Raw genomic sequence first — 56,790 nt, 5'->3', positions numbered from 1 at the left:
GCACTTGTAAATCTTCAATTCTGCCATTTGCAAAACCGAAATCTTCGGGTGAAACGGTGTATTCCCGGCGCTCTCCGTCCTTTAATTCAATCACATCGGTTGGTGCTGTAATTGAAAGCTCATCTAAACCGTCGCGGCTGGATACGAACAGGACGTGCTTCGGCTGAAACGTTTCCAGTGCGCTTGCCATCAGTCCCGCTTTTTCAGCGGAATAGACCCCGATCACCTGACGCTTCGCCTGCAAAGGATTGCTGAGCGGTCCAAGCAGATTAAATACCGTTCTGAAACCTAGTTCTTTTCTAGTACCCGCTACATGTTTCATAGACGAATGATAAAGCGGCGCAAAAAGAAATCCCATGTTGTTTGTTTCAATGCTGCTTTTGACCTTTTCGGGAGTAGTTTGAATTGGAACCTCTAGTTCCTCTAAAACATCAGCGCTTCCGCTTTTAGAAGAGACAGAGCGATTGCCGTGCTTAGCGATTTTCGCACCGGCTGCTGAGGCAACAATTGCAGATGCCGTTGAGATATTAAAAGTAGAAATACCGTCTCCTCCAGTTCCGCATGTATCTACAACATCAGGAAGTCCATCTACGGTAAGAGCGCGCGCCCGCATCGCCTTCACAAAGCCCGCAAGCTCTTCTGGCGTCTCTCCCCGATGAGCAAGAATAGACAATATACCGCCCATTTCAGAAGGAGTCATTTCCGCTGTCATCATCATATTCATCAGCGTTTCTGCCTCACTGGCAGTGAGTGTTTTTCCGTCAACGCACAATTGTAGAAATTTGTTCATCAGCTTTATCCTCCTTGCTATGGAACATGTCTTCTGCAATATGAATCGTTTTCAGCAGCGCACCGGCTTTATTACAGCTTTCTTCGTATTCGGCTTCCGGAACAGAATCCGCAACAATACCAGCACCTGCTTGTATCGATGCAACACCGTCCTTTACGCTCATAGTGCGAATCGTAATACAAGAGTCGATATTACCGTCAAATCCGATGTAGGCGATGCAGCCTCCGTATGTCTCTCTCGGTGTTGGCTCCAGCTCTTGCAAAAGCTGCATGGCACGGATTTTTGGTGCGCCTGTTAACGTTCCCGCCGGGAAAGCGGACATCAGTGCATCGACAGGATGAACCCCTTCTTTCAATCGGCCTGTAACCACCGAGATAATGTGCATGACATGTGAAAAGGAGACAATTTTTGTGAACTCCGGTACAGATACAGATCCATACTCTGCTACTCTGCCGATATCGTTCCGGGCAAGATCAACGAGCATGTAGTGCTCTGCTTTTTCTTTTTCATCCTTCATTAGCTCAACTTTGAGTTTTTCATCTTCCTCTTTGTCTGCGCCCCGTTTTCTCGTTCCGGCAATCGGATGGATTTCCAAGTGCCCGTCCTGAACGTGGATTAACCGTTCCGGAGAGCTGCCGACTATTTCTCTGTCTTGGAGTTTCATATAATACATATACGGAGAAGGATTGACGATCCGCAGCACTCGGTATAACTCAAAGGCATCTGCTGTTATCGGAATCTCAAATTTTTGTGACAAAACGCCTTGGAAGATATCGCCCGCTTTTATATATTCTTTGATTTTTTCTACATCAGCCATAAAAGCCGATTTTTCATAATTAGAAGAGACAGTCTCAAAGCTGGGCGTCTTATATGAATCAGCAGAGAGAAACAGCTCTTTTATGTTTTTTTGATCCATCATTTTTTCAATGAGGTCTTGGAGCTCTTGATGATTTTGATGAAACACATCGATTTTTTCGTTTTCAGTTTCCTGGCCATTGAGTCTTGCATATTGGATAAAGTGGACATTTTTAGTTTCATGATCATACGCAATTATTGTCCGGCAAACAAACAGCATACACTTTTCCATTCCTGTTTCTTTTGTATGCGGAGGAACAGAAGGCTCAATCAGCGGGATCATATCATAGCTTAAATACCCAACAGCTCCGCCGACAAAAGGAATGCCAAGCTCTGGCGTTTTGATTTTGTACGTGGAATTCATCCAGTTCAGAACTTCTTTGAGTTCACTTCCTGTATAAAGAGCTCTGCCGTCCTGATCAGCGGCTGTAAAACGGCTCTGCTCTTCTTTAATTGTGAGAAATGGATTCAGGCCGACAAACGAATATCTCGACCAATTAGAAGTATCATCCTTGCTTTCAAGAAGATACGTAATCTCCCTATCGAGCTTCTCTATCATTTGAATGGGTGTCAGCGTGTCGACTGTGAAGGTCTCCACAATCGGTATGGTGTGGTTGGACAAGCTGTCCTGTAAAAATGCAGAAATGTTTGATTGGAAATTCATTGCTCTCACTCCTTATGGCAAGGAGAATGAGAAGATGGCATGAGAGGATAAACTATTATATAACAAATAAACCCAAAAGAAAGGCTTCTTTTGGGTAGAATAAACATACATGTCTCAGCTCAACTAAACTCATTCTCTGCTACCCTATTCTCTAACTCAACTCATTCAATGCTTTATACACACTCTTGTGTATTTCTAAGCTGTTCCTATCGTATTACAATTCAGTATTTTTTGTCAATGATAAATCGGGTCTTAATACGACGGCTTTTTCTAAATATACATGTCTGATCTGATCCTGAGGAACATCTGTCTGGACGGTCATCATGACTCTTATGCATTTTTTCAGACCGCCGGTTACGTCCATTTCCTGCATACAGGTTACCGGCACGTACTGCCATCCTGAAAGCTCACGAACTGCTTTTGCCGGGAAAACGGAGTGCAAATCAGGTGTCGCCGAAAGAAGCATTTGAACAACATCTTCAGGCTTTGTTTTGTTTTCTTCTATGATTTTTTCTAACAGCTGTTTTGTTTTTTGTAAAATTTCTTCTTCAGTATCCTGTTCAACTGTAGTTGCTCCGCGAATTCCGCGAATCATCATGATGTCTCCTCCAATCGCCATTTGTTCAGCCAGCTCTCAAGTTCATTTCTGGAAAATGTGTGATCAGCAACTTTTCCTAATTCGTTGAGCACGATAAATTGAATCTTCCCGCCGCGGGTCTTCTTATCATTCATCATACGGTCTAAAAGAACCGAAGTTTCCATCTCTTTTTTGATTTGACTTGGATAGCCCAGGCTTTTTAGCCAGCTGACCAAACGTTTTCTGTCCATTTCACAGCCCACTGTCTTTTCGCTTACATATAAAGCAAACTGCATTCCGAGGGCTACGGCATCACCGTGAGTGATCTGTCCGTATCCATATTCCGCCTCAACGGCATGGCCGAGCGTATGTCCGAAGTTTAAGTAGGCTCTAATCCCCTCTTCTTTTTCATCCTGCTGAACGACAGACGCTTTAATTGAAATGCCTTTAAAAATCATGTCATTCAGCTGATCACTTGTGATATCGTGCAGTGAGCGGATATTCAGCAGCTCTTCCAGAAACGCTCTGTCATAGATAAAAGCGTGTTTAATCACTTCTGCCATTCCGGACCGAAGCTCTTTTTCGGGGAGAGAACGCAGAAAGTCTGTATCGTAGAGCACGGCTTTCGGCTGATAAAACGCACCGATTAGATTTTTTCCGTGCGGATGATTCACGGCTACTTTTCCTCCGACTGCGCTGTCATGCGCCAAAAGCGTCGTAGGCATTTGAATGAAATCAATGCCGCGCATAAAAGTAGCAGCCACAAAACCGGCAAGATCTCCTACAACACCGCCACCGAATGCGATGATGCATGAGGAGCGATCCATATGAAAACGAATCGCTTCACTCTGCAGTTTTGTATACATGTCCATGGATTTCGCCTGCTCTCCGCTCGGCACCGTCACTTTTTTCACAGGCCATTTTTCTTGCAGCAAATGAAGCATTTCATCACCATACAGGCGATCCACCTCTTCATCCGTGACAAGCATAATCCGTGTTAAAGGCCTGTTTAGAGAGGTTAATAGTTCGCAAGCCTCTTGTCTGATGCCTTGCCCGATAAAAACAGGATACGACGAGGAAGCGGTTTGAACATGCAGTGTTCTCATTAAAATTCCCTCGACAGTTTTCTCATATTCTCCACATTTTCTCTAATGCGGTCGATTTGATCTAAGCCGAATTGTTCAACGACTGCGTTTGCAATTTCCCATGCAACAGCAGCTTCAGCTACTACACTTGCCGCAGGCACTGCACAGCTGTCTGAACGTTCAATACTGGCAGAAAACGGTTCTTTCGTTTCAATATCCACACTCTTCAACGGTTTATATAAAGTCGGAATCGGCTTCATAACTCCGCGGACGACAATCGGCATTCCTGTCGTCATGCCGCCTTCCAGTCCTCCAAGCCTATTTGTAGCGCGAGTATAGCCCTTTTCCTCGTCCCAAATGATCTCGTCATGGACTTCGCTTCCATTTCTGCCGGCCGCTTCAAAGCCGATGCCGAATTCCACACCTTTAAATGCGTTAATTGACAGCACTGCAGCAGCAAGCTTACTGTCCAGCTTGCGGTCATAATGGACGTAGCTGCCCACGCCTACCGGCATTCCCTCGACAATGACTTCTACAATTCCGCCGATGGAATCTCCGTTTGTCTTCGCTTCATCAATGGCAGCCATCATTTTTTTGCCTGCTTCTTCATCGTAGCATCTGACCGGAGACTCCTCCGTTACACGCTGCAGGTCTTCAATTGACGTATATTCTGTTTTTTCAGCTTTAACTGCGCCAATTTGCAATACGTGGCCCGCTACCTTAATTCCAAGCTCAGAAAGAATTTTTTTAGCGACAGCCCCTGCTGCCACTCTGACAGTTGTTTCCCTTGCTGAAGAGCGCTCAAGCACATTTCTCATATCACGATGATTATATTTAATCGCACCGTTTAAATCAGCGTGCCCAGGTCTCGGTCTGGAAATTTGGCGTTTCATTTCCTTTTCTTCATCTTCTGTAATCGGAGCTGCGCCCATGATTTTTGTCCAATGTTTCCAATCGTTGTTTTCTACAACGAGAGCAATTGGCGAACCGAGTGTGCGGGCATGGCGCACCCCGCTCATAATTTTGGCCTGATCTTTTTCGATTTGCATGCGGCGGCCGCGGCCGTGGCCTTTTTGGCGTCTGGCAAGCTCAAAATTGATATCTTCCTCCGTTATGTAAAGCCCGGCAGGCACACCTTCAATAATGGTTGTCAGTTGGGGGCCGTGTGATTCTCCGGCTGTTAAATATCTCATGACTTCTTCTCCCTTCATCGCATTAACGCTTTTAAGTAAAACTACTATAACATATTTTTCAGCAAAAAGTCAGTCTATCTTTTTTGATAAAAGAATGTATCGGCTGGAGCCAGGCCAAATTTCTCAGGATTAAAGATTTGCTCAGTGCTGCCGACAAAGAGAACTCCATTCTTTTTCAGGCTATGTGCCATTTTCAAATAAAGTTCTTCCTTCGCGCTTTCTGTAAAATAAATAAATACATTGCGGCACACGATTAAGTCAAAGTCTTGTTCATAACGATCCGCCAGCAGATTATGCTTTTTGAATGTAATATTTTTTTTGATTTCTGCTTTTACTTCATAGCTTCTATTTGCGTTTTGAGTAAAATAACGATCCTTCACAGATGATGGAACTTCCTGTAAAGACCGCTCCTGATAGATGCCTTTTTTCGCTTTCTCCAATGCTTTTTCATCAATATCAGTCGCAAGAATTTGAAAGCCGGGAAGACTTTTTTGCTGATCCAAAAGCATGGCAAGCGTATAAGGCTCCTCACCCGTTGAGCAGGCGGCACTCCATATCTTTAAAGGCTTAGAGTGCTTGATTAACGGCAGAATAGCAGTCTCAAGAACTTCCCATCTTTTATAATTACGATAAAATTCTGAAACATTGATCGTCATTCTGTCCAATGTTTCATTTAAGAGAGCTTGATCCTTTTCCAATGCCGCCGCAAACTCCTTAAAGCTCTGATACCCCTTTTTCTCATAAAGCGACGTCAGCCTTCTTTTCATTTGTGCTTCTTTATATAATGTCAAATCGACTCCGGTTAATTGCTTCCATTTTGTTGTAAATACGCTGTATGTATCCATCTCTACTCTCCCAGTCTCGCTGTCTTTTTGTCCTAGTATAGCTTGTTTTATCAGGAAATTGTATTGTTTCAATAAAAAAATCAGCTTTTCAGCTGATTTTAGATCGGTTGGGAAAGGCAGGGGTCTGATGCACACTGCCGTTTCACCCTTTATTCACTTTAATGTAAACCTTTACAAAACAGAATGAAAACCGGCGGCATTACATGGTGCCGGCTCTGTTACTTATTTTCATAATGATTAATAGATCCAGCCTGCCATGAGCTGTTGATATGATACTAATTCTTCATTCTTAAAGAAAATGTTAATCTCGCGTTCAGCACTTTCGAGAGAATCAGAGCCGTGGATGATGTTTTTCCCGACAAACATGCCATAATCTCCCCGAATCGTACCAGGCAAAGCTTCTTTTGGATTTGTCTTTCCGATCAGCTGTCTCGTCACTTCAATGACATTTTCGCCTTCCCAAACCATTGCGAATACAGGTCCTGAAGTAATAAACTCAACGAGCTCTCCGAAGAAAGGCTTCCCTTGATGTTCGGCGTAGTGTTTCTCAGCCATTTGTTCTGTCACTCTCATTAACTTGGCACCAGCTAATTGTAAGCCCTTACGCTCGAATCTGGATAAAATATCACCAATGAGCTGACGTTGGACACCGTCTGGTTTCACCATGATAAAAGTCTTTTCCATCACATTCTCCACCCCATCATTATGTATGTATAGGCTTTCACACTGCACACCGAAATCGTAACATCTTTCTGATAATTAATCAATCCGGGGCGGAGAAATTTCTTAATATCTACAAAAATTAAAATTTTCTTTTACCGATATATTTTGCGATGGCCGCAAGAGACGAACGTGCACGTCCTCTCGGAAGCGTGTTTAATTTCTGGAAAGCTTTCTGCAGATACATTTCGCTTACTGCCATAGATGCTTCAATTGCATCTGTTTTTTTGATTTCTTCAATGATTGGTTCAAGCTGTTCCTGCGTAGTCTCGCTGTTAATCAATTTAAGCTGGTTTCTTAATGCTGGATTTTTCAGGGCATACAGCACTGGCAATGTGACATTCCCTTGAAGCAAATCTCCTCCAACAGGTTTGCCCAGCTCTTCTTCAGTTGAAGTAAAATCAAGAATATCATCAATAATTTGATAAGACATGCCGACGTAATACCCAAACCAATACAGCGCCTTATGAATCTTTTCATCAGCTCCGGACGCAATGGCACCGAGCTGGCAGCTTACTGCGATCAGGAGCGCCGTTTTTCTTTTGATGCGGCGGAGATACGTTCTGAGATTTTGTTCCATGTTGTATTTGTCTTTGATCTGCTCGATTTCCCCAAGACAAACTTCAACAATAGTCTGTGACAAAATCCTATGGGCTTTCGGTTCGTTAATTCTCGTCATCATTTCAAGTGATCCCGCAAGCATATAATCGCCTGTGTACATCGCAATGCGATTGTCCCACTTTGCTTTGATTGTCGGCTTCCCTCTGCGAAGCTCGGCATCGTCAATAACATCATCATGAACCAAAGATGCCATGTGAATCATTTCCAGAGTGACGGCGACATATTTAATCTTATTAATATCGTAATCGCCAAACATGCCGGAAAGCAGCACGAAAACAGGCCGAATGCGCTTCCCTCCTGCCTGCAGCAGATGAAGACCCGCCTCGCTTAAAAGCGGGTAATCGGAACGCACGGTTTGTTCAAGTTCTCTTTCGATTACATCAATATCGTCATTTAAAAAAGAGTAGGCCATTTTAAATTTCATATCATTCACCCAAACATCTGTGTTTTCATTTCCATCCGATATGCGTGGCAGCGACTCCGCCAGTAAACGAATGATATTTGACATTTTTCAAGCCCGCCTCTTCAAACAGGCCTGCCAGTTCCTTCATTCCAGGGAATTCTCTGGCTGATTCTTGAAGCCAAGAATATTCTTTATAGCTCTTTGCAAACAGTTTCCCGAAAAACGGCATAATATACTTAAAGTACATAAAGTAAGCCTGTCTGAATCCGAACATTTCCGGCTGGGACGTTTCCAGACATACGACCTGGCCGCCCGGCTTCACCACACGTCTCATCTCTTTCAGCACAGTCAAGTAATCAGGGACATTGCGGAGTCCGAAGCCAATCGTGACATAATCAAACGTATCATCATCAAAAGGAAGCTCCATCGCATTTCCGTGCAGCAGTTCAATTTGGCTGAATCCGCCGTCTTTTACTTTCTGCTGGCCGACACTCAGCATATTTTTACTGAAATCCAAGCCCTTGATCTCGCCGTTTTTGCCGGCTGCTTTTGCAAGAGCGATCGTCCAGTCAGCCGTTCCGCAGCAAACATCAAGCGCTTTGGCACCTTCTTTCACATCCATGATGCGCATCGTTTTTTCGCGCCATTTTTTATGCTGCTGAAAACTGATGACAGAGTTCATTTGGTCGTAGTTTTTAGATATTTTTTCAAATACTCCATGAACGCGCTGTTCTTTTGATTCCTGCATAATGGTTTACCCTTCTTCCACTTTCTGATGATAGGTTTGATTTTGGCTGATTGTCTTCAGGCGGTTTAATAAAGCATGCTGAATAGGTGAATTTAGAGGCAAAAGTGACTCAATGCTGTTTTTCGCTTTTTTAAAACAATCTTCTAATATCTCTTCTTTTGTTTTTCCCAGCTGTATAAAACTGCCGATCACATCCAGAAATGTATCATTTCCGTTTATAAGCCGCTTAAATACAAAAAAATCACTCGACAGCTTTTTCCAGCGCGGGAGGTTGAAGTGTTCCGCCACCCGATGGAATAAAGCTGATTCAACGATGCCGACACTTTCGAAAAAATCGTGTTCATCCTTGAAAGAACGGTCATAGAGACGAATTTTATGTTCATTGATTTCTTTGATAGCTGTAGCAAGCGTCCGAATCATGTAGATATCCTTCATTTCAGATAACAAAGAGTAGTACAGCCCGCTGAAATAATCGCCTGCGAGAACAGTCAATTGGCGGTTTTTGTTTTCGTCTCGTTTTATGACTCTGGCTGTCGTCACTTCATCATGGGTATCAAGGGCGCTTTGTACAAGCATCGCTGTTACAATATAATTTTCTCTGTCGTTGTTTTTTATGTCGGCTTCCTCAAATAAAGCATGAAAAAGAAGAAGCTTATCCTCATCAATCTTTGGCGCAGAAATATGCTTCGCTAAATAAGGATGAGACAGCTTTTGTTTTAATTTCGTGTTCAGATTGGCTAAAGTTCCGTAGATGTCTTGCAAAAATATCACCCTTGTCCCCAAATTCACATTTATTTCTTAATCTATGTATGAGTTTTATCTTTTCATTCGCTTACGCAGGTATCATTATAGCATAAAAAAAAGAAATTGGCTGTATTCACCCGCTGTTTGCGAGCATTTGCGTTGAACAGCGGGAACAGCCAGCTTATTTTTTTTCGCTTTTCATTTCTCCGTATGCGGTTTGAATGAGTGCCTCTCCTCTGACCTTAATGGCAGAAGTATGCTCTGTAAACTGAGCGATGATTACTTCTCCCTTGTCGAGTTTTTCGGAATGGTGAAACTTTGTGTCTGTTCCTCTTGTCAGGCCGATCACATTCACTCCGTCCTCAACCGCTTTAATGACGACAAAATCACTTGAATGCTTTTCGTTCATTTATAGCACCCTCTATCTTTATTAGTCCTGGCGTTTAATATGTTCCAATACTTCAGCACGGGCAGCAGCATCATCTTTAAAAACGCCTCTGACTGCTGAAGTAACAGTTTTTGCACCCGGTTTTCTTACTCCGCGCATCGTCATGCACATGTGTTCTGCTTCAACCACTACCATTACGCCGTGCGGGTCAAGCGTTTCTACGATGCTTTCCGCAATAGTAGAAGTGATGCGTTCCTGAAGCTGCGGGCGCTTTGCAACAGCTTCAACGGCACGTGCCAGTTTGCTGAGGCCTGTGACCTTTCCGCCTCGCGGTATATATGCAACGTGTGCTTTTCCATAAAAGGGAACAAGGTGATGCTCACACATAGAATGAAACGCGATATCTTTTACAAGAACAAGCTCCTCATGGTTTTCACCGAAGATAGTCTGGAAATGTTCTTTCGGATCTTCATTCAAGCCGGAGAATACTTCGGCGTACATCTTTGCGACTCTTTTCGGAGTATCAAGAAGCCCTTCTCTATTCGGGTCTTCTCCGATCGCTTCTAAAATTTGACGAACAGCTTGTTCGATTTGCTCTTTATTAACTTCTTTCATGTTCTATGTCCTCCACCAATGAATACATTTAATTTCGATTCTAGCACACATGCCCCGCTAAAAGCAAAGTGAATGCCCTGCCAGGAAGCCCATGCTCTTGAAATATGAAAAGCCCCTTAGAAAGGGGCTTTTCTGTGAAGAAATAAAGTGTATGTAAGCTAGATGCATACACGATCTATATTCACAATTATTTTCCGGCAACTGCGTCTTTAAGCGCTTTACCTGGTTTGAAAGCAGGTACTTTGCTTGCTGGAATTTCGATTTCTTCACCTGTTTGAGGATTGCGTCCTTTACGTGCAGAACGTTCACGCACCTCGAAGTTACCAAAACCGATCAGTTGAATTTTATCACCGTTTTTAAGTGCATCTAAGATCGTATCAAAAACAGAGTCAACTGCTTTTGTAGCGTCTTTTTTAGACAATTCGCTTGCTTCTGCAACCGCATTGATAAGTTCTGTTTTGTTCATGCCTTTCACCTCCTCCCAAAAGGAATACATTCAGTTCGTTTATTATCATTTCTTCACAGTTCAGTCTGATTCTAAACCTGTCTCAGAAAAAAATCAGAGCAGGCAAGAAAGACAATTAAACGGCTTTTTACGAAAAACTGCACTCTGAGGAATGTTTGTCCAACAAAGTGAAGAATTTCTGTATGTAGAGTAACACATATAAAAAGCCATATCAAGCATTTTAAAGCGTCAATCCCTTGCTCGTCAAGGATTTAACGTGATTTATCGAACAAATATTCCTTTTTTTACTTTTTTCATCCTATTCTTTGATCCTTTTCCATTATTAAGAGCAAAGAAAAAAGACCTCCCATTCTATAAAGAGGTCTTGCGGTATTACAGGATGATGGCGATTAAGCCGCCTGAGCCTTCGTTTATAATTCTTTCTAACGTTTCTTTTAATTTGTACCGTGCGTTTTCAGGCATTAATGACAGCTTTGCCTGAATCCCTTCTCTCACAATTGAGCTCAGTGATCTTCCGAAGATATCGGAGTTCCAGATGGAGAGCGGATCATCCTCAAAGTCTTGCATCAAATAGCGTACAAGCTCTTCGCTTTGTTTTTCCGTTCCGATAATCGGCGCGAACTCGCTTTCGACGTCTACTTTGATCATATGGATCGACGGAGCGACAGCTTTCAGCCTCACACCGAATCGTGAGCCCTGCCGTATAATTTCCGGCTCATCGAGACTCATATCTGTTAAAGCAGGCGCTGCAATGCCGTATCCCGTCTGTTTGACCATTTTTAAGGCATCGGACACTTGATCATATTCTGTTTTCGCATGGGCGAAGTCCTGCATGAGCTCAAGCAGATGGTCTCTTCCTCTGATTTCAACGCCCACCACTTCTTTCAGGATTTGATCATATAATTGGTCCGGCGCGTACAAATCAATTTCAGCCACCCCTTGGCCCAGCTCGATTCCGGCTAACCCGGCACTTTCAATGAACTCAAACTCGCTGAATTGGCCGACAACCCTGTCTACATCCCGGAGACGCTTAATATCCTTAACGGTTTCCTTCACGGATTCCTGATAACTTTCACGCAGCCAATGGTTTTCTTTCAGTACCATTACCCAGCTTGGGAGATTGACATTCACTTCAAGCACCGGAAACTCGTAGAGGGCCTCTCTGAGCACATTCAGCACATCTGTTTCCCGCATGCTTTCCACGCTCATTGCCAATACCGGGATATCATATTTTTCGCTTAAATCCTGGCGCATGGCTTCTGTTTCCGGGTGATACGGCCTCACTGAGTTGATGACCATAATAAAGGGTTTGCCAACCTCTTTCAGCTCTTCAATAACTCTTTCTTCAGCCTCTATATAGTCACTTCTGGCGATATCCCCAATGGTGCCGTCTGTCGTAATGACAACTCCGATGGTCGAGTGTTCCTGAATGACTTTTCGTGTGCCGATTTCAGCAGCCTCATGAAATGGGATCGGTTCTTCGTACCAAGGCGTATTAATCATCCGCGGCCCGTTTTCATCTTCATATCCTTTTGCACCGGGAACTGTGTAACCTACACAATCTACTAATCTTATATTGACATCGAGTCCGTCTGACACATGAACAGACATCGCCTGATTCGGAACAAATTTAGGCTCTGTAGTCATAATCGTTTTGCCGGCTGCGCTTTGCGGCAGTTCATCCTGCGCACGTGCCCGGTCTGCTTCGTTACTGATATTCGGGAGCACCACAAGCTCCATAAATTTCTTAATAAACGTGGATTTTCCTGTACGGACAGCACCTACGACTCCTAAGTATATATCGCCTCCTGTTCGTTCAGCGATATCCTTGAAAATATCGACCTTTTCCAAGTGATCCCCTCCCGGACTTCCTATCCTTCTCAATTTTATTAAGCTCTTTCAATCAAACACAGGACACTATATGTGTATGACGTTGTCCTATTTCAATATGACATCTTTAGAAAATTTCCCATCCACAATCTATTAAAGTATAAAAAAACCTTTCTCCCTATTTGTATGCAAGGGAGAAAGGTTCATTCCTTTTTCATATCATTTTCTAAAAAAACAGGTTCCTGTTTGTCATTTACCGTATATTTCACAGAAAACGCGGGGACAAAGGGGGTTTCTTGCCAAATCATATCCTGGATTTCAGAACCGGGTTTAAACGTTTTTTTGCTTTTTTTGAGGCAAGAAGCCAGCTCAGTCCGGTAATCGGCATATATTTCTCCGTCTCCGTCAATCATAAGCGGCAAGGAATTCCCTGAGATTGGGCTTGTCACTGTAAGAGTGCTTCCATCCCCAAGCTTCTTCCCATCGAGTGTAAATAAATCACGTGATAGCACATCCTTGTAAGGCGGATATTGATGCTCCTGGCGGTACATTTGGACGCGCAATTTCACATCGCGGATTTTTTCAGCCATCTTTAGATCAATCAATTTAACTGTCGGATCGTTCTCTACGTCAACAAGCACATATTGATAGTCTCCTCCGCTTTCATATGCCGTGCTTGGAGGTTCGGCTATATATCTCGGCGCTAAACGGTTAAAGTCTATCGGATACTTTTGATATAGCGGTGTCGACATATCTTTTGTTTGAATGGGAAGCAGCCCTCCATTAGCCTTTTGAAATTCATCAACAGCAGACTGAACCTGCTTTAGCTGGTCCTGATAAGGAATGGCATGTACACTGCTTTTCCGCTCATTCGGATATAAACACCCCGATAAAAACACGACTGCCGCAAAAATTATAGCGCACTTCAGTTTACCCATACAGCACTTCCTTTTACAGCTTTATTCATTGACGGGGCCGCTGAATACCACGAAAAACACAATAATTCCAGATATGAGCATACACATGTAAGCAAAAGACGATACCGCTATCTTCAGTAACCGATTTTGAAACTTAAACCGGCTTAAATAGATGGAAGCTACAGCCAGAAACATCAGACCCATGGACCCCAGTGCAAACCACATTTTCATCAATGCCAGACTCAATGACCTGCGCCTCCCCGATATGTATGATGTAAGCGTTATATTTTAATTTTAATATACAGCCCCGGAAAAGATCAACCAGATTTTCCATCCTTTGATAGAACAAAAAAACTGAAGCAAAGAGGGGGACCTTCACTTCAGTCAAATTGACTATATTCACCTGCACGTTTAAGAAACACTCTCTTGGACTTCGATGCTATAGTATGCGACTTGACACACAGATGCATCCTCTATTGCCTAAATCGGCAAAATGTTTCAGGAGATCCCAAGACTTGGGTGTTCTTCTGTTTTTCGAGCTTTCGTTCAATTAAGATATGCGGTCTTCAATACGATTGACACTTTTACTTCACTTGATTTTCAAACGTATTGACCAGATCCTCCATCTCATGGGTTTTGCCCCTCGCCATTAAAGATTCAACAGCAGTATCCACTTTTTGTCCGTTAAAAAGAACTTGATGGAGTGCTTCTGTAATCGGCATTTTCACATCATATTTCTTCGAAAGCTGATAAGCCGCTTTTGTCGTGCGGACGCCTTCAACTACCATTCCCATCTCTTCGAGAACGTCTTCAAGCTTGTAGCCCTTTCCAAGCAAATTGCCGGCACGCCAGTTTCTGGAATGTACACTTGTGCACGTAACAATCAGATCGCCTACTCCTGTCAATCCAGAAAACGTCAGGGGATTCCCGCCCATTTTCGTTCCGAGTCTCGCGATTTCGGCAAGTCCGCGTGTAATCAAAGCCGCTTTGGCATTGTCGCCATACCCTAAACCGTCTGTAATTCCTGCGGCGAGGGCAATAATATTTTTTAAAGCCCCCCCGATTTCAACTCCGATAACGTCAGGGTTTGTGTACACCCGGAAATTGTGATTAATAAATAAATCCTGCACCTCTTCTGCTGCCCGCATGCTCTTTGAAGATGCAGTAACGGTCGTCGGATGCCGCAGCCCCACTTCCTCCGCATGGCTCGGTCCGGAAAGAACAACAATATCCTTTCTGGCATCGCTCGGGAGCTCAATTTCCATAATCTCAGAAATGCGAAGGAGCGAATCAGGTTCTATGCCTTTGCTGACATGAACAAAGACTGCCTTTTTCGTTATAAAAGGCACAGCCTGTCTCAGCACTTCCCGAATCGCTTTTGTCGGAACCGCAACGATAATGAAATCTGCATCCGAAACAGCTTCATTCATATCTGTTGTTCCTTTAATGGTTGTAGGCAGCTTAACATTCGGCAGATAATCTTTGTTTTCATGCAACTCATTAATTTGATGAATTAAATCTGAACGGTGAGCCCACACACACACTTCATTTCCGTTATCAGCTAGAACTAAAGCTAGCGCCGTTCCCCAACTCCCCGCTCCAAGCATTGTGACTTTTTTCATTTTTGCTTCACACCTTTTTATTTTCTAGCTCTTGCAAATATTTTGATTGGTGTCCCTTCAAAACCGAACGCATCTCTGATTCGGTTTTCTAAAAAGCGTTCGTACGAAAAATGCATCAATTCCGGATCGTTTACAAACACAACGAAACTCGGCGGCTTCACCGACACTTGAGTCGCATAATAAATCTTCAAACGAGAACCGTTATGAGTCGGTGTCGGATTCATTGCCACAGCATCCATGATGACATCATTTAAGACATTCGTTTGAACTCGAAGTGAATGGTTTTCGCTCGCTTTAATAATCGCAGGCATCAGCGTATGGATCCGTTTTGTCGTTAAGGCTGACATGAATAGGATTGGCGCATAATCAAGAAATTGAAAATGATCACGGATATTTTCTTCAAATTCTTTCATCGTGCTTTCATCTTTGTCAACAGCATCCCATTTGTTTACAACGATTACGACGGCCTTGCCCGCTTCGTGTGCATAACCGGCGATGCGCTTGTCCTGTTCAATAATGCCTTCTTCGCCATCCAGCACAACCGCAACGACTTCTGAGCGGTCGATTGCTTTCAGCGCGCGCAGCACACTGTACTTTTCAGTCGTTTCATAGACTTTCCCTTTTTTTCGCATACCGGCAGTATCGACAATGACAAACTCCTGCTGGTTGTACGTAAATGCCGTATCAACAGCATCTCTTGTCGTTCCCGCCACGTTGCTCACAATGACGCGCTCTTCGCCGAGCATCGCATTCACAAGTGAGGACTTTCCGACATTCGGGCGCCCGATCAGGCAAAATTGAACAACTTCTTCATCATATTTCGTTTCAGGAATGTTTTTAAAATGCTCTGCAACGGCATCCAGTAAATCACCCAGTCCGAGTCCGTGTGTTCCCGAAATTGGATATGGCTCGCCAAAGCCAAGCGAATAAAAATCATAAATATTCGCTCTCATTTCTGTGTTATCCAGTTTATTAACTGCCAAAACAACAGGCTTTTTCGTGCGGTACAAAATTTTTGCTACTTCTTCATCAGCAGCTGTTACGCCTTCACGGCCATTCACCATAAAAATAATGACGTCCGCTTCATCCATGGCGATTTCAGCCTGCTGGCGAATTTGCGCTAAGAACGGCTCATCACCGATATCAATACCGCCAGTATCAATCAAATTAAAATCATAATTCAGCCATTCAGCCGAGCTGTATATCCGATCCCTTGTCACTCCAGGGGTATCTTCTACTATTGAAATTCTTTCTCCCGCAATCCGGTTAAAGATTGTGGATTTTCCTACATTTGGTCTCCCGACAATGGCTACGACAGGTTTACCCATAGTACCCTTCCTTTCGATCCAGCCGCTTTCATTTTTACATAAATTTTCAACCGGTTATTAAAATCATTTCATTCACTTTTATGAAAAGAAACCCTTCAGAGGAAGGGCTTAACTCATTTATTATATCAGTTTTTACTGGGATCACAACTATTCTTAGAAATGTTTCACGATCAAATACACGTCATCTCCAATTCTATGCGCTATTCCATCAAGGATCGCCTCAAGATTTTTAGCGAAAAGCTCCATCTCCTTTTGGTCATTGCAAAAAAAGACAGGCGCTCCCCCCGCAGCCCGGTTTCGGTTAGTCGTGATCACAGACAAAATCACTTTCGTGAGAGATTCGCTCATCCTATCACCTTATCCTGCTTTTTGATAAATTCCGTCGGCATTCTGATTGCGTTTTCCAAGGTTGGAACATTGCTGATGATTTGAACAGCCGTTTCGGGGTGGTTAATTTGCGGCAGAACAAAGACTGCCACTCTCCCGTCATTTAAATCCCGTTTTGCAATGGGCGTCAGAGACGGCTCGCCTGAGTCCCGATAAACCCCGAGCACATTGGAAACATCAAATAAAATCGCCTGGCGCTGCCCTAAGTTGGCAATCGTCGCTGCTGAATTAAAGTTTTTCGGCGTTAAAATAAAGCCCATGCCATGCTTTAAAATCAGCTCCTGTTTCTCCGGAAGCCCGATATTCATCATATAAATATTATCAACAAACAGTCCCGGACCGTCAAAGTGAGGCTTTATGTACTCGATGTCTACAATTTCCTTCAATACACTGCCCGACATAAATTTCATTGCCAGCAAAAAACAAACAATAGCCGCTATAATTGCAGCCCAAATGGATAAAAACACATACGCAGAGGTTGTCAAAAGCGCTGTAAAGATCACAATATAATTTCTGCTTTCAAACGCAATGGCAATTCCCTCAATATATGTGCTTCCCCTGGAGACAAGTTCATACGAATCCATTTGCGTCAGCGTGTTCCGCTCCATGTTTCGGACATCTCTAAATTGCGTCGCGGCTAACGTTAAAAATGTGATGGCCGTAAATTCCTCCTGCAAAAGCGCCGGCATAATAATTGCCCCTAAACCAGCCGCGATCAGCCCTAGTGCAATATGAATGACTTTCCCATGAATATAGGTCGGATACTGGCGGTAATCCGTTTTCAGCATATAAAGCCGTGTTGCTACTCCGGCAATGACCCCAGCAATAATCGGATAGATGTAATCACTCATGACATTTTGGTAGCTCCTTTGTTTGATCTTTTGCTTTTTTGACCAATTTGGCTTGCGAGCTGTTCGTATTTGGATATGCCAAACAGCAATATCATGCCCGCAGAACACGCATTCAGCCATTGAAAGCCGCCGACAGCCAATCCCCCAGCCAACTTCTGAATCACAAACGAATACACCAGTTCGCCTTGGCACATCCCTAGGACAAATAAGGTAAGCTGCTTCTCGAAATCCCTTTCAACTGAAGCTGTCAAAAGCACTAATAATATAACGGCAACCCACTCAGGTTTTATGATGAACCAAACCGGATCATATAATGCAAAAAGATAGACAAACGCATACCCGCCAACAAGCGTCAGAAAGACCATGAGATAACGAAAACGATACATTCCCAAATACCCGGCATAGACACACCCGCAGACGAAAAACATCATATAAGCAGCATTCAGGGAAAAATATAAAGTAATGTCATGTATGCTTAGGATTATATTAGTCAAAATAAAGACAGAGACGGCAAATCGTCTTTTCGTTTTTTCAAAAATAAATGTTGTCAGGACCCACAGAAACCACATTGACCAATAGTAATAAAATTGTTCCATATTGCTTCCTCCATACTCCCAGTATGGAACCCAAGCGCTTTTTTTAAACAATCCATCTCACATTAAGGAGCATGATCATGGGAAAAGACAGACAGGAGAAAAAACTCAAAGCTTCTGGCAGAGTCGAATCAGACCGAGACCAGTCCATTCACTATGACGGAGCGACAAGCCTTGAACAAAACGGAAGCTTCAAAAAGCGAAAATCATAAAACAAAAAGCCCAAAACTCATAAGGTTTTGGGCTTTAATATTTATCGCACACTATAGCTGGACGTATCGATCCCTCTCTCTGTAAGCCAATGATGGGTTTCACCTTTGATCACAAGAGGCGCCTTTTGCAAATCAGAAATCGTTCTGGCGCCCAGCACGGTCATAATCATTTTCAATTCCTCAAGGATCAGCTGAATCTCCTCAAGCAGTCCTTCCTCGCCGCTGTCAGTCAGCACTTTTAAAAAATGTCCTGCCATTCCGGTGCAAGAGGCCCCAAGCGCAATTGCCTTCGCCACATCAAGCGCATCCTGCAGGCCGCCGGACGCAATCATTGTGCTTGCAGGAAACGAAGAGCGGATTTCCGCCAAACTTGCGGCTGTCGAAATGCCCCACGAGTCAAAAAAAGTAATTTGCCGCTGTCTTCGGAGATTTTCGATTTTCGAAAAATTTGTACCCCCGTAACCGCCAATATCAACAGCTGCCGCTCCAGCTTCATACAGCTTCCCTGCTGATTCTTTGCTCATACCGAAGCCGACTTCTTTCACAATGACTGGTACACTGACCTGGCTGCAAATTTGTTCAATGCGGTTCAGAGCGCCGCTAAAGCTTCGGTCTCCTTCAGGCATCACAATTTCCTGAATCACATTTAAGTGAATCTGCAGCGCATCCGCTCCAATCATATCAACTGCTTCCTTTGCATGATCAGCTGTCGCCTCGCTCCCCAGGTTGGCAAAAATCAGCCCGTTTGGGTTTTCCTTTCGAACGATTTCATACGAAACACGCTCTGAGGGATCTTTTAATGCGGACATTTGCGATCCGACAGCAAGAGGTATTCCAGCCTGACGAGCCGCTCGTGCAAGCGATTTATTTATTTCATATGTAAGTTGTCCGCCGCCGCCAGTCATTGCATTGATAAAAATCGGCGAACTGCTTGAAAGTTCGCCGATTTTTGTGGAAATATCTACTTGTTCTAATGCAAGATCGGGCAGACTGACATGAACAAACGTAATATCATCAAGACCCGTTTCCCGCTTTTGGCCAGTGGACAGGGCATGATTGATGTGTTGTCTTTTCCGTTCTGCTCGAGTCACGTTTATCACCAATTATTTTAGTTTATTCAGCTTATCTCCGATCAGATCTCCAAGCTGGAAGCCAGTGCTTGTTTCTTCCTTCGCCTGATATTGACGGTAATCTTCCTGATCGGCTTTAGGCGCTTCTTCAAGTTCACGCATGCTTAATGAAATGCGCTCCTCATTTTCATTCACATCAAGAACCTTCACTTTTACAGTCTGTCCTTCTTCAAGGACTTCATGCGGCGTGCCGATGTGTTTATTAGAAATTTGAGAAATATGAACGAGACCTTCAACACCTGGAAGGATTTCAACAAAGGCACCGAAGCTTACCAGACGCTGTACAGTTCCTTCAAGCACATCACCAGGTTTCACTTTCTCGCCGATTTGGCTCCAAGGTCCAGGCAGTGTATCTTTGATAGATAAAGAAATACGTTCATTATCACGGTCAACCGATAATACTTTCACTTTTACTTCCTGTCCCTCTTCGACAACGTCAGACGGCTTCTCTACATGGGAGTGGGAAAGCTGTGAAATGTGTACAAGTCCGTCGATACCGCCGATATCAACAAACGCGCCAAAGTCAGTCAGGCGCTGTACTTTTCCATCGAGTACACTTCCAACTTCAAGAGACTGAAGAAGTTCTTGTTTTTTATTCGCTTGTTCACTTTCAACAACGGCACGGTGTGAAAGGATCACGCGGTTTTTATCACGGTCAAGCTCTACAACGAGCAGAGACAGTGTTTTCCCTTTATAGTCAGTAAAATCTTCAACGAAATGCGCTTCAACAAGTGATGCCGGGATAAAACCTCGAACGCCGATATCAACGACAAGGCCGCCTTTTACGACATCTTTTACTTCAGCTTCAAACACTTCTTTTGTTTCAAATTTTTTCTCAAGGTCTTCCCAAGCGCGGTCTGCATCAACAGCACGTTTAGATAAAATCAAAGCATCGTCTTCCACTTTTGTTACTTTCAGGTCAAGCTCGTCGTCTACTTTTACAACATCCGATGCTTTCTCTACATGAAGACTTGATAATTCACTGATTGGAATAATGCCGGACTGTTTGACATTGATAATTTCAACATCCACATGCTTGTCCTCTACCTTTGTCACAATCCCTTTAACTACATCTCCAACCTCTGGCACTTGAACATCAATTTGATTCATTTCCTCTGTCATTTGAATAACCTCCTTGGTCCAAACCTACACAGCTTAATTAAAACGGTTTGAAAGCTGAACATATAAACATGCCCGCTTTTAGCCGAATATGTATTAAAGAATCATCCAAAAAAGTTTTTTGAATGATCAATAAAAAGTTTTATTAGTATTAACTTCTAATAAAAGGACAGGTTTGTCAAGCAATAACATTCTTTCTTCGTTGAAAAATTCAAAAAAAGTGGCATTCGCCTTAATCAGCGGGACTTTTGCTCCACTGCCTCAAGGATTTTATCAGCTACTTCTTGAATAGAAAGAGATGTCGTGTCGATTTCAAGAGCGTCTTCTGCTTTGCGCAGGGGAGATACTTCGCGCTCTGAATCAAGCTTGTCTCTTCTTGCAATTTCCTCAATTAATGTTTCGTAGTTGACATCGAAGCCTTTTTTCACATTTTCTTCATAACGGCGTTTCGCTCTCTCTTCAACAGATGCCAAAAGAAAAATCTTCACTTCTGCATTCGGCAGCACGTGAGTCCCGATATCACGTCCATCCATGACGACGCCGCCTTTTTCCCCAAGCTGCTGCTGGCGCTTCACCATTTCTTCTCTGACGCTTCTATGCTTGGCCGCAATTGAAACTTGGTTGCTGACTTCATCTGTTCTGATCGCCTCGGTTACATCGGTGCCGTTAACGAGTACTTTTTGTCCTTCTTTTGTTGTAATCAGTTCAATGTTTGTCCGCTTTAGCAGCTCAGCCAGTTTTTCTTCATCTGTCAGATCAACGTTTTCCTGTAAAGCCGCGTACGTTATCGCCCGATACATCGCTCCTGTATCAATATATATGTACGATTTTTTCTCAGCCACAATTTTGGCAACGGTGCTTTTCCCCGCAGCTGCCGGGCCGTCGATTGCAATCGATAATTTCTTTTCCATAATTCCTCTCCTTGCTCTTTTCTCCTCTATGGATTGTATCACGAACTTTATGAAAAAGGGTGAAAAATTGATGAATAATTAATGTTTGAAGGTTTCAATCTTATTGTCCCCCTCCATGTTATCCACCCCTTCATATTGAATCACTTTTGATACATAAGGTTCAATATGCTGATAGTGAAAAAGAAACTGGACACTAAGTAAAATGATGGCCTGAATAAACAATATTTTAATTAGCAGCCGTTCAAATGTTTTCATCGGAGCACCTCCATCACAAATAGTATGGAAGTGTTTGCCGATGTTTATTCCATCCGGGCCTTTCTTCTCTTATTTAACTGGCGCCGGATGCAATATTGAAGCAGGAACTGCTGGTCACTTGCTGCGATTCCCGTATACTCAATGGTCATTTTACGTTTCCTGGATTTTGGATCATTAAAGATTCGTCTGACAACGGCTGCTGTTTCTATTTGACGTGTGTTCTCCTCTTCAGAAAGACTGATGATAAGGCGCAATGATTCTCCGGATTGAAAAGAACGGCCATCAGCTAAAATCACGGCGATGCCGCCTGCACTGATGTTATAGGAAAGTGTGTGGAACCCTTCTTTTTCATCTGCAGGCTTAATTTGCACATCCAATACCGCATCAGACCTTACATACTGGCGGCGCTGGATTCGTTTCATTTTTTCACGGGGAGGCACTTCAAGACAAATCATTTGAAGTTTGTCCTTCACTTTACCTTTTATGCGGCTTGTAAAGCGGTAAGGAACTTCGTCTTTGCCCACAAACTCTACCATTACTTCCATATCGTTATGTAAAATCACAGTTCGCCCTGTAACTACATCAACAGGGTACGCAATCAAAAGCTCATTGTTTTCGATGCTTACTGCCTTGCTCTTTGCTTTTTTCAATTCATTTTCTTCTATATATTCTAAATGTACATTTTCCCCAATCTCTATCATCATTGACTTCACTCTTTCGTATTCAAATATACTCACTTTTTATTAAAGCATGTAATGAAAAAAAGGAAAAGACATTTAGTCCTTTCCTCCTATTTTTTATAGGTCTTTATATATAGGTTCGGCATTTTTTAGTTTTTCAACCTTTTCTTCCGATCCGTCTTTAGCATTAATATACATCCTGAATGTGTCGTTTTCAATGGTTCCGAGCATTTCATAGCACAACACTTCTTGCCCAACTTCATTTGTAATCAAAGCGAGCCTTGTTTCCCTCACTTGTACATTTTTATTTAATTTGGATTTTGCTTCTTCTTCAGTAATGGCTGGCTTAGCTATGTTTCTTTTTCTGTGGGATGTTAGGAAGTCTCTTGCTGAAAAGCCGACAACCTCACCGTCGTCCAAGGCCACTTTCATGCGAATCGCTTCTGGGTACATCCGGACTTTATTTTCAACAGGAACATATGAAAATACGCCGATTTTATCATATTGGGCACTTTCATCAATTTCCAAATCATCTGTTTCAAATCCGTTTTTCTTTAAAAAGGCGAGCGCGCGGTTCGATCCGTCATTCAAACTGATTTTCTGATTTTTCACTTCTCTGTTTTGGATCAAATATACCGGATGCCCGCCCTTTTTCGTAATATCCATATAAATCGCTGCTTTATGGTCTGGGTCTTTCATGCTGATGCTATATACGTCGCGATTTGTTTTTTTTCCGCTCTTTACCACTTTAATTGAGTAATTATCATCCGGGGCAAAGCGCTCAGCAATTTGTTTTGCTTCCTGTTCGGAAATTTCTTTTCCTTTCAGATGGCCGAAGCCTTTCTCTTCTTTTTTTGTGCTTGTGAAACTCGGGCCTAGATCAGTTCCAGTGGAAAATGCACCGACATTTTTTTCGACAGTTTTAAAGCTGTTGATAATCGTATTATCACTTTGTTTTTCGTCAGAAGCCAGCGCCATCTCTACGTCCATCCAGCGAAGGTTTTTGCTCATGACAAGGTGCTGAACATGACGCAGTTCATTTTGTATATCTTCGGATTGCTGATATAGCTTATTTAGTGAAGTATACTCTTTTTTATCAAGCGGCTTTTGGTCCAAATCTCTGACTGACGTTTTATAACTGAAATCGCCGATCTTTGATAATAGCTCTTCTGTTTTGTTAAACGGCATTAATGTAAGCGGCAGCTGACTGACACTGTTATGTGCTTCAGATGTAATCCTCCACACATCTACCAATGCAGGTGACAGCGATTTTTGGCTGTTCATAGCAAGTGTTGTTCCGATTTTATCATGAAGCTGATCCATCTGATAGGTAAGTTCATGAAACGCCCGCTGATAGTTATTTTCAGCATGAAGAAGAACTGCGTCTTTTTCCTGGTGCTCTTTGTATCCCCAGTAGCTTGTACCGACAATTGCAATACCGAGCACGGCGATTAAAATTCCTCTGATCATTTATCACACCTCTTTTTATGCTTTCTCATGTCCTGCTACTCACAGAAAATGTGTTTACCGATTCTTTTAATCTGCGGACGCCCCCAAATCCACGGACTTGTAGCTGTATCCGGGTTAAAGTAGTACAGCGCTTCCTCTGATGGGTCCCAGCCATTGATGGCATCCAATACTGCTTCTCGGGCCGTTTCATTAGGCTGCATGTAAATTTGCCCGTCGGCTACTGCTGTGAAGGCAAGCGGCTCAAAAATAACCCCGGCCACAGAATTCGGAAATAACGGGCTGTTCAATCGGTTCAAAATGACTGCTGCAATGGCAACCTGCCCCTCGTACGGCTCGCCCCGGGCTTCGCCATAAACTGCCTGAGAAAGCAGCCTGATATCATTGTTGGAAAATCCGCCAGGCATGTTGGCAGCGACCGCATCCTGTTTTCTTGCTTTTGCAGGTGTATTGTTTTGCTGTTTATTCGCTTTAGGCTGCTGCGTTGTTTTTTCCGCAGGCTGTTTCTGCCGCGCCTCTGCTTGCTGTCTTGCTTTTTGTGTTGCTGCTTTTGATGGTTTCGTCTGGTATTTCAGCGGAATTTTTCCGTAATGCGTGAATGTATTCCCTTTTTGAAGCTGCTGCATGACATATTCACGATAGTATTTAGATTTAGATATTAGGGTTTGCTTTGTTTTAGCTCCGACAAGGCCGTCAACCTCTTTTAACCCGAATTGATCCTGAAAATTTCGAACTGCCCAGTACGTTCCCCATCCATAAACCCCGTCAATTTTTCCGTTATAGTATCCATTGTATTGAAGGCGCGCCTGGAGTTCGACCACATCGTCTCCTGTTGCCCCTCTTTGAATGACCTGATTCGAAAAGGCAGCGATGGTTTCAGTATTGATAAACGTCGTTATTGTAAAGGAAAAAAGGATGAGACATGCCATAATCGATCCTTTGGACTTCATCTTTTTCAAGCCTCCTACAGCAAATTTTTAAGTGTAATCGTATTTTCTGTAACGAGGTTATTTTTATACACTCTTTCCTTGTTATCCCTCAAAACATAAAATCTCATTTGATAAATCGGCACATAAAAAAGCCGCACGGTTTCTGTGCGGCTTCTATATTTGCATCATATTGACGGAACGGGCTTTTTTCGCTTTGCGTAAACCAAACCACCATAAAAATAACATAAATGGAAGCATATAATAAATCCAATTGCTGAGTGCTGTGAGGATAAAATCATACGATCCATGCAAAAGTGACGGGACTGCTAAAGAAAGAATAAGCCACTTCACACGCGTCTTATCAGCGGAAAAACGGGCTTTCCCAAGGTAAAATCCCATAATAACGCCTATCAAGGCATGGCATGAAACGGGCAGCAGCGCCCTGACGAACGCATGCTCCACGCCGTGACCGATTAAGTATAGAATATTTTCGAGGGTTGCAAAACCGAGCGATACACTGGCCCCGTACACAATCCCGTCATAATGCTCATCAAAGTGGGCATGCGGGTAAACACTGACCATCAAAATAAACCATTTTAATGATTCCTCTAAAAACCCCGAAGATAAAAAAGAAACGAAAAAGCTTCCGCCTCCCACATTCTCTTTTTCAAGCACGTACTGGATAAACATCGTGGGAAATACAAGAACAACCCCTAGAAAAAACGATCGAAGCACCATATGTACAGGTTCATTATCATACTGATCTTTTAAATAAAAATAACTTAACAGCGCGATGCCGGGGGCAATTCCTGCAGAGATGATTGCAAACATCAGGCAACCTCTTTCCTTTATATTCCTAAGTCTATCCTACCATGTTGTTTATGATTTTACATCTGTCTACACTTAAAAAAACAAAAAGAGCATACGAATTCATCATATGCTCCCTTCTTTAATGATTTTCTCTTTTTGCGATTTCCTCTGCGATATGTCCCCCATGAAACCTGCCGTTTTCAATAAATATTTCATTTGCATTGTTCCCCGCAGCAATAACCCCGGCAATAAAAATACCTTCAACGTTTGTTTCCATGGTTTCTTCATTGAAAAACGGACGTCCTGTTTCTTTATCAATTTCAACACCCATTTTTTCAAGAAATTGATGGTCGGGATGATAGCCTGTCATGGCAAATACAAAATCATTTTTAATGGTAATGAGTTCCTTCTCGCCGGAGCGGAATACAACTTCATCCTCGGTGATTTTTTCTACACAAGCGCCAAATTCCATACGGATTGTTCCGTTTCTAACTAGCGATTCAAATTCAGGCAGAATCCAAGGCTTAATGCTTGGCGAATACTCATTGCCCCTGTATAAAACTGTGACACGCGCTCCAGATTTCACGAGTTCAAGCGCAGCGTCTACACTTGAATTTTTCCCGCCGATGACGACGACATCTTTGTCAAAGTACGGATGGCCTTCTTTAAAATAATGGAATACTTTCGGCAAATCCTCACCGGGTACGTCCATATAGTTTGGATGATCATAATAGCCTGTTGCAATAATACAATATGGTGTCGTGTAAGTTCCTTTTGACGTCTCTATCACGAATGTATTGTTTTCCGCCTTCGTCACTTTATGAACCATTTCAAACGCATTTACACGGATGTTTTTCCGCTTGACCACTTCCCTGTAATACGACAAAGCCTGAATTCTGACAGGCTTTCTGTTTTCCGTAATAAATGCCACGTCTCCGATTTCAAGCTTTTCACTTGAGCTGAAAAAGGTTTGATGCGTCGGGTAATTGTAAATGCTGTTAACGACATTGCCTTTTTCGATGACGAGGGCATCAATGCCAATTTGTTTTAGGTGAATGGCAGCAGATAATCCGCAAGGTCCTCCACCTATAATTATTGCTTTTTCTTGAATCATTTCCGTCAACTCCTGCGATTGGCATTTCATCATATTTTTCTATTTCCGAATAAAAAAATCTCCTATTTTATCATAGGAGATTTTTTATTTTTATGCAAATCATCAACTTATATCCAGCCTCTAAAACGCGAAGCTTCAGCCATTTTGCGAACGCCGACCATATAAGCAGCGAGTCTCATGTCAATTCTTCGGTTTTTAGCCATTTCATAAATATTGTTAAATGATTTGACCATCATTTTTTCTAATTTTTCTTCTACCTCTTCTTCACTCCAGTAGAAGCCTTGGTTATTCTGAACCCACTCAAAATAAGAAACCGTTACGCCGCCGGCACTTGCCAGCACATCTGGTACAAGCAGAATGTCCCGGTCTGAAAGAATTTTTGTTCCTTCAAGTGTCGTTGGCCCGTTTGCCGCTTCAACGACAATTTCAGCCCGGATATTATGGGCATTTTCTTCAGTAATTTGATTTTCAATCGCAGCAGGAACGAGGATATCACAATCCAGCTCCAGCAGCTCTTGGTTCGTAATGGTATCGTTGAAAAGCTTTGTTACGGTACCGAAGCTGTCGCGGCGATCGAGTAAGTAATCGATATCGAGTCCTTCTGGATCGTAAAGTCCGCCATATGCATCTGAGATGCCGACAACCTTTGCCCCTGCATCGTGCATAAATTTCGACAAATAGCTTCCCGCGTTTCCGAAGCCTTGGACAACGACACGCGCACCTTTAATATCGATGCCTTTTTTCTTAGCCGCTTCTTTAATACAGATGGTTACACCCTTTGCTGTCGCAGATTCTCTCCCGTGAGATCCGCCAAGCACAAGCGGCTTGCCTGTAATAAATCCAGGCGAATTAAATTCATCAATTCTTGAATACTCATCCATCATCCAAGCCATGATTTGTGAGTTTGTAAATACATCCGGCGCCGGCACGTCTTTCGTCGGACCGACAATTTGGCTGATTGCTCTGACATACCCTCTGCTCAGACGCTCCAGCTCTCTAAACGACATATCCCTTGGATCACAAACAATTCCGCCTTTACCACCGCCATATGGAAGATCAATTATGCCGCATTTTAAACTCATCCAAATAGAAAGCGCCTTCACCTCTTTTTCTGTTACGTTCGGGTGAAAACGTATCCCGCCTTTCGTCGGACCGACAGAGTCATTGTGCTGCGCACGATAACCTGTGAAAATTTTTACTGAACCGTCGTCCATACGAACAGGTATTTTTACCGTTAATAATCTCATCGGCTCCTTTAACAGTTCGTATACTTCTTCAGGATATCCCAATTTCTCCAGAGCCTTATGTATTACGGTTTGGGTTGATTTTAATACATCAAGTTTGTCCTCTTCTGTATGACCGGTGTTTCGATCGGCTGCCATTTGAGTTAACCTCCTAGAATCTTCTGTTTCTCACATGCTCCCTTTCAGAGAATAGTATACACCTTCATATGATCTGTGCATAGAATAAACGTTATGTTTTTCCATGTTTTTTAACGAAAAAAAACTGCTGTGAAATCAGCAGTTTTTCGTGCGTTCTTATGAAAAATGAGTCTGTATCGTCTCGACGGCATTACCGTCCATAATGAGCTTACCATACTCTTGCAAGCGATAAATCGTTAAAGTTGTCGGATTGCCGTATTCAGCAAGAACCGCCACAACCCCCTCAGCCGTATGTGATCCCAGGTCTTCAAGGCTTAAAAAGTACTGTCCGTCATAGTGGTAGACAGTTCCCCCTGTGATACCGATTCGCTGTAAGCTTTCTGAAAGCTGAATGATATCTTCAAAGGAATGGAATTGATAAATGATGTCCGCGCTTTCATCAAGCTTGACTTGCATTTCGATGTAATCATCATCATACTCATCGTCTTCTGAATCGGCTTCTTGGTTCTTTGTTACGATCACTACCATCCCTTGTGCTTGGAGAGAATACACTTCCACTGCAATCGGTCCATTCGCTTCAAAGCCGAGCTCTGTATTAGCTTCATTCATCATATCTTTAAATAACTGGTGGACTTTAAATGAGTCCTTCCAGAGGTCTTCTTTTGTCAATCCCCGGTCTGTCAAATCATCGAGGGTTAAAAAGATTTTGATCTTATTATAATTCAGACGCTCAAGCCGCATAACGTTCCCTCCTGCCTCTACTTGCACACAAATCATATAACACATTATATGAGATGATGAGTCATAGGTTCTTAATTGTTATCAGTTTACACTGAGTTCACTAGTAAGACAAGCACAATGCAGTTTTTATTGCCTTATGGATTTTTGCTTTTGAGAAGTTATTCTGGCGCGCAAAGAGTCACAATGTGCGTTTCCGGCTCAGCACCTAAACGAAGAGGCACTTTTGTTGTGCCATATCCATTGCTGATCAGGTACGCCGCATTTTTAATCATGCCTGTTTTTCCAAGTTCATACGGGCCGAATTTTCCAAACCTGATCTGACCGCCATGGGTATGTCCGCTGAATATCGCATCAATACCATCAGCTTCATTGATTTGTTCATGGATCTCCGGGTTATGGCAAACCAGAATATTCAGCTGGCTTTTATCGAGTTCTTTAATGGCTTCCTCATAATGATCCATCTCCATCCTGATATCATCAACTCCGGCAATGCCTATCGTATGGCCGTTGTACGAAAACGGAACTGACTCATTCCTCAGAGTGATGACACCATGCACTTTGAATATAGAATACAGTTCATGCTGCCTGACTTCATAATCATTATTCCCCCACACAAATACGACAGGGACCCCGATAGCCGCGAGCCTTTTGATGTTTTCCTCGATTCTCGTACTAGACACTCCGCCCTCAGCTAAATCACCGCCGATGATAACAAGGTGAGGGGCATGGCTTCGCGCTTTTTCTAAAAGATCTTGATCGATGAGACGCTTGTGAATGTCTGAAATAAAAAAGATTGTAAGAGGCGGCTTGCCCTTCATTTTTGATAAAGGAAATGTATGTGTTTTCAGATGGTTGCCTTTTGCTGTTGAGTACATTTTTGCCGTCATTGCCGCTGCCGCCACAGTTAGCACTCCGGCAATTTTCACTGATAGCTTCATAAAAACTCTCCATTCTTTTAGAACTTATCAATAAGACGGACAATAAAAAAAAGACGTTTCTATCGTTTGAGAAAACGCCCCATTTTATTTACTTTCAAAATATAGATTTATGTCATATTTGTGCTTCATCATTTGAAAGACAGACTCTCTCGCCTTCCATTTATCCGGCTGCGGCCAAAGGTCAGTGCTTTTCTGAATAATTTCGCATCTCAGTTTATGGAAATCACCCTCAGCTTTTTCTTCCTTTTTCTTAAAATAATATGAAGTGCAGTATGCAAAAGCGGTTGCCATCATCCAAAATAAATAAAAAGTATGGCTAAGCATTTCTTGAAGAACGAGCTGAGGCGCCGGGCTTTTGATCATGATCATCAGACATAATAAACCCAGGCAAATGAGTGAAGTCCATCGCCACCTGCGGCACTGTGCTGCATAATTTTCAAATTTTCGTTTTCGTTTCACCAGTGCTTGGAGCATCTGTTTGGTCGGCGCGTCTGTAAACTGATCCAGCTGATTCCATAAAGATTCCATACGCTTCACACCTTGTCCATTTTCATTGCTACAATATATGTGCGTAAAATAAAAAAATGCCCTTTAATCCACCAAGGGGATGTCCAATACTTGTCCGGTGTAGACATCATTTCCATTTAGATGGTTATACGCGCGAATTTTTTCTTCTCCTGACCTGCTTTTATAATACTTCATGGAAATGCGGTACAGCGTTTCTTTCTTCTGGACGGTGTGCTTGACAACGCGTTTCGGCTCGGGTTGAACTGGTTCAGCCGGCTGTTGTTCTTGCCGGGCTGCTGTTTGTTGAGAAGAGGAAGCAGCCGCGGCGGTTGCTTCCTCCTTATTTGCTGAGTCTTCTTTTTCCGCTACAGCAGGCTGTTTCTGATCAGTTGTTGTTTTTGCCGGCTCTTTTGCCCTTGTATCCTCAGACTTTTTTTTTGACTCTTGCTGCAGTGCAGTCTCTTTGGTCTCTTTGGTGTCTTCGTTATCTTTTTTATCCGCTGATTTCGGCACAACCTCATATTTGCTTTGGCTGCTGTCGATAAAAACATCTTCATAATCATCATGATTATCCGGGTGGCTTTTGAGATAAAATAAGGTCACTAAAACGATAACCGGCACAAATACAAATAATACAGCGAGTACAGTGAATAATGGCGTTTTTGTTTTGCCTTGCTTTTTTTTCTGTTCTTTTTGATTTTTTACAGATTGTCTTGTCGGAAGGCTTTCTCCATCATCATCAACATAATCGTCCGCCAATGCGGCGGCGTTTTGATCTTCATAAAGATTCTGGGCTTTTCTTCTCTCTACTCTCGACATGTTCGTCATGTATATCCCTCCTCACATGTTCAAAACGAATCTGACAGGCAAACACAGCATCAATGATAAAATGTGCCGTCACCGGAACAAATAAGTTACCGGTCCATTCATATATCAGACCGAGCAAAAAGCTGATTGCTGTCACCATGATAAATAACAGCCATTTTGACAAATATCGAAAGTGCAGAACGGCAAATACAATGCTGGCCGCCCATAAACCGATATGAGTCTGAAGCACTCCTCTGAATAACATTTCTTCCGCGAAAGCAATCAGAAGCGTTAAAAATATAATATGAGGGATTGACCTCTTACTGAATATTTTTTTATTGATTCCGCCGTCATCATATAAATGAGGCGGACACCATTTCATTACTGCCATATCGGCTAAAATAACAATAACCGCAACAGAAACACCATACCATATGATTCGCATATCGCGAATATCCCAGAGCTTTAGTACGTCCCTTGCATCCGCAAAAAAGAACAATCCAGCTCCAGCTGCGACGATGATGATCAAAAGCTGCGTCAAATATAACTGCTTCAGCATATCACGGTCAGACATATACTGAATGAAATCCTTTTGCTGTTTCAGTTCAGCTCACCTACAGTCTGCAAGCTGAATATCCGTTGCAATTCCGAACTCCAGCTGTCTAATGGCGCCTTTTTACTCCGTTCTCCTTTTTGTTCATACAAGGATAGATCAAAACCGCAATATGAACAGCACGGGAGGTTTCCGTCATCAGGCTCGTATGATTCATCAAAATAGGTTAACATAGATTGCCTTAAACAGCCATCACGCTGAAGCAGAAAAGATACGCGGCGCATTTTTTCCAGCTTCAGCTCCATGCGATATGAAATCTCCCGCTTTATCAGTTCAATTGATGTTTTCCCCTGCATAAAGAGATGAATCATCATACGGGCTTGTGTCTCTCCGACACCATACTGCATTAAGACATCACGCAGCCTTCTTTCATCCCGCTCCTCCGTCTCCTCAAGCACACGGATCACATTGGCGATTTCTTCATCTGTAACACTCTCCATTTGGATAATCTGCTCCTGCAATTCAAAATCCCCTGGCGCCCGCAGCAAAATGCTGACACTAGGTTTTCCATCGCGTCCCGCTCTGCCGATTTCCTGCATAAAAGCTTCAGCCGTCTGCGGGAGGTGAAAATGAATCACATATCTGATATCAGGTTTATCGACACCCATTCCAAACGCATTCGTACAACATATCACATCAAGCTGATTATGAATAAACTGCTGCTGAATTAAAATCCTGTCGCCAGACTCCATACCGCCATGGTAAAAGTCGGCTCTGCTGCTCGTTTTGCTTTTAATTTCACCCGCTAATTCCTCAGCCCATTTCCGTGTCGGGCAATAAACAATTCCCGGACCTTGCAGGTTTTCAACCAGCTGAATGACCCTATTTATTTTTTCGGCAGTATCCGCCGCATTTTCCACCCTGAGCGCGATGTTTGGGCGATTGACTGAGTTGAGATGCCGTTCGGCATGCTGCAGCTCTAGCAGGTTCATGACATCTTGCAGCGTATCCTTTGTAGCTGTAGCGGTCAATGCCAGAACGGGCGGGTGCCCAAGTTTTTTTCTCAGCTGTCCGAGCTTTGAGTAGTCAGGTCTAAAGTCGTGTCCCCATTCAGATATACAATGCGCTTCATCAATTACGAATAAGCTGATCGAGACACTTTTCAATTTTTCCAATACATATGGCGACTGCAAAGCCTCAGGAGACAAGTACAAAAATTTATAGCGATGAATATGCTCCAAAACGAATTGTCTTTCCTGCCTGCTAAGCATGCTGTTCAAAGCGGCCGCACGCTTTTCACCACGTGCTTTCAGCTGCTGTACCTGATCCTCCATTAAAGAAAGCAATGGAGAAACGATTAATACCATGCCGTCAAGCATATAGCCAGGCAGCTGGTAGCAAAGCGATTTTCCTCCCCCAGTCGGAAGCATCGCAATGGTATCCTTCCCGCTAAGTATGCTTCTAATAATGTCCTCCTGCCCTTTTTTAAAGGAAGTAAAACCAAAAAACTGATATAACGTTTGCTGTAATTTAGTCATATTGCTGCACCTGCTTCGTCAATGCCAGCCTAATTTGAAAGTAGCTGAATTGCTGCTCCAGGCCGTCGCGAATTTGTTTGATTTTGTTCGTCCGCATCCGCTTGGCAAACGCTGCAATGTGGAGCTGGTCTTCCGCTGATACATAGTCATCAATCATAAACGCAGGCTCATAGAGAGAAATCTCGACAATATGGTCTTCGATTGTCGCTGTTTTCAGCTTTCTGATTTCGGCAATTCGCTGTATCGGGATCCCTTGTTTGACCATCTGCCATGTTTTCCTCGTTGACTCTGTCAGGGCATTCTCTAAATAAACATCAGAGAGGAGGTCCTTTAACAGAGAATGTTCACACTCCGGAAGAGAATGAATAAAATAATGTACTGAAGCCCAAAACATGACATAAACATACCATTCATCTTCTTTCAGCGTGTCAGCAAGCTGCCTGCTCGTAAAACCGATCCTATCGTGCGAGGTTAAGGAGTAGACAAAAATTTGCGCTGCTTTGTCATCAATCTTATGCAAATTCTCCTCCAGCATAGCAAAAAGGCTGTTTGCCATCTCTATATGATCCGTATGCCGGGACAGGTATTTCTTTACCCAGTGAAGTGTCTTATAATCGTTTGTGACAGGGATATACTGCCTGCTCCCTCGCTGTTTATGTGATAAGACTTGCACAAGCAGCGAAAGCCTTTTCCAAAGTACGCCGGCAGCCTGCTGGTAATAAGCGCCGTGGCAGTGAGCGGGCCAGGGGCGTTCACTGAGAGCATGCCTTAATGCTGCTTCGCCGCTAGTTGTCACCTTGTATGTATCTGTTTCAGGCATTGGTTCGAGATATGAATGCTGTTCAAGCTTGGTGAGTGACGCTGAAATATCGCTTCTTGAACATTGCTGAGCCATTCCAAAGTATTTTGCAGTCTGAAATAAGCCGGCATCTTGAATGGTTTGTGACGATCTTTTGCCTTTGAATAGGTGAAAAACAGCACTTCCCGACCGTTCTCCGTTTATTTTACAAAGGCAATCGAGAACCATAATATCGAAATAATTTAATGACAACCTATCCACCCACATTCTTCCTGACAAAAATCGTTGATTTGCTCTTTTTATTTTAACAGATTTTAAACAGAAATCGACGTTTAAAGTCATCATTAAGGGGGATGTTATGTAGATAACCCCTTATGTGATAAGCATTCTCAATCATTTTTCTGTTGAAATGTGGCAGCAACATCATTACAATAAGTAAGAGGAATAGGTGTTAAATTGATTAAATATAAAGATTGATCCATTTGTTCCACCAAGAACAATCTGGGAGGTTTTATTCATGGCAAAGTACACAATCGTAGACAAAGATACATGTATTGCATGCGGCGCTTGCGGAGCTGCTGCACCAGACATTTACGATTACGATGATGAAGGCATCGCGTTCGTAACGCTTGATGAAAACAAAGGCGTTGTCGAAGTTCCTGAGGTACTGGAAGAAGATATGATTGATGCATTTGAAGGATGCCCTACTGATTCCATCAAAGTGGCGGATGAGCCATTTGAAGGCGACCCGCTTAAATTTGAATAGAAGTAACAAAAAAGCTCCCCTGCGGGAGCTTTTTTTATTTAATGGATATGCGCGCTTCGCTGCTGTTCAATCCATGGCTTAAGCTTGATGAAAATAAGTGAGAATACTATTGTAATCACAATGCCTTTTATGATGTTAAACGGCAGGATACCTGCGACGACCGCTGTTTTCAGCGCGCTGTCAGATAATGCCGGTGAATGTAAAAACCACGTGTACGCCGGAAGAATCAGAACATAATTTAAAATACTCATTAAAATTGTCATCGCTGCAGTTCCCAGAAGCAGACTGACAGCCAAGCCCTTTGCTGAGTTCAGCTTTTTAAATAAGAAAGCAGTCGGCAATATAAAGAGTGTTCCTGCGATAAAATTCGCAATTTGTCCTACAGGAACTCCGGCCATGCTTCCTTGAATGATATATTGAAGAACGTTTTTTATCGCCTCTACGGCAATACCCGCCAAAGGTCCGTAAATCAGAATGGCAATAATAGCGGGCACATCGCTAAAATCAATTTTTAAATAATCCGGAAGACCCGGAAACGGGAAATTTAACAGCATCAAAACAAATGCAATGCTGCTCAGCATACTAATCACAACTAATTTTTTTACTTTCACTTTACTCTCTCCTTTTCGATCACATCTTACTCGAAAACGGAAAGGTTCTTTTCCAGCCAATAAAAAAACCGCTTCATATATAAAAGCGGGGTTTCGAAAATTAGGCTAGGCAAAGAAACGTTTGAAAATCTAATTTCAAAACGCTTATGAACCTCCATCTTCTCCCATCCAGACTATACTGTCGGCTCCGGAATCTCACCGAATCCTGCTGTAAAAACAGCTCGCGGGCTTAGAGCCATCGGCTCATCACCGCCGGTAGGGAATTTCACCCTGCCCCGAAGATTGATCATATGAATTTAGTTCCATTATAAACGATAACTGGTTGGCTGTATAGAGAATTGCTTCAAATTATATATAATACTTGAAAGCTGTAAAAACATTGATTTTCAAGCTTTCCTTTTATCCTTTACTGCGTCAATACACGTTGACACTCTATTGAGAATATGTTAAATTATCAGATATTTAGTTTGTCAATTTAGGAGGAAATCTAACGATGTTTCGAGTATTGGTCTCAGACAAAATGAGCAACGACGGCTTACAACCACTTATTGAATCAGACTTTATTGAAATCGTTCAAAAAAACGTAGCAGATGCAGAGAATGAATTACATACTTTTGATGCTCTTTTGGTGCGGAGCGCGACAAAAGTAACAGAAGACCTTTTCAAAAAAATGACTTCTTTAAAAATTGTCGGAAGAGCCGGTGTCGGTGTAGATAATATCGACATTGACGAAGCGACTAAACACGGGGTAATCGTGATTAACGCTCCAAACGGCAACACCATTTCGACAGCTGAGCATACATTTGCGATGATCTCTTCTTTAATGAGACACATTCCTCAAGCTAATATCTCAGTGAAATCCAGAGAGTGGAACCGCACAGCTTATGTCGGTTCAGAGCTTTACGGAAAAACACTTGGGATTGTCGGATTAGGCCGAATCGGAAGCGAAATCGCACAGCGTGCGAGAGCGTTCGGTATGACCGTTCACGTTTTTGATCCCTTCTTAACTGAAGAAAGAGCAAAAAAAATCGGCGTAAACAGCCGTACATTTGAAGAAGTGCTTGAAAGCGCGGATATTATTACCGTACACACGCCTTTAACGAAAGAAACAAAAGGCTTATTGAATAAAGAAACGATTGCAAAAACGAAAAAAGGTGTTCGCTTAATTAACTGTGCGCGAGGCGGTATTATCGATGAAGCAGCACTTCTCGAAGCTTTGGAAAACGGGCATGTTGCCGGAGCGGCGCTTGACGTTTTTGAAGTTGAACCGCCAGTTGACAATAAACTCGTTGATCATCCATTAGTCATTGCCACTCCTCACTTGGGAGCATCGACTAAAGAAGCTCAGCTGAATGTCGCGGCTCAAGTGTCAGAAGAAGTTCTGCAGTTCGCAAAAGGTCTTCCTGTGATGTCAGCTATCAACCTGCCTGCCATGACAAAAGATGAATTCGCTAAGATTAAGCCTTACCATCAAATCGCAGGAAAAATTGGCAGCCTCGTATCCCAATGCATGAAAGAGCCGGTACAGGATGTTGCCATTCAATACGAAGGCACAATTGCCAAACTTGAAACATCGTTTATTACAAAAAGCCTACTGTCAGGCTTTTTAAAACCGCGCGTTGACTCAACTGTTAACGAAGTCAATGCCGGGGGTGTCGCAAAAGAACGCGGCATCAGCTTCAGTGAAAAAATTTCCTCTTCTGAATCTGGATACGATAACTGCATCAGCGTAAAAGTGACAGGAGACCGCAGCACCTTTACTGTGACGGCTACGTATATTCCACATTTCGGAGAGCGTATTGTCGAGATCAACGGATTTAATATCGATTTTTATCCGACGGGTCACTTGGTATATATCCAGCATCGGGATACAACAGGTGTCATCGGCCGAGTAGGACGTATTCTCGGAGATAACGATATTAACATTGCAACCATGCAGGTTGGCCGTAAAGAAAAAGGCGGAGAAGCCATCATGATGCTTTCCTTTGACAGACATCTGGAAGATAAAATTGTGAAAGAACTAACAGATGTTCCTGATATTGTGTCTGTAAAGCTCATTGACCTTCCATAATCAAAAAAACTCAAGCTGTATAGCTTGAGTTTTTTTATTGTTCTATACTCGTATGTTTTTGTGCAAAATGTCTAAGACACTCCTCAGCTCAGAAACAGGTATCTGACCAGGTGCCGACGCCTCTTCTCCCGCCCCAAAAGTGCAAGCTGATCCAAAAACCTCACCGCTCAGCCTGCTGATCAGTCCTGTTCCAGCCATTGACATTGTAATGATTGGACGGTCTGCATATTTTGTATTCATTGTATACGTCGCATCAAGCAGCGTTAAGAGATCTCCTGTATCATTCGGCATGACAGCCATTTTTGGAATATGCGCCCCTAAATCCTGCATTTTCCGAAGCCTCGAAAGAATCTCATCTTTCTCAGGCGTTTTCTCAAAATCATGATTCGACATCACCACATAAACATTGTTTTCTTCCGCCAGCGATACTAACGCTTTCACATTTGCATCTCCTGAAAATAATTCAATGTCAATAAGATCGATGTTTTTTGTTTGGACTGCCGCCTCCAGCAAAGCAAGATAGGAGCTTTCGTCCATTTCCATGCTCCCTCCTTCTTTATGGGTTCTGAATGTAAATAGAAACAGCTTGTCCGCTAAAGACTCCCGAAGCTTAGAAATCATTTTTGTGACGGCTTCTACGTCATTTGCTTTTTCAAAAACGTCGACTCGCCACTCCACTATGTCCGGATTCAGCAATTTTACAGCTTCTGCTTCATTCAAAATTTGTTTTTCCGTTTTTCCCATCAGCGGAACGATAATTTTCGGCATCCCTTCTCCGATGGAAACTCCTTTGATTGTTAACACGTTCACTCGTCTCAAATCCTTTCAATCGTTACCTTGTTTTATTATACACGCACAACTATTTTTTGAAAATTTTTATTATATGCAAAGCAACTAAAAAAGAGCCTGAAAGGGCCCTTTTTTAGTTTATGGAAATCGGATTTGGAGCAGCTGGTACCGGAATAGCATCTGATACGTCATATCTGCCGATTTTTTTTGTTCTGGTTTCCGTAAAGGTCACTTCTGTAAAACCAAACTCCTTTGCTGTTAAAAGTAGTCCCTCAAGCATTAAAATACCGGCAATAGAATCCTCAACTTCTGAGTCTTTTGAGAAGTGGATATATAAGTGTTTCTGTTTCTTCGTTACAGATTGGACAGCCCCCTCCTGAATAAGAGGTGTTGTATCTTTTTGGCTGCTCGATTCCATTTCCTTAACCGCTTCTTTTACTGTATCGAATGTTTTTTCTGACGGAACGAGAAAGTCTTGTCCTTGTTTATTTTGGTACAAGTAGTAGGCTCTTTTCGACTGTTTTGGAATAGGAATTTCCGTAAAAGTGCCATATGAACCAATAACGGCACCGTCCTCATTTTTTTGATCCGATAAAAATTTTATTTTTTCATAAGGACTCCACTTTAAGGATTCTTTCAGCAGTTTTTTTAACAGTGTATCATCTTTTACAGAAAAAGCCGTAATGAGCTGATGGACTCGTATACTTAATTCCTTTTGCTTTGGTTTTTCCTTTATCTCTACTTCATCTATGAAGGATGGAATCGTAATAGGATGATCAAGGATATCCAATTCACTACTTTTAGACAGCATATCCTGTATCGTTTGGTCTGCGTTTGTTTTTTTGATGCTGATGGGTATAATTGCGGATGTTTCGGCATCAGCAATCGCTACAGTGGTGTAATTGTTCTGTTCCTTTTCAGGAACAACAAACGATGTCTGATCCAGGGATAATGCAGCTTTTGGGCTGTCTGCTGTCTCAGTTTTCGTCACAGCGTTCTCTTGGGACGCATCTTTTTGTTGAGGTTGTGCCTGATCAAAGAAATGAGGAGAAATAATGAAGGCGATATAAACCGCAATTGCAGTGGCACACGCGGGGCCAATCCACCTAACAGCGGGCTTTTTTTTGCTTTTAGCCATCGTCAGCAGCTTGTAAATATCCTGAGGCGAACGATGGTCTTTAACTGCCGGAAGTTGACTTAACAACTCCTTTATCTGTTCTTCGTTCCAATCTGACTTCATCATCCATTAGCTCCTCCCTCAAAAGCTCCATATGTTTCCGAAGTACTTTGAGCCCTCTGTGTTGGGTCGTTTTTACTTTGCTTTCCGAGAAGCGCAGAGCATTGGCTGTTTCCTGAATTGAATATCCCTGAATAAACCGCAAGATAATCACAGCTCTTTGATCGATCGTGCATTGATCAAGCGCAGCATAAATTTCCCGGACATTCTCATGTTGAACCGCAAGTTCGTCCGGAAGCAATTGCTGATCTCTGACATCCTGTGTATCCCAATCAAACGTGCCGAGTATACGCTGTCTGATCGTCTGCTGTTTACGGAACCAGTCTATCGCAACATGGCGTGCGATCGACAAAAGCCATGTTTTTTCACTGCTTCTTCCTTCAAACGTATGGTAAGAATTTAATACCCGGATATAAACCTCCTGAAGAAGATCTTCTGCCTGGCTTTTATCCTTTACCATATAAAATAAAAATTGATACAAATCTTGATGATATGTTTCATATAACAATTGAAAGGTTTCTTCCATTTGAAACCCCTCCGTTCACTTTTTTGTCGTATTAATAGCTTGAAAAGTTACATTACAACTATATTACGAGAAACTGGAATTTGGAAGGGAATTTATATTAACATATCCTTAAATTTTATTAATATTGGCTTTTAAAAAAACACCCGCTTAATCAGCGGGTGTTTCTTATGGAACAAGATTCTTCGGCAAATTCAGACCGAATTTTATAGTTTTGTCGGAATATAAAATGTAAATGTCGTTCCTTTATCCATTCGGCTGTGCACCGTAATCGAACCGTTGTGGGCTTCTACGATATTTTTAACGATAGCCAGCCCAAGCCCGGTTCCTGCTCTGCCTCTTGTCCGCGCTTTATCTGCCTTATAGAACCGCTCAAAGATAAATGGCAGGTCTTCTTCCGGTATGCCGGATCCAGAGTCTTTGATATCAATTTTCAATCCATCCTTCACAGAATGGACTGCAATGGAAACACTGCCCCCGGATGAAGTATGCCGCAGCGCGTTATCGATCAAATTGGTAAATACCTGCTCCATCTTGTCTTCATCAAACATAAACTCCTCTTCTGTGAGAGAAATATCTTGATGTAAAGCAATATTTTTTTCTTTAGCAACGCCGGAAAATTTCCGAATGATCTTCTCTAAAAATTCATTGACGTTGATATTTTCGTAATGCAAGCCTGTATGGCCTGATTCCATTCGGGCTAAATCAAGCAAATCATTGACTAAGCGGCCCATTCGCAGCGATTCATCATAAATGATCTGGGCAATTTCTTTCCGGTCTTCCTCGGAGCTTGCAATGTCATCGACAATTGCTTCACTGTATCCCTGAAGCATGGAAATCGGTGTTCTCAGCTCATGGCTGACATTTGCGATAAAATCTTCACGCAGCTTATCAAGGCGGCGTTCTTCAGTCATGTCGCGCAGCACGGCAACCGCTCCTCTGACATGCGATTCCGCATAAAGCGGCGACATCAAGAGCACCCATGATCTGCCTTGCAACGTCATCTCAATCATTTGTTCTTTTTCAGTGCTAACAGCGTTTTGGAACAGTTCTTTTGCTTCAGGCGGAAGGTTATCGCCTTCTTTGATATTCATATTCTGCTCATAATACCAAGCCTGAAGAAAACGTTCAGCCGGCGGGTTTGTCACAAGAATCGTACCGTCAATATTAATGGTAATAACCCCGTCAGCCATACTGCTCAAAATGTTAGAAAGCTGTTCTTTTTCTTGATTGAGCGCATTAATATGAAAGTTAAGCTGCCGGCCCATTTGATTAAAAGCGGTTGCCAGTTCACCGATTTCATCCTGAGTTAGAATCGGGATTTTTGTATCGAACTTGCCTTTCGCCAAGTCTTGTGCGCCCTCTCTCATTTTCCGAAGCGGATACGTGACCCTGCTTGATAAAAAGAAAGCGAAAAACGTTGTCAGTACAATCGCAATCCCCGCGGCCAGAAAGATATAGCGTGTCGTGTGTTTTGTTGTATCTTTAACGGCAAGCAAAGACTGGGATAAAAAGACCATGCCTTTCTTTCCGTCTTTTTCATACGGGACACCTACAATCAGGCGTTCATTATCCGTGTCTGTATTGCTCAGCACCGTTCGTTTGCTTACTTTTTTATGATCTTGGAGAGCATTATTTAAGTCTTTGTCACGCTGTATTTGCTCAACCGTAATGGACGACAGGCGATTTTTATCATTCGGAGAATACCAATACTTTTTCTCATCCTGAATGATGGCAATGCTTGTTAAGTTATCAGCGAGCTCCCAAGTGATTGATCTTGCCAGTGCCTGGTCCTCGTGATTTTCTATGATGACAGCAACTTTATTCGCAAGCTGTGTTAAATCATTCTCGGCCTCTTCCACATGATAATTTTCAATAAATTCGAGCAAAAGAACCGTCAAAATGAATAATACGATCAAGACGAGTGAAAGGATCGTAAACCACAGCTTGCCTACTACGCTTTTCCAAAATTTCATTCAGCGCCTACCTCAAATTTATAGCCTACACCCCATACGGTGACAATTTTTTTCGCAGCTTCCGGAGATACCTTATTCAGTTTTTCTCTCAATCGTTTGACGTGAGTGTCTACTGTCCGCAGATCACCAAAAAACTCATATTGCCACACTTCTTTCAGCAGCTTTTCCCGATCATACACTTTATCAGGTGTTTTCGCTAAGAAGTATAGGAGCTCATACTCTTTCGGCGTCAGACTTACTTCTGTTCCATCAGCCGTTACACGGTGAGCATCATGGTCAATGGACAGATGTGAAAACACGAGCACATTTTTCGTCGGTGTATTGGCATTGAAATAAGAGGTTTGGGATGCTCTTCTCAAAAGGGCCTTTACCCGCAGCACGACTTCTCTCGGGCTGAACGGCTTGACAATATAATCATCTGTTCCCGCTTCAAACCCCTGCACCCGGTTTGCTTCTTCTCCTTTTGCGGTCAGCATGATAATTGGTGTCGCTTTTTTTTCACGAACTTGCCGGCACACTTCAATTCCGTCAGTCCCCGGCATCATCAGATCAAGCAAAATTAAGTCATAATTGGCTTCAAGCCCTTTGGCAATGGCTTCATCACCATTTTCCGCTTCGTCTATGACATAATTTTCACGTTCAAGATACATTCTTAAAAGGCGGCGAATTCTGGCTTCGTCATCAACTACTAATATTTTGGTTTCGTTCGTTTGGTCCATCGTTTTCCCCCTGCTTTCCTTCTGTTACTTTCATTTTATCAAATCGTGAGAAAGTTTGAGAACTGTGTCGCTTTCTTAGGACTATGCATAAGAATGAAGTCCGGCAAGCACTAGATTTACGAATATTAAATTAAACATAATAATAGCAAAACCGATTACGGCCAGCCATGCTGACTTCTCACCGTGCCAGCCTCTTGACAGTCTTAAATGCAAGTAAGCGGCATAGAACAAAAACGTGATCAGCGCCCATACTTCCTTCGGGTCCCAGCCCCAAAATCTGGTCCACGCGAGCTGAGCCCAAATCATCGCAAAGATCAGCGCCCCGAGCGTAAAGATTGGAAATCCGATCGAAACGGCCCTGTAGCCAACTTCATCCACCAGATCAAGATTGACGTTTTTCACCAGCGGATGTAATAGAGCGCTGATTCTTTTTCTGATGATCAGACGAAGAACTCCGTACAAAACAAGGCCTGCTCCAAATGACCAAATGACGGTGTTCACCTTTCTGCCTGAGAAAAGGGCGGGAAGCTCAGCAAGCGGCTCCATTCTCCCCTCGGTCAAAAGCTCTCCCTGATGCGGGCCGACAAGTGCAGGCATTTCGTACACCATCACACTTTTTTCTTTATTTTTATCCACCCAGTTAAACTCCGCTTCATAGCCTGCAAGACGAAATGCCGATGTGATCGCAATAAAGGCGACGGTTGTGACCAGGATAAACATAATCGCTTCAAGCCAGAACGTTTTTTTGCTTGGTTTTGTCTGGTCTACATGCTTCAAAAGAAAGATGACACCTGCGACAAAGCTGATAGCAAGTATAGCTTGCCCAAGCGCTGCTGTTGTTACGTGAATATACAGCCAATTGCTCTGCAGCGACGGAATTAAGGGCGAGATATCCCTCGGAAACATGCTGGCGTAAGCAATCAGCAATAAAGCGATTGACAGCGTAAACAGACCTAATGAAGGCAATCTGTAGATAAAATAAAGAATAATAAACGCCAAAACAAGCATCATGCCAAAGGCGGTGGTGAATTCAAACATATTGCTGACTGGTGCATGGCCGCTGGCAGCCCACCTTGTGATGAAATATCCCAGATGGCAGAGAAAACCGATAATAGTAAGGGTGATTCCAATGTTGGCCCATCGGTTAGGCTTGCCCTTTTTACCTTTATTTCCGCGTATGGCCCCGCCGAAAATCGGGACAGCGATTAAATACACAAGAAAGGCCGCATAAAGAAAATTTCCGCTCAGCTCCGCCATGACATCACTCCCTTTTCGCCTATTTCTGTGTTTTGATTAATTCTTTTTGGTCCTCCGGTTCAGTCAGTCCGGAATCAGCCAATACAAAGGCTAAATCCTTCTTCAGGCCATACCAGTTTTTATTCGTATGCCCTGCCACCATGACTGCGCCATCCTGTGAGTGAAGCCAGATTCTTCGGTGCTGCCAGTACATACCCTGAATAACACCGATCATAAAAATGGCTCCGCCGACAGCAAGCACCCAGAGTGTCAGATCCTTTCTGACTGTGAGTCCGGTAATGTTTTTCGTTTCGACATGGTCAAATTTCAGCTTATATTTATTGCTGTCTGAGCCTTCGATTGTTTCTTGGATGGCGACAAAGCTTTTCTCACCCTTCGGTTTGTCCGGCGTTATGATATTAAAGACAAAAGCCGGATTGTTAGGGATCTTTGTTTTCGTGCTCGGCTCTCCGTCCTGATTAAAATAGAAGTCTGGCAGGTAGCTGGCGATTTCCACTTTGTAACCGTTGCCAAGATCATAAACCGAATCTGGATCCAGAAGGTTGACCTTTAAGCTCCCAAAGGATTTTTTTGTTTTTTTGTCTATCAGCTGAAACACCATTTGATCAAGCTGATTCTCTTTATAATCCACCTGGTAAACGGAAAAAGAATCAAAACGCAGCGGCTGATTGACACGAATGTCCTCTTCTGTTACTTTTTTCAGCTTCGGCTTCTCACCATAAACAATTTTTCCTTCTCTCTTGTAGAGTACGGCATCTGTTTGAAAGTTCTTTGCCACTTTCCCGTCCCCGACTCTGTCAATCGCATCTGCGAATACCTTTTTTTCCGTTTTGCTGTTATAGGTCTCTACGCTGAATTGATTGTTTTTCAAATAATATTTTCCGTCTGTTCCCGGAATGGCTGCGGTTTCGCCTTCTCTAACCCAAAGCGTCTCATCGACGTACATGCCAGGCACAAATCTCAGCATTGCACCGATCAGAAAGATAATCAATCCAATGTGGTTGACATACGGGCCCCAGCGGGAAAAACGCCCTTTTTCGGCAAGAATGCTGCCCTCTTTTTCTCTGATTCTATAATGCTTTTTCTTTAAAAGAGCAACAATCTTTTCTTTTGCTTCTCCGTTAAGTACAGTATCCGTTTCACTGAACAAGCGCTGCCTTCTTAAAAAAGCAGGACTCCTGCGGACACCTTGGTTTTTTAACGCTCTGTACAACGGAATGACCCGGTCGAGGCTGCAAATCACGAGTGAAATGCCGATCGAGGCAATGAGCAGCAAATACCACCAGGAGCCATATAAATGATGAAACCCAAGCAAATAATAAAGCTGGCCGAACGTGCCGTACTGCTCTTTGTAATAGGTATCAGCCTGTGCGCCCGGAGGCAAATAGGCTTCTTGGGGAAAAATGGTGCCGAACGCTGATGCGGCAAGGGTTATGACGATAAGCCATATTCCCACCTTAACCGAAGAAAAGAAATTCCAAATTTTATCAATGATCGTTTTGTTATAGGTTTGTGAACGCCTTGCGCTTCCGTCATATCTCATATCAGCAAGCGGAGGCTGGGTTTCCTGGAGAGCTCTTCCGCACGATTCACATAGAACGGTTCCGACCGGGTTTACATGTCCGCATTCACATTTAACTTGCTTCATCCCGAAGTCTCTCCGGGTTTTATCAGATTCATATAATCATGGATCATGCTTTCTGTCATAGTGCCGGTCACCACCTTGACAACTTTTCCTTCCGGATTGATTAAAAAGGTTGTCGGAAGCGGAGATACGTCATAGGCATCAAGCACTTGGCGATCTGTATCCAGAACAACCGGAAAATTGACTCCGTAGGATTTCATAAAATTATGTACTGCTATCTTTGACTCCCCAACATTTACCGCGACAACTTCAATACCTTGGTCTTTAAAATGCTTATATTGGTTCGCCATATAAGGAAATTCTTTCTTGCACGGTTCACACCATGTACCCCAGAAATTCAAAAAAACGCCTTTCCCTTTTAAGTCACTGAGCTCGATACGTTTCCCATTCGTATCTTCAAGGACAAAATTCGGTGCGTCGGACCCTTCGGATATACTCTCTTTGCCGGCAAATACAGCGTTGTAAATTGTATAGCCAAGTGCACAGATTAAAACGAGAAGGATGCCGGTCCGAATGAATAAACGCCTTTTTTTCTTCATTGTCCACTGCCCCCTTCCCCCTATTGCAGATCCATTCAATTATATCATTGCACGTTCATTTCACATTTCTTACTTTTTGAAGGTTATGTGAAATTTAGAAAGCGTTTTTACCGTGCTCCGCCAGCGCTCTAAGTCTTTTAACTTCATGCGGCGTCAGCTCTCTGGCATCTCCCGTGTGCAAGCCTCGCAGGTTTAAAAACGCGTATTCTTCACGCTTCAGCTTGATTACTTCATGCCCGATCGCTTCGAACATGCGGCGCACCTGTCTGTTGCGTCCTTCATGGATGGTCAGCTGAATAATGCTTGTTTGCTTTTTCTTATCCAAAGACAGCAGCTTCGCTTTAGCAGGAGCCGTTTTGCCTTCTTCAAGCCTAATTCCGCGCTCCAGCTTTCTGAGCAGCTCTTTAGGCGGGATGCCTTTCACCTTCGCCACGTATGTTTTATCTATTTCATACTTAGGGTGCATCAGTTTATTGGCAAACTCGCCGTCATTGGTTAACAGCAAAAGACCGCTCGTATCATAATCCAGACGCCCAATCGGGTAAATGCGCTGCGGGATTTCTTTAAAAAAGTCCGTCACGACTTTGCGCCCTTTGTCATCTTGGGCTGCAGAAATAACGCCTCTTGGTTTATATAAGAGAAAGTAAACCGGCTCTTCGCGTTCAACCTTTAACCCGTTTACCTCAATCTGATCAGAACCGGTGACCTTAACACCAAGCTCTGTTATTACTTTGCCGTTCACCTTTACTTTTCCTTCTTTAATCAGCTCTTCTGCCTTTCTGCGCGATGCAACTCCGGCATGAGCAATTACTTTTTGCAGTCTTTCCATGTCTTTCACCTCAAGTATTATCTTACTTTTTTCAACCTTAACAAACAAGCTTTTTCAAATTTCTGTGCCAAATCCAAAAAAACGCCGTTTTCAGGCGCTCCCAAATAATAACGTAACGATGATGATAGATGCAACTACACCGATTAAATCAGCAAGAAGTCCCACCTTTAACGCATCACCCATTTTTTTAATGCCGACCGCTCCGAAATACACAGTCAGTACGTAAAGCGTGGTATCTGTTGATCCCTGCATGACGGAAGCCAGCCTGCCGATAAAGGAATCGGGCCCGTATACTGCAATTAAATCTGTCGTCATGCCGAGTGCGGCCGTACCAGAGATCGGGCGGATCAGCGCAAGCGGAACCACCTCAGCAGGGATGCCGATAGCGGAGAAAACCGGTTTTAAAAGGTCCATTATAAAATCAAGCGCGCCTGATGATCTGAAAACTGTAATGGCGACAAGCATTCCGACTAAGTAGGGGATAATGGAAAAAGCGATTTCTATCCCTTCTTTTCCGCCTTCAACAAACGACTCATATGTGGGAACCTTTTTGATTGTTCCATAAAGAAGAATTCCGGCAATAATGATCGGAATCATGGCTAAAGACAGCCAGTTGATGATTTCCATCCGCTCACCTTCCCTTCTTTTTGCGGCGGTAATAAAAATACCGGTCAATGATAATGGCGCCGATTCCAGAAATGAGTGTCGCTAAAATGCTCGGTCCGACAATATCTGTCGGCGTTTTGGAGGAATAGGCCATTCGAACAGCAATCACCGTTGTCGGAATGAGCGTGATGCAGGACGTATTGACAGCTAAAAAAGTAATCATCGACCGGCTTGCTTCCGATCGGTTTCCATTCAGCTTTTTCATTTGCTCCATTGCTTTAATGCCAAGCGGAGTTGCCGCATTCCCGAGGCCGAAGAAGTTCGCCATGAGATTAGATAAAATGTAGCCCATCGCCGGGTGATCCGGCGGTATATCAGGAAAAAGCTTAGATATAAAAGGCCTGCACATCCGGCTGAAAATATCCAAAAGCCCCGCCTGCTCGGCTATTTTCATTAAGCCAAGCCAGAAAACAAGCACGCTCATCAGTCCGAATGAGATTGTAACGGCTTCCTTCGCACCCTTAAACACGGCTTCATTTACATCTTGCAGAGTTCCGTTGCACATCGCAAAAACAAGTCCGATCACAGTTAAGCTGACCCAAATTATATTGACCATTTTGCCCCGCCAGCCGCATTCAGAAAGATGGATTTAAACGTTTCAAAAAATTGTTTTTTCGGTTTTTGATGTCGTTCATTTTCATAATAGATCGGCACTTTTGCGATGGTTTCATCGTTGAACATGATCTTCATGTGTCCTACGATGTCGGGAATTTTTGATACATCTTTCTCCCATGCTTTTTTCGGCTTAAGCAGCGTGGTTCTAATTTTGACATCTTCTTTTTCCTCTTCGGTTAGCAAGTAGGTGATGTCACGTTTGATAAAAGCCTTAGATTCATAAAATGTGCCTTTCAGCTTTGGAATGTCCCCTTTTTTCGCGATTAAATAGGTTTGATAATGATCAAACACATAGTTAAACATATTCATATGATCATCCCAATCGTCAGGGTCATTTATGGTAACGGCGATCAGGTCAATGCCGTCCTTTGAGGCTGTTGAGACCAGTGTCCGTTTTGCAAGTTTTGTATAGCCTGTTTTTCCTCCTGTGCTGTATCGATAAAGCATGGTCAGCAGTTTATTTTTGTTTTTCCAGACACTTTCCATCGTTTCTGCTTTGTATATTTTTGTGCCTGAAATTTTTTGATAGTCTTTCAACTTCATAGCGTATTTTGTTAAGATGGCCATGTCATAGGCTGTTGAATAATGGTTTTCATGGTCGTCCAATCCGTGCGGGTTTTGAAAACGGGTATTCTCCATACCAAGCTGCTCGGCTTTTTGATTCATCATATAAACAAATCCATCGAGGCTGCCCCCGACATGCTCGGCAATCGCAACAGCGGCGTCGTTTCCTGATCTCAGCATCAGGCCATACACAAGATCTTTTAATTTCACTTTTTGCCCTTCCGTTAAATAAATGGCAGAGCCTTCTGTTCTGACAGCATTTGCCGAAACCGTCACAGTTTCACCCATTTTGCCGGATTCAATGGCGAGAACGGCCGTCATGATTTTTGTGATGCTTGCAATCCGCCTTTTTTCATGCTCACCCTTGGCAAATAACACTCTGCCTGAATCTCCATCAATTACTATCGCGCTTTTTGCACTAACATCTATAGCCGCATGTGCTGTGTTCACATTTACATTTGCAAATAGAAAAAAAATCATGACCATGAAGACTGCTTTTTTGAAAATGCGCATGTTTGCTCACGTCCTTGTGGTGGTTTGTACAAGTTTATGCGCATGTCCATCAGTTATGAATAACAATTATATAACGGCGGACAAACATAAAAAAACTCTCCCTGAAAAAGGGAGAGTAAACGTTATCTGATTGGCGCCATGCTTGATCCGGACGCTTCGTAATGAGCCAGCTCTTCTCTCATCTTCAGAAAGGCTGCGCTCAACGGCAATAATAATTGCTCAAGCGACGCAGGAACAGCATGGTAAAACTCAATTGCACTGACCCCCGTATAAGACGCCCGGCTATTTTCACACCACGTGTCTTTTTTCGGCATAAAGAACTCTTCAATGCATTGGTGATACACATTGTACAGTGTTTTCTCCGCTCTGGCATCCTGAAAAGGCTCCTGCATCAAGAGACGGCGGCACGCTTCTGCGCCTCCTTCACAAAATACTGCCATTCTTCTCAGAGTGCTCAGCACATCACAGCAGTATCCTTTCTCAATAGGCAATTCAGCCTGTAAGGACTCCAGCGTCGTTTGATTTAGATAATCGTTAACGGTATTGACAACCATTGATAAGAATTCGCCTGTTTTTTGAGTCTGCACTCGCACAATCGAATGTCCCATTTCGTTTGGTATCTTCCCCTCATGTCTTTGTCTCTCACATTTTGCTTCTTTCATGATAGCTTCTTCCTTATATCTTATGATGATGAAAAAGCGCGATTCATTAAACTTCTATTTTATATCTTCGAAGGTTTGGTTAAAGTTTTCAAAAAATAAATCTGCTTCTTCTTGAAGAACGTCTTCTTCCGCATTTTCAGGAAGCGGCGGAAGCTCGTCCAGCGTTTTCAGACCAAATTGCTCAAGAAAAGTCGGCGTTGTGCCGTATAAAATAGCCCTCCCCGGACCGTCAGCCCGCCCGATTTCACACAATAGCGCCTTCGCAACGAGGCTGTGTAAAATCCGCTCTGATTTTACGCCTCTGATTTCTTCAATTTCTGCTCTTGTAATCGGCTGTTTATATGAAACGATGGCCAGCACTTCTAAAGATGCTTGAGAAAGGCCCTTTGACGGCACTTCAATCAGTTTTTTCAAGTACGGCGCAAAGTCTTTTTTGGTAGAGAGCATATACGTATCTGCATATTCAATAAGTTCAATGCCCCTTGTATCCCCGCGGTATTCATCTGCTACATCCGCCATAATGGTGTTCAGTTCAGGCTCTTCGATTTCAAGCACTGTTAACAGCTGCTTTTTTGTGAGCCCTTCATCGCCTGCCGCATAAAGAAGGGCTTCCACTATAGCTTTCCAATTCACGATATCAAGCCCCATGAATGGATTCACTCCCCGTAATGTAAATATCTGAAAAATTGTGCTCCTGTTCAATGAGAACCAGCTGATTTTTCATCAGCTCGAGAACGGCTAGAAAGGTCACTACCAAATGTTCTTTTTGCTCATACGGAAACAGATCCATAAAGTTGATTCTCGTTCCTCTTGATTTCAGGCTGTGCACAATTTCGTTCATTCTGTCTTCGATTGGTATTTCCTGTCTTGTAATTGTTGTTTCCATCGGCCTTGTTATTTTTTTGCGTTTGAGCACTTTTTGAAAAGCCCCGATCATATCATAGACCGTGACAGAGAGCTTTTGCTCAGACTGCTTTACTTCTTTTGCATATTCGCTCAAATCACTCGGCGGTTTCGTGAACGATTTTTGTCTTTCTTCTTCCCGTTCTTTTAAATCCTTCGCCGCATCTTTATATTTTCTATACTCAATCAGCTTTTCAATCAATTCTTCCCGCGGATCTTCTTCTTCAAGTAATTCATCTTCAAAAAGCTCCTCCTCTTGCTTCGGGAGCAGCATTCTGCTTTTAATGCTGAGCAGCGTGGCAGCCATGACCAAATACTCGCTGGCAATATCGAGCTCAAGCACACGCATCGTATGTACATATAATAAATATTGTTCAGTGATCTTCGCCACAGGTATATCATATATGTCAATTTCAAGACGATTGATTAAATGAAGCAGCAGGTCCAATGGGCCCTCAAACGTATCAATTTTCACTTGATATTCTTCCATCATCTCACCATTTTCAAGTATCACTCTCATTGCCGGATAAACTGGCTACCCTTTAGTATAAGCCACCAAAAAGCTCTCGTCCAATACTATTTCATTTCCTGTTTTGAAGCGGTTTGTACAGAATATTCAAAACAGGAAATATTCGCTCAGACCATAGCAAAGAAGGTAGGAGAAAAAAGACTTAGCGGCGGTTTCCTTTGCATTGTCGTGCTAAAACAAAGAAGCAGCCAGGGCTGGGCGTTCTTTTTCCTTTTAACCTTCCTGTGTTACACTAAAGGCAGATTAAAGGAGGAAGCATCTTGTACCCGAAAGCTTATATTGATTATCTCGTTGAATTTCACGCGTCGCGGGATTATTTTGAATGCCATGAAATATTAGAAGAATATTGGAAGGACGATCCTCCAAACCAACGAAAAATGTATTGGGTCGGTTTCATCCAGCTTGCGGTCGCTTTGTATCATCACAGAAGGAAGAATACTGCCGGGGCAAAAAGACTGATGGCGAACAGCATCCGGATTCTTCAAGCGGAAAAACAAGCGGTCGAATGCTTGGGGCTTGATCATAGCCGTTTACTCGAGCTTATGCAGTCGGTTTACGAACAAATCGAAACGGGCTCTTCCTATAAAAGCATCATGCTGCCGATCAAAGATGAGAAGCTTGAGGAAGCATGTCGCGTTGAATGCAAGAAAAAGGAGTACACATGGGGGCAGCCCAGCACACTCACTGATACATTTCTTATCGACAAGCACCGTTTGCGGGATCGGACTGACGTCATCCTTGAACGTGAAAAAGAAATAGAACGGAGAAAAAAAAGCAGAGGCTGATTACAGCCTCTGCTTAATTATTGTATGAAATGTCTTGATCCTGCTGACCTTGACAACGTTCGAAAAAGCTCTGCGTTAATTCATTCGGAACCAGTACCTGCGTTTTGAATAAATGCTTTAGAGCATCCATCATCTGTTTTCCGATTCCTTGATGGCGATGAGAAGGATTCACACTGATATGCCGGATTTCAACCTCAGAATCCTTTTTTTCGACTCCGATTGCTCCGACGATATCCTCGTCCTCTTTCCAAAGAAAGAGCTGGCGGTCTGTATCCGTTTCGTAGTCCTTAATTGTCTGCTGAAGCTGCTTAAGGTCTTTTTCATTCGGCATGAACGAAAGAAGTCCCATCGCAATCTTTTCAAACGATTTTTTATAACGAATTAACATAAAAACCCCTCTATATCCAAAATGTCCAGTCTGCTATTAACGGATACGAATAGGTGATCCGTTTTCTCACATTATATCATTTTCGCCATATTTTTAAACTGTTTTCAGCAAATTATTCAAATGAACGGTTTAAATTTGCCATTTCTATGGCAGAAACAGCACAATCTACACCTTTGTTGCCCGCTTTTGTGCCGGCACGCTCAATTGCCTGTTCGATGTTTTCAGTTGTCACAATTCCAAAGATGACAGGCACGCCTGTAGTGTTTGCTGCTTGCGCGATGCCTTTGGCAGCTTCATTGCAGACATAATCGTAATGTGTTGTCGCGCCTCTGATGACAGTGCCCAATGTGATGATGGCGTCATATTTTTTTGTTTCGGCCATTTTTTTCGCAGCAAACGGAATTTCAAATGCGCCTGGAACCCAAGCCACATCGATATCATTTGTGTCTACGCCATGTCTGAGTAACGCATCTTCTGCACCGCTCAGCAGCTTGCTTGTAATAAAATCATTAAATCTTCCTACTACGATTCCGATTTTAAGACCTGTACCAACTAAATTTCCTTGTATGATATTCATATGATTCCCATCCTTTTTTGTGATATTTGTGATTAGAAATGAAGTAAATGACCCAGCTTGTTCATTTTGGTTTGCAAATATTTTTTATTGTGTTCTTTTGCCTCCATTTGAAGCGGCACTCTTTCTGAAATACTGAGTCCGTAGCCTTCAAGGCCGGCAATTTTACGCGGATTATTCGTCAAAAGCTTCATATTCCGCACACCGAGGTCGCGTAAAATTTGTGCACCAATGCCATAGTTGCGAAGGTCAGGCAAGAATCCGAGCGCTTCGTTGGCTTCTACGGTGTCATAGCCTTGTTCCTGAAGCTTATAAGCTTTTAATTTATTGATTAAACCGATGCCTCGGCCTTCTTGGCGCAAGTACAAGAGCACTCCCCGGCCTTCTGCGGCAATTTGCGTCAGCGCGGCGTGCAGCTGCGGGCCGCAGTCACAGCGATGAGACCCAAACACGTCACCTGTGAGACATTCTGAATGCACCCGGACCAATACCGGTTCTTCTCCGAATGGCACATCTCCCATCACAAATGCGACATGCTCTTTTCCGTCTACCTCATTTGTGTAACCGTAAACCTTAAATGTGCCAAAATCAGTAGGGAGTGTAATGTCGACTTCACGCTCGACTAGTGTTGTTAAATTGTAACGGTATTGAATCAAATCTTTAATGGTGATCATTTTTAATTTGTGCTTTTTTGCAATTTCAATAAGCTCAGGCACTCTTGCCATTGTTCCGTCTTCATTCATAATTTCACAAATGACGCCGGCTCCTTGAGATCCGCAGGCTTCGGCAAGGTCAACAGCAGCTTCTGTATGGCCCGCTCTTTTCAGGACACCTCCTTTTTTCGCAATCAGCGGAAAAATATGCCCCGGACGCTGAAAATCAGACGGCACGGATTTACTGTCCAGCAATGCTTGAACGGTAAAAGATCTTTCTTGAGCACTGATACCCGTTTTCGTATTACGATGGTCAATACTTACCGTAAATGCAGTATGGTGAGAATCTGTATTATGCTCAACCATGGGGTGAAGATCCAGCTTGTCTGCGATTTCCTCACTAAGCGGCGTGCAAATCAGCCCTCTTCCGTGTGTTGCCATAAAGTTAATGACTTCTGGAGTTGTATGCTCGGCAAGAGCCACAAAGTCTCCTTCATTTTCTCTGTCTTCATCATCTACAACTATGATGACTTCGCCTTTTTTTAAAGCGTCTAGTGCTTCTTCTATCGGATGAAACATGCAAATCTTCCTCTCTAAAAGCCGTTTTCGCTTAAGAAGGCTTTTGTAATGGTTTGTTGGGTCTTATTTTTATTGGCTTTATCCAAAAATCGATACATATATTTTCCGATCATATCGCATTCGATATTCACTTTAGAGCCGATCGTTTTTTCTGAAAAAATCGTTTCGCTGATGGTATGCGGTATTAGAGAAATTGTCACTGTATCTTCTGTCAGGCCGAATATTGTTAAGCTCACGCCGTCCACGGTAATCGATCCCTTTAAGACCAATGTTTTTGTTAAAGACGGGTCCATTTTTAAATCATAGTAAACTGCGTTGCTTTTTTCTTCAATTCGTGTAATTTCAGCAGTTCCGTCGACATGGCCTGAGACAAAATGGCCTCCGAAACGGCCGTTTGCCGCCATCGCTCTTTCCAGATTTACTTTGCTTCCTTTAGATAGATCATTCAGTGATGTAGCTTTGACTGTTTCAGGCATAACATCCACTGTGAATTGATTCTTTGTAAAATCAGTGACAGTCAGACAAATGCCGTTAACTGCAATGCTGTCACCCAGATGAACATCCTCTAAAATTTTTGAGCATTTGATTGTTAAGGCCATTGAATGCCCTGCTTTTTTCATGGATTCGATTGTGCCTGTTTCTTCAATTATTCCTGTAAACATGGTCACCATCCTACTCGTTTATCGGTTTTGCCGTCAGTTTGATATCACGGCCGATTTGGGTTATATCAGTGAATTGTAATAAGGGGACATCTTTCATTGATTGAAAACCTTCACCGGAGATTAAGCTGGGAGCATGCAATCCTCCGATTAGTTTAGGGGCAAAATAGAAGATGATTTCTTGAAAACAGCCTTCTTTGACAAAGCTTCCGTGAACAGCTGATCCGCCTTCCACATACACCGACATGATACCTTCTTCCGCAAGGATTTTCAGCACATCGGGAACTTGAATACGTTCAGTTTCAAGCGTAAATATGTTCACACCGAAAGCTGAAAGCCGTTTTTTCTTTTCCTCGTCTGCTCGTGCCGTTGTAAAAATCCATGTCGGCGCTGCTTGATCGCAAATCACTTGAGCGTCCTCAGGAATCGAGAGTGCGGTATCAAGTATTACCCGAACCGGCTGTTTTGTCACATTCGGCAGCCTGCAGGTTAAACTTGGATCGTCAGCTATCACCGTGCCAACTCCGACTAGAATGCTTTGGTGTGTTTTCCTGTACTGCTGAGCATCCTGTCTTGCGGCCTCTGAGGTGATCCATTTGCTGTCGCCCATGCTGGTAGCTATCTTTCCATCAAGGCTTGCAGCAGCTTTTAGAGTGACGTAAGGGAGGCCTGTCCTCATGAAGTGCAGAAATTTTTCATTCAGCTTCTCCGCCTGATCTGCCAGGATGCCTTCCTTTACTTCAATACCGGCTTCTTCAATCATGCTGATCCCTCTTCCAGCCACAAGCGGGTTAGGATCTCTCATCGCCACAAACACTCTTTTGATACCAGAGTTGATAATCAGTTCTGCGCATGGCGGTGTTTTTCCATAATGGCTGCACGGTTCGAGTGTAACGTAAATATCAGCACCCTTTGCATGGGATCCTGCCATATGGATGGCATGAACTTCTGCATGAGCTTCGCCGTATTTTAAATGGGCGCCCATACCGACAATTTGTCCGTCCTTTACCACAACAGCACCAACGAGCGGATTGGATTCGGTCTGTCCTTCGCCCTGCTTCGCAAGATCTAATGCCAGCTTCATATAATTCTCTTCCATTTGTTTCCCTCCCCTCTTTTATTGATTTACCGTCAAAAAAGCCCCGAATTTATAAAAAATCCGGGGCTTTAGGTATTTTACGCAATAGGAAATAACACTATGCATATTTAAACTTTTTGCATAGCGGCTCATCATCCTTCTCCCATCCAGACTTTCACTGTCGGCTTCAGCTTAAACTGAATCCACCGCGCGCTTATGCACACGGGTCACGGGCTCTAAAGCGCATTCGCTTTACTACCGCCGGTCGGGATTTCCACCCTGCCCCGAAGGATACAATCTTTATTCATTTGTCCTTAATGGCTATTATAGCGATCCTTTTTAAAGGACGCAATGAAATAAACTTACAATTTGAGAAAAACAAAAAAACACCCTTCGATCGGGACTGACCCCATAAGATGAGACAAATAAAAACACCTTCAAGTTTGAATACGGATGATTGTTATCCGAAATTAGACTTGGAGGTGTTTTTTCTATGGGGACAAGAGTGAGTTATCCGGTTGAAGTG

63 protein-coding genes and 2 riboswitches (1 of these 65 only partly in view) are annotated in these 56,790 nt (G+C 43.0%); of the genes, 4 read left to right on the top strand and 59 right to left on the bottom strand.

Going from position 1 to position 56,790, the window contains the following annotated elements:
• From trpD to KHQ79_RS19715, 21 genes are all read right to left on the bottom strand, one after another.
• A protein-coding gene (trpD, locus tag KHQ79_RS19815) for an anthranilate phosphoribosyltransferase (RefSeq protein ID WP_225516666.1) crosses the window boundary here: on the bottom strand, window positions 1–790 show its 5' portion. Its footprint begins 227 nt before the window's first position; 790 of the gene's 1,017 nt are visible here — the first part of the coding sequence; the start codon lies at window positions 788–790; its stop codon lies beyond the left edge, outside the window.
• Window positions 762–2,309, bottom strand: coding sequence for an anthranilate synthase component I (trpE, locus tag KHQ79_RS19810; protein ID WP_225516665.1), 1,548 nt, complete (start codon window positions 2,307–2,309; stop codon window positions 762–764). Before trpE ends, trpD begins: the two co-directional genes overlap by 29 nt.
• 214 nt (window positions 2,310–2,523) lie before the next feature.
• Window positions 2,524–2,907: a chorismate mutase gene (gene aroH, locus KHQ79_RS19805; protein WP_225516664.1), complete on the bottom strand. Its 384-nt coding sequence runs from the start codon at window positions 2,905–2,907 to the stop codon at window positions 2,524–2,526.
• Window positions 2,904–3,992 carry a 3-dehydroquinate synthase gene (gene aroB / locus KHQ79_RS19800; RefSeq protein ID WP_225516663.1) on the bottom strand — a complete coding sequence of 363 codons (1,089 nt, stop codon included), beginning with the start codon at window positions 3,990–3,992 and terminating at the stop codon, window positions 2,904–2,906. Before aroB ends, aroH begins: the two co-directional genes overlap by 4 nt.
• On the bottom strand, window positions 3,992–5,164 hold the full coding sequence (aroC, locus tag KHQ79_RS19795; RefSeq protein WP_019258758.1) for a chorismate synthase: 1,173 nt from the start codon (window positions 5,162–5,164) through the stop codon (window positions 3,992–3,994). The genes aroB and aroC overlap by 1 nt, the downstream gene beginning before the upstream one ends.
• Before the next feature lie 74 nt (window positions 5,165–5,238).
• Window positions 5,239–6,009 (bottom strand): protein-glutamate O-methyltransferase CheR, encoded by a 771-nt coding sequence (gene cheR / locus KHQ79_RS19790; RefSeq protein WP_004398101.1) that lies wholly within the window; start codon window positions 6,007–6,009, stop codon window positions 5,239–5,241.
• Between the two features lie 237 nt (window positions 6,010–6,246).
• On the bottom strand, window positions 6,247–6,696 hold the full coding sequence (gene ndk / locus KHQ79_RS19785; RefSeq protein WP_010886554.1) for a nucleoside-diphosphate kinase: 450 nt from the start codon (window positions 6,694–6,696) through the stop codon (window positions 6,247–6,249).
• A 115-nt stretch (window positions 6,697–6,811) separates the two neighbouring features.
• On the bottom strand, window positions 6,812–7,774 hold the full coding sequence (gene hepT, locus KHQ79_RS19780) for a heptaprenyl diphosphate synthase component II (RefSeq protein WP_004398107.1): 963 nt from the start codon (window positions 7,772–7,774) through the stop codon (window positions 6,812–6,814).
• A 25-nt stretch (window positions 7,775–7,799) separates the two neighbouring features.
• The gene (gene menG, locus KHQ79_RS19775; RefSeq protein WP_060398908.1) at window positions 7,800–8,501 is read right to left on the bottom strand and encodes a demethylmenaquinone methyltransferase; all 702 of its coding nucleotides are present in this window, start codon (window positions 8,499–8,501) and stop codon (window positions 7,800–7,802) included.
• Window positions 8,502–8,507: 6 nt separating this feature from the next.
• Window positions 8,508–9,263, bottom strand: a complete 756-nt coding sequence (hepS, locus tag KHQ79_RS19770; protein WP_225516662.1) for a heptaprenyl diphosphate synthase component 1 — start codon at window positions 9,261–9,263, stop codon at window positions 8,508–8,510.
• 163 nt (window positions 9,264–9,426) lie between these two features.
• Window positions 9,427–9,654, bottom strand: coding sequence for a trp RNA-binding attenuation protein MtrB (mtrB, locus tag KHQ79_RS19765; RefSeq protein WP_003225517.1), 228 nt, complete (start codon window positions 9,652–9,654; stop codon window positions 9,427–9,429).
• 21 nt (window positions 9,655–9,675) lie between these two features.
• Window positions 9,676–10,248 carry a GTP cyclohydrolase I FolE gene (gene folE / locus KHQ79_RS19760; RefSeq protein ID WP_003225516.1) on the bottom strand — a complete coding sequence of 191 codons (573 nt, stop codon included), beginning with the start codon at window positions 10,246–10,248 and terminating at the stop codon, window positions 9,676–9,678.
• Window positions 10,249–10,435: 187 nt separating this feature from the next.
• Entirely contained in the window at window positions 10,436–10,714 is a 279-nt protein-coding gene (gene hbs / locus KHQ79_RS19755) for a non-specific DNA-binding protein Hbs (protein WP_003153447.1), read from the bottom strand.
• A 372-nt stretch (window positions 10,715–11,086) separates the two neighbouring features.
• The gene (gene spoIVA, locus KHQ79_RS19750; protein ID WP_004398133.1) at window positions 11,087–12,565 is read right to left on the bottom strand and encodes a stage IV sporulation protein A; all 1,479 of its coding nucleotides are present in this window, start codon (window positions 12,563–12,565) and stop codon (window positions 11,087–11,089) included.
• 182 nt (window positions 12,566–12,747) lie between these two features.
• On the bottom strand, window positions 12,748–13,482 hold the full coding sequence (locus KHQ79_RS19745; RefSeq protein ID WP_225516661.1) for a hypothetical protein: 735 nt from the start codon (window positions 13,480–13,482) through the stop codon (window positions 12,748–12,750).
• 21 nt (window positions 13,483–13,503) lie between these two features.
• A complete protein-coding gene (locus KHQ79_RS19740; protein ID WP_060398910.1) occupies window positions 13,504–13,707 on the bottom strand; it encodes a DUF2768 domain-containing protein in 204 nt (67 codons plus the stop codon).
• A 338-nt stretch (window positions 13,708–14,045) separates the two neighbouring features.
• Window positions 14,046–15,083, bottom strand: a complete 1,038-nt coding sequence (locus KHQ79_RS19735; RefSeq protein ID WP_225516660.1) for an NAD(P)H-dependent glycerol-3-phosphate dehydrogenase — start codon at window positions 15,081–15,083, stop codon at window positions 14,046–14,048.
• A gap of 17 nt (window positions 15,084–15,100) precedes the next feature.
• Window positions 15,101–16,411 carry a ribosome biogenesis GTPase Der gene (gene der / locus KHQ79_RS19730; RefSeq protein ID WP_003225506.1) on the bottom strand — a complete coding sequence of 437 codons (1,311 nt, stop codon included), beginning with the start codon at window positions 16,409–16,411 and terminating at the stop codon, window positions 15,101–15,103.
• Window positions 16,412–16,564: 153 nt separating this feature from the next.
• A complete protein-coding gene (locus KHQ79_RS19725) occupies window positions 16,565–16,759 on the bottom strand; it encodes a capping complex subunit for YIEGIA (protein WP_004398137.1) in 195 nt (64 codons plus the stop codon).
• Window positions 16,756–17,649 (bottom strand): YIEGIA family protein, encoded by an 894-nt coding sequence (locus KHQ79_RS19720; RefSeq protein WP_225516659.1) that lies wholly within the window; start codon window positions 17,647–17,649, stop codon window positions 16,756–16,758. The genes KHQ79_RS19725 and KHQ79_RS19720 overlap by 4 nt, the downstream gene beginning before the upstream one ends.
• Window positions 17,646–18,245 (bottom strand): YphA family membrane protein, encoded by a 600-nt coding sequence (locus KHQ79_RS19715; RefSeq protein ID WP_004398139.1) that lies wholly within the window; start codon window positions 18,243–18,245, stop codon window positions 17,646–17,648. The genes KHQ79_RS19720 and KHQ79_RS19715 overlap by 4 nt, the downstream gene beginning before the upstream one ends.
• 77 nt (window positions 18,246–18,322) lie before the next feature.
• On the opposite strand from KHQ79_RS19715, the gene KHQ79_RS19710 reads away from it, so the two are divergent.
• Window positions 18,323–18,454: a YpzI family protein gene (locus KHQ79_RS19710; protein WP_004398140.1), complete on the top strand. Its 132-nt coding sequence runs from the start codon at window positions 18,323–18,325 to the stop codon at window positions 18,452–18,454.
• Window positions 18,455–18,495: 41 nt separating this feature from the next.
• On the opposite strand, the gene fni is transcribed toward KHQ79_RS19710, so the two are convergent.
• The 17 genes from fni to KHQ79_RS19625 form a co-directional block, all read right to left on the bottom strand.
• Window positions 18,496–19,545 (bottom strand): type 2 isopentenyl-diphosphate Delta-isomerase, encoded by a 1,050-nt coding sequence (fni, locus tag KHQ79_RS19705; protein ID WP_225516658.1) that lies wholly within the window; start codon window positions 19,543–19,545, stop codon window positions 18,496–18,498.
• A 12-nt stretch (window positions 19,546–19,557) separates the two neighbouring features.
• Window positions 19,558–20,706, bottom strand: coding sequence for a 30S ribosomal protein S1 (gene rpsA / locus KHQ79_RS19700; RefSeq protein ID WP_003225495.1), 1,149 nt, complete (start codon window positions 20,704–20,706; stop codon window positions 19,558–19,560).
• A 233-nt stretch (window positions 20,707–20,939) separates the two neighbouring features.
• Window positions 20,940–21,614: a (d)CMP kinase gene (gene cmk / locus KHQ79_RS19695; protein ID WP_004398144.1), complete on the bottom strand. Its 675-nt coding sequence runs from the start codon at window positions 21,612–21,614 to the stop codon at window positions 20,940–20,942.
• Between the two features lie 78 nt (window positions 21,615–21,692).
• Window positions 21,693–21,869 carry a YpfB family protein gene (locus tag KHQ79_RS19690; protein WP_004398147.1) on the bottom strand — a complete coding sequence of 59 codons (177 nt, stop codon included), beginning with the start codon at window positions 21,867–21,869 and terminating at the stop codon, window positions 21,693–21,695.
• Window positions 21,870–21,913: 44 nt separating this feature from the next.
• Window positions 21,914–22,570 carry a cyclic di-GMP receptor DgrA gene (gene dgrA / locus KHQ79_RS19685; RefSeq protein WP_029316850.1) on the bottom strand — a complete coding sequence of 219 codons (657 nt, stop codon included), beginning with the start codon at window positions 22,568–22,570 and terminating at the stop codon, window positions 21,914–21,916.
• Window positions 22,571–22,666: 96 nt separating this feature from the next.
• Window positions 22,667–24,019, bottom strand: coding sequence for a germination protein YpeB (ypeB, locus tag KHQ79_RS19680; RefSeq protein WP_060398912.1), 1,353 nt, complete (start codon window positions 24,017–24,019; stop codon window positions 22,667–22,669).
• 35 nt (window positions 24,020–24,054) lie between these two features.
• Window positions 24,055–24,966, bottom strand: a complete 912-nt coding sequence (gene sleB, locus KHQ79_RS19675; RefSeq protein ID WP_004398152.1) for a spore cortex-lytic enzyme — start codon at window positions 24,964–24,966, stop codon at window positions 24,055–24,057.
• Between the two features lie 153 nt (window positions 24,967–25,119).
• On the bottom strand, window positions 25,120–25,776 hold the full coding sequence (prsW, locus tag KHQ79_RS19670) for a glutamic-type intramembrane protease PrsW (RefSeq protein ID WP_004398155.1): 657 nt from the start codon (window positions 25,774–25,776) through the stop codon (window positions 25,120–25,122).
• 118 nt (window positions 25,777–25,894) lie between these two features.
• Window positions 25,895–26,869: a YpdA family putative bacillithiol disulfide reductase gene (locus KHQ79_RS19665; RefSeq protein ID WP_088110685.1), complete on the bottom strand. Its 975-nt coding sequence runs from the start codon at window positions 26,867–26,869 to the stop codon at window positions 25,895–25,897.
• A gap of 107 nt (window positions 26,870–26,976) precedes the next feature.
• Complete coding sequence (gudB, locus tag KHQ79_RS19660) at window positions 26,977–28,251, bottom strand: NAD-specific glutamate dehydrogenase (RefSeq protein ID WP_004398159.1); 1,275 nt, start codon at window positions 28,249–28,251, stop codon at window positions 26,977–26,979.
• A gap of 156 nt (window positions 28,252–28,407) precedes the next feature.
• Complete coding sequence (locus KHQ79_RS19655; RefSeq protein WP_225516656.1) at window positions 28,408–28,992, bottom strand: genetic competence negative regulator; 585 nt, start codon at window positions 28,990–28,992, stop codon at window positions 28,408–28,410.
• A gap of 158 nt (window positions 28,993–29,150) precedes the next feature.
• A complete protein-coding gene (locus KHQ79_RS19650; RefSeq protein WP_060398914.1) occupies window positions 29,151–29,930 on the bottom strand; it encodes a metallophosphoesterase in 780 nt (259 codons plus the stop codon).
• A gap of 84 nt (window positions 29,931–30,014) precedes the next feature.
• Window positions 30,015–30,458 carry a YpbF family protein gene (locus KHQ79_RS19645; RefSeq protein WP_004398163.1) on the bottom strand — a complete coding sequence of 148 codons (444 nt, stop codon included), beginning with the start codon at window positions 30,456–30,458 and terminating at the stop codon, window positions 30,015–30,017.
• Between the two features lie 63 nt (window positions 30,459–30,521).
• The gene (locus KHQ79_RS19640; protein WP_225516654.1) at window positions 30,522–31,265 is read right to left on the bottom strand and encodes a LysM peptidoglycan-binding domain-containing protein; all 744 of its coding nucleotides are present in this window, start codon (window positions 31,263–31,265) and stop codon (window positions 30,522–30,524) included.
• Window positions 31,216–31,818 carry a CPBP family intramembrane glutamic endopeptidase gene (locus tag KHQ79_RS19635; protein ID WP_166638368.1) on the bottom strand — a complete coding sequence of 201 codons (603 nt, stop codon included), beginning with the start codon at window positions 31,816–31,818 and terminating at the stop codon, window positions 31,216–31,218. The genes KHQ79_RS19640 and KHQ79_RS19635 overlap by 50 nt, the downstream gene beginning before the upstream one ends.
• 26 nt (window positions 31,819–31,844) lie before the next feature.
• Window positions 31,845–33,335, bottom strand: a complete 1,491-nt coding sequence (locus KHQ79_RS19630) for a RecQ family ATP-dependent DNA helicase (protein ID WP_225516652.1) — start codon at window positions 33,333–33,335, stop codon at window positions 31,845–31,847.
• The gene (locus KHQ79_RS19625; protein WP_225516650.1) at window positions 33,328–34,386 is read right to left on the bottom strand and encodes a YpbB family protein; all 1,059 of its coding nucleotides are present in this window, start codon (window positions 34,384–34,386) and stop codon (window positions 33,328–33,330) included. Before KHQ79_RS19625 ends, KHQ79_RS19630 begins: the two co-directional genes overlap by 8 nt.
• A 265-nt stretch (window positions 34,387–34,651) precedes the next feature.
• On the opposite strand from KHQ79_RS19625, the gene KHQ79_RS19620 reads away from it, so the two are divergent.
• Window positions 34,652–34,900, top strand: coding sequence for a ferredoxin (locus KHQ79_RS19620; RefSeq protein ID WP_003225461.1), 249 nt, complete (start codon window positions 34,652–34,654; stop codon window positions 34,898–34,900).
• Window positions 34,901–34,938: 38 nt separating this feature from the next.
• Here KHQ79_RS19620 and fmnP read toward each other — a convergent pair whose 3' ends face one another.
• Window positions 34,939–35,511 carry a riboflavin transporter FmnP gene (gene fmnP, locus KHQ79_RS19615; RefSeq protein WP_004398177.1) on the bottom strand — a complete coding sequence of 191 codons (573 nt, stop codon included), beginning with the start codon at window positions 35,509–35,511 and terminating at the stop codon, window positions 34,939–34,941.
• A 152-nt stretch (window positions 35,512–35,663) separates the two neighbouring features.
• A riboswitch (FMN riboswitch) is annotated at window positions 35,664–35,798 on the bottom strand.
• A 206-nt stretch (window positions 35,799–36,004) separates the two neighbouring features.
• On the opposite strand from fmnP, the gene serA reads away from it, so the two are divergent.
• Window positions 36,005–37,582 (top strand): phosphoglycerate dehydrogenase, encoded by a 1,578-nt coding sequence (serA, locus tag KHQ79_RS19610; protein ID WP_004398181.1) that lies wholly within the window; start codon window positions 36,005–36,007, stop codon window positions 37,580–37,582.
• 42 nt (window positions 37,583–37,624) lie between these two features.
• On the opposite strand, the gene aroD is transcribed toward serA, so the two are convergent.
• The 15 genes from aroD to scpA all read right to left on the bottom strand — a co-directional run bounded on the left by aroD (window position 37,625) and on the right by scpA (window position 51,509).
• Entirely contained in the window at window positions 37,625–38,392 is a 768-nt protein-coding gene (aroD, locus tag KHQ79_RS19605; RefSeq protein ID WP_225516648.1) for a type I 3-dehydroquinate dehydratase, read from the bottom strand.
• A 112-nt stretch (window positions 38,393–38,504) separates the two neighbouring features.
• Window positions 38,505–39,614 (bottom strand): GerMN domain-containing protein, encoded by a 1,110-nt coding sequence (locus KHQ79_RS19600; protein WP_225516647.1) that lies wholly within the window; start codon window positions 39,612–39,614, stop codon window positions 38,505–38,507.
• Window positions 39,550–40,134: an RNA polymerase sigma factor SigX gene (sigX, locus tag KHQ79_RS19595; protein WP_004398184.1), complete on the bottom strand. Its 585-nt coding sequence runs from the start codon at window positions 40,132–40,134 to the stop codon at window positions 39,550–39,552. Before sigX ends, KHQ79_RS19600 begins: the two co-directional genes overlap by 65 nt.
• Window positions 40,135–40,337: 203 nt before the next feature.
• The gene (gene resE / locus KHQ79_RS19590; protein WP_225516646.1) at window positions 40,338–42,107 is read right to left on the bottom strand and encodes a sensor histidine kinase ResE; all 1,770 of its coding nucleotides are present in this window, start codon (window positions 42,105–42,107) and stop codon (window positions 40,338–40,340) included.
• Window positions 42,104–42,826, bottom strand: a complete 723-nt coding sequence (gene resD, locus KHQ79_RS19585) for a DNA-binding response regulator ResD (RefSeq protein WP_004398187.1) — start codon at window positions 42,824–42,826, stop codon at window positions 42,104–42,106. The genes resE and resD overlap by 4 nt, the downstream gene beginning before the upstream one ends.
• A gap of 81 nt (window positions 42,827–42,907) precedes the next feature.
• Window positions 42,908–44,083: a cytochrome c biogenesis protein ResC gene (gene resC / locus KHQ79_RS19580; protein WP_225516645.1), complete on the bottom strand. Its 1,176-nt coding sequence runs from the start codon at window positions 44,081–44,083 to the stop codon at window positions 42,908–42,910.
• A gap of 19 nt (window positions 44,084–44,102) precedes the next feature.
• Window positions 44,103–45,731 carry a cytochrome c biogenesis protein ResB gene (resB, locus tag KHQ79_RS19575; protein WP_060398925.1) on the bottom strand — a complete coding sequence of 543 codons (1,629 nt, stop codon included), beginning with the start codon at window positions 45,729–45,731 and terminating at the stop codon, window positions 44,103–44,105.
• Window positions 45,728–46,267 (bottom strand): thiol-disulfide oxidoreductase ResA, encoded by a 540-nt coding sequence (gene resA / locus KHQ79_RS19570; protein WP_019258785.1) that lies wholly within the window; start codon window positions 46,265–46,267, stop codon window positions 45,728–45,730. The genes resB and resA overlap by 4 nt, the downstream gene beginning before the upstream one ends.
• Window positions 46,268–46,361: 94 nt before the next feature.
• Entirely contained in the window at window positions 46,362–47,096 is a 735-nt protein-coding gene (rluB, locus tag KHQ79_RS19565; protein WP_004398195.1) for a 23S rRNA pseudouridine(2605) synthase RluB, read from the bottom strand.
• 90 nt (window positions 47,097–47,186) lie between these two features.
• Window positions 47,187–47,723 carry a spore maturation protein SpmB gene (spmB, locus tag KHQ79_RS19560; RefSeq protein ID WP_003223896.1) on the bottom strand — a complete coding sequence of 179 codons (537 nt, stop codon included), beginning with the start codon at window positions 47,721–47,723 and terminating at the stop codon, window positions 47,187–47,189.
• Between the two features lie 4 nt (window positions 47,724–47,727).
• Window positions 47,728–48,318, bottom strand: coding sequence for a spore maturation protein SpmA (gene spmA / locus KHQ79_RS19555; protein ID WP_004398197.1), 591 nt, complete (start codon window positions 48,316–48,318; stop codon window positions 47,728–47,730).
• A complete protein-coding gene (dacB, locus tag KHQ79_RS19550; protein ID WP_133487087.1) occupies window positions 48,306–49,454 on the bottom strand; it encodes a D-alanyl-D-alanine carboxypeptidase DacB in 1,149 nt (382 codons plus the stop codon). Before dacB ends, spmA begins: the two co-directional genes overlap by 13 nt.
• 122 nt (window positions 49,455–49,576) lie before the next feature.
• A complete protein-coding gene (locus KHQ79_RS19545) occupies window positions 49,577–50,116 on the bottom strand; it encodes a YpuI family protein (protein WP_004398199.1) in 540 nt (179 codons plus the stop codon).
• Between the two features lie 54 nt (window positions 50,117–50,170).
• On the bottom strand, window positions 50,171–50,764 hold the full coding sequence (gene scpB / locus KHQ79_RS19540; RefSeq protein WP_225516644.1) for an SMC-Scp complex subunit ScpB: 594 nt from the start codon (window positions 50,762–50,764) through the stop codon (window positions 50,171–50,173).
• On the bottom strand, window positions 50,754–51,509 hold the full coding sequence (gene scpA / locus KHQ79_RS19535) for a segregation/condensation protein A (RefSeq protein ID WP_004398201.1): 756 nt from the start codon (window positions 51,507–51,509) through the stop codon (window positions 50,754–50,756). Before scpA ends, scpB begins: the two co-directional genes overlap by 11 nt.
• 299 nt (window positions 51,510–51,808) lie before the next feature.
• Here scpA and KHQ79_RS19530 point away from each other — a divergent pair, with 299 nt between their 5' ends.
• Window positions 51,809–52,333, top strand: coding sequence for a DUF309 domain-containing protein (locus KHQ79_RS19530; RefSeq protein WP_225516643.1), 525 nt, complete (start codon window positions 51,809–51,811; stop codon window positions 52,331–52,333).
• A gap of 13 nt (window positions 52,334–52,346) precedes the next feature.
• Here the strand turns inward: KHQ79_RS19530 and ribT are convergent, their stop codons facing one another.
• From ribT to ribD, 5 genes are all read right to left on the bottom strand, one after another.
• Window positions 52,347–52,721, bottom strand: a complete 375-nt coding sequence (gene ribT / locus KHQ79_RS19525) for a GNAT family N-acetyltransferase RibT (protein ID WP_003223910.1) — start codon at window positions 52,719–52,721, stop codon at window positions 52,347–52,349.
• 112 nt (window positions 52,722–52,833) lie between these two features.
• On the bottom strand, window positions 52,834–53,298 hold the full coding sequence (gene ribH, locus KHQ79_RS19520) for a 6,7-dimethyl-8-ribityllumazine synthase (protein ID WP_003223915.1): 465 nt from the start codon (window positions 53,296–53,298) through the stop codon (window positions 52,834–52,836).
• 32 nt (window positions 53,299–53,330) lie between these two features.
• Window positions 53,331–54,527, bottom strand: coding sequence for a bifunctional 3,4-dihydroxy-2-butanone-4-phosphate synthase/GTP cyclohydrolase II (locus tag KHQ79_RS19515; protein WP_225516642.1), 1,197 nt, complete (start codon window positions 54,525–54,527; stop codon window positions 53,331–53,333).
• 14 nt (window positions 54,528–54,541) lie between these two features.
• Window positions 54,542–55,189 (bottom strand): riboflavin synthase subunit alpha, encoded by a 648-nt coding sequence (gene ribE, locus KHQ79_RS19510; protein ID WP_225516641.1) that lies wholly within the window; start codon window positions 55,187–55,189, stop codon window positions 54,542–54,544.
• A gap of 10 nt (window positions 55,190–55,199) precedes the next feature.
• Window positions 55,200–56,285: a bifunctional diaminohydroxyphosphoribosylaminopyrimidine deaminase/5-amino-6-(5-phosphoribosylamino)uracil reductase RibD gene (gene ribD / locus KHQ79_RS19505; protein WP_225516640.1), complete on the bottom strand. Its 1,086-nt coding sequence runs from the start codon at window positions 56,283–56,285 to the stop codon at window positions 55,200–55,202.
• 130 nt (window positions 56,286–56,415) lie between these two features.
• A riboswitch (FMN riboswitch) is annotated at window positions 56,416–56,560 on the bottom strand.
• Window positions 56,561–56,790: the final 230 nt, after the last annotated feature.

Source organism: Bacillus sp. TSO22, assembly GCF_020223595.1.
Lineage (GTDB): Bacteria > Bacillota > Bacilli > Bacillales > Bacillaceae > Bacillus > Bacillus inaquosorum.
This window is presented reverse-complemented; position numbering and strand designations above follow the sequence as displayed.

Bases quoted from the DNA above. Each gene is read 5' to 3' on its own strand.
- der (WP_003225506.1), bottom strand. From the start codon at position 16,411: ATGGGTAAACCTGTCGTAGCCATTGTCGGGAGACCAAATGTAGGAAAA.
- KHQ79_RS19630 (WP_225516652.1), bottom strand. From the start codon at position 33,335: ATGACTAAATTACAGCAAACGTTATATCAGTTTTTTGGTTTTACTTCC.
- scpA (WP_004398201.1), bottom strand. From the start codon at position 51,509: ATGGAAGAATATCAAGTGAAAATTGATACGTTTGAGGGCCCATTGGAC.
- resB (WP_060398925.1), bottom strand. From the start codon at position 45,731: ATGAAGCAAGTTAAATGTGAATGCGGACATGTAAACCCGGTCGGAACC.
- resA (WP_019258785.1), bottom strand. From the start codon at position 46,267: ATGAAGAAAAAAAGGCGTTTATTCATTCGGACCGGCATCCTTCTCGTT.
- ribE (WP_225516641.1), bottom strand. From the start codon at position 55,189: ATGTTTACAGGAATAATTGAAGAAACAGGCACAATCGAATCCATGAAA.
- hbs (WP_003153447.1), bottom strand. From the start codon at position 10,714: ATGAACAAAACAGAACTTATCAATGCGGTTGCAGAAGCAAGCGAATTG.
- KHQ79_RS19515 (WP_225516642.1), bottom strand. From the start codon at position 54,527: ATGTTTCATCCGATAGAAGAAGCACTAGACGCTTTAAAAAAAGGCGAA.
- KHQ79_RS19690 (WP_004398147.1), bottom strand. From the start codon at position 21,869: ATGAAAACATTTGAACGGCTGCTAATTAAAATATTGTTTATTCAGGCC.
- prsW (WP_004398155.1), bottom strand. From the start codon at position 25,776: ATGTTTGCAATCATCTCTGCAGGAATTGCCCCCGGCATCGCGCTGTTA.
- mtrB (WP_003225517.1), bottom strand. From the start codon at position 9,654: ATGAACGAAAAGCATTCAAGTGATTTTGTCGTCATTAAAGCGGTTGAG.
- aroH (WP_225516664.1), bottom strand. From the start codon at position 2,907: ATGATGATTCGCGGAATTCGCGGAGCAACTACAGTTGAACAGGATACT.
- KHQ79_RS19745 (WP_225516661.1), bottom strand. From the start codon at position 13,482: ATGGGTAAACTGAAGTGCGCTATAATTTTTGCGGCAGTCGTGTTTTTA.
- KHQ79_RS19640 (WP_225516654.1), bottom strand. From the start codon at position 31,265: ATGACGAACATGTCGAGAGTAGAGAGAAGAAAAGCCCAGAATCTTTAT.
- resC (WP_225516645.1), bottom strand. From the start codon at position 44,083: ATGGCGGAGCTGAGCGGAAATTTTCTTTATGCGGCCTTTCTTGTGTAT.
- KHQ79_RS19720 (WP_225516659.1), bottom strand. From the start codon at position 17,649: ATGAGTGATTACATCTATCCGATTATTGCTGGGGTCATTGCCGGAGTA.
- KHQ79_RS19725 (WP_004398137.1), bottom strand. From the start codon at position 16,759: ATGAGCGAATCTCTCACGAAAGTGATTTTGTCTGTGATCACGACTAAC.
- KHQ79_RS19645 (WP_004398163.1), bottom strand. From the start codon at position 30,458: ATGGAATCTTTATGGAATCAGCTGGATCAGTTTACAGACGCGCCGACC.
- KHQ79_RS19600 (WP_225516647.1), bottom strand. From the start codon at position 39,614: ATGATGAAGTCAGATTGGAACGAAGAACAGATAAAGGAGTTGTTAAGT.
- sigX (WP_004398184.1), bottom strand. From the start codon at position 40,134: ATGGAAGAAACCTTTCAATTGTTATATGAAACATATCATCAAGATTTG.
- gudB (WP_004398159.1), bottom strand. From the start codon at position 28,251: ATGGCAGCCGATCGAAACACCGGTCATACAGAAGAGGACAAACTTGAT.
- ribH (WP_003223915.1), bottom strand. From the start codon at position 53,298: ATGAATATCATACAAGGAAATTTAGTTGGTACAGGTCTTAAAATCGGA.
- KHQ79_RS19650 (WP_060398914.1), bottom strand. From the start codon at position 29,930: ATGAAGCTATCAGTGAAAATTGCCGGAGTGCTAACTGTGGCGGCAGCG.
- KHQ79_RS19655 (WP_225516656.1), bottom strand. From the start codon at position 28,992: ATGCGGCTTGAGCGTCTGAATTATAATAAGATCAAAATCTTTTTAACC.
- KHQ79_RS19710 (WP_004398140.1), top strand. From the start codon at position 18,323: ATGGGAAAAGACAGACAGGAGAAAAAACTCAAAGCTTCTGGCAGAGTC.
- resD (WP_004398187.1), bottom strand. From the start codon at position 42,826: ATGGACCAAACGAACGAAACCAAAATATTAGTAGTTGATGACGAAGCC.
- scpB (WP_225516644.1), bottom strand. From the start codon at position 50,764: ATGGGGCTTGATATCGTGAATTGGAAAGCTATAGTGGAAGCCCTTCTT.
- spmB (WP_003223896.1), bottom strand. From the start codon at position 47,723: ATGGAAATCATCAACTGGCTGTCTTTAGCCATGATTCCGATCATTATT.
- cheR (WP_004398101.1), bottom strand. From the start codon at position 6,009: ATGGATACATACAGCGTATTTACAACAAAATGGAAGCAATTAACCGGA.
- resE (WP_225516646.1), bottom strand. From the start codon at position 42,107: ATGAAATTTTGGAAAAGCGTAGTAGGCAAGCTGTGGTTTACGATCCTT.
- aroB (WP_225516663.1), bottom strand. From the start codon at position 3,992: ATGAGAACACTGCATGTTCAAACCGCTTCCTCGTCGTATCCTGTTTTT.
- menG (WP_060398908.1), bottom strand. From the start codon at position 8,501: ATGCAGGAATCAAAAGAACAGCGCGTTCATGGAGTATTTGAAAAAATA.
- KHQ79_RS19715 (WP_004398139.1), bottom strand. From the start codon at position 18,245: ATGGAACAATTTTATTACTATTGGTCAATGTGGTTTCTGTGGGTCCTG.
- cmk (WP_004398144.1), bottom strand. From the start codon at position 21,614: ATGGAAAAGAAATTATCGATTGCAATCGACGGCCCGGCAGCTGCGGGG.
- aroC (WP_019258758.1), bottom strand. From the start codon at position 5,164: ATGAGATATTTAACAGCCGGAGAATCACACGGCCCCCAACTGACAACC.
- folE (WP_003225516.1), bottom strand. From the start codon at position 10,248: ATGAAAGAAGTTAATAAAGAGCAAATCGAACAAGCTGTTCGTCAAATT.
- spmA (WP_004398197.1), bottom strand. From the start codon at position 48,318: ATGGTCAATATAATTTGGGTCAGCTTAACTGTGATCGGACTTGTTTTT.
- trpE (WP_225516665.1), bottom strand. From the start codon at position 2,309: ATGAATTTCCAATCAAACATTTCTGCATTTTTACAGGACAGCTTGTCC.
- ribT (WP_003223910.1), bottom strand. From the start codon at position 52,721: ATGTTAATTCGTTATAAAAAATCGTTTGAAAAGATTGCGATGGGACTT.
- dgrA (WP_029316850.1), bottom strand. From the start codon at position 22,570: ATGATAGAGATTGGGGAAAATGTACATTTAGAATATATAGAAGAAAAT.
- rpsA (WP_003225495.1), bottom strand. From the start codon at position 20,706: ATGACAGAGGAAATGAATCAAATTGATGTTCAAGTGCCAGAGGTTGGA.
- hepT (WP_004398107.1), bottom strand. From the start codon at position 7,774: ATGAAATTTAAAATGGCCTACTCTTTTTTAAATGACGATATTGATGTA.
- dacB (WP_133487087.1), bottom strand. From the start codon at position 49,454: ATGCGCATTTTCAAAAAAGCAGTCTTCATGGTCATGATTTTTTTTCTA.
- KHQ79_RS19635 (WP_166638368.1), bottom strand. From the start codon at position 31,818: ATGTCTGACCGTGATATGCTGAAGCAGTTATATTTGACGCAGCTTTTG.
- serA (WP_004398181.1), top strand. From the start codon at position 36,005: ATGTTTCGAGTATTGGTCTCAGACAAAATGAGCAACGACGGCTTACAA.
- KHQ79_RS19545 (WP_004398199.1), bottom strand. From the start codon at position 50,116: ATGAAAGAAGCAAAATGTGAGAGACAAAGACATGAGGGGAAGATACCA.
- KHQ79_RS19620 (WP_003225461.1), top strand. From the start codon at position 34,652: ATGGCAAAGTACACAATCGTAGACAAAGATACATGTATTGCATGCGGC.
- sleB (WP_004398152.1), bottom strand. From the start codon at position 24,966: ATGAAGTCCAAAGGATCGATTATGGCATGTCTCATCCTTTTTTCCTTT.
- rluB (WP_004398195.1), bottom strand. From the start codon at position 47,096: ATGGAAAGACTGCAAAAAGTAATTGCTCATGCCGGAGTTGCATCGCGC.
- ribD (WP_225516640.1), bottom strand. From the start codon at position 56,285: ATGGAAGAGAATTATATGAAGCTGGCATTAGATCTTGCGAAGCAGGGC.
- KHQ79_RS19665 (WP_088110685.1), bottom strand. From the start codon at position 26,869: ATGATTCAAGAAAAAGCAATAATTATAGGTGGAGGACCTTGCGGATTA.
- KHQ79_RS19735 (WP_225516660.1), bottom strand. From the start codon at position 15,083: ATGAAAAAAGTCACAATGCTTGGAGCGGGGAGTTGGGGAACGGCGCTA.
- ypeB (WP_060398912.1), bottom strand. From the start codon at position 24,019: ATGATCAGAGGAATTTTAATCGCCGTGCTCGGTATTGCAATTGTCGGT.